40 protein-coding genes (1 of these 40 running past the window's edge) are annotated in these 51,022 nt (G+C 63.1%); 20 read left to right on the plus strand and 20 right to left on the minus strand.

Annotation, left to right across the window (positions count from 1 at the left end; all coding sequences use genetic code 11):
- On the plus strand, positions 1–1,825 hold the 3' portion of the coding sequence (gene nadE / locus JSS27_18285; GenBank protein ID MBS0210896.1) for an NAD(+) synthase. The gene continues 170 nt to the left of window position 1, outside the view; the window shows 1,825 of its 1,995 coding nt (coding positions 171–1,995); its start codon lies beyond the left edge, outside the window; the stop codon is at positions 1,823–1,825.
- A 9-nt stretch (positions 1,826–1,834) separates the two neighbouring features.
- Here the strand turns inward: nadE and JSS27_18290 are convergent, their stop codons facing one another.
- Positions 1,835–2,413, minus strand: coding sequence for a thermonuclease family protein (locus JSS27_18290; GenBank protein ID MBS0210897.1), 579 nt, complete (start codon positions 2,411–2,413; stop codon positions 1,835–1,837).
- Positions 2,414–2,595: 182 nt separating this feature from the next.
- Here JSS27_18290 and JSS27_18295 point away from each other — a divergent pair, with 182 nt between their 5' ends.
- Complete coding sequence (locus JSS27_18295; protein ID MBS0210898.1) at positions 2,596–3,198, plus strand: histidine phosphatase family protein; 603 nt, start codon at positions 2,596–2,598, stop codon at positions 3,196–3,198.
- Positions 3,199–3,251: 53 nt separating this feature from the next.
- Here JSS27_18295 and JSS27_18300 read toward each other — a convergent pair whose 3' ends face one another.
- A complete protein-coding gene (locus JSS27_18300) occupies positions 3,252–3,560 on the minus strand; it encodes a hypothetical protein (GenBank protein ID MBS0210899.1) in 309 nt (102 codons plus the stop codon).
- Between the two features lie 281 nt (positions 3,561–3,841).
- On the opposite strand from JSS27_18300, the gene JSS27_18305 reads away from it, so the two are divergent.
- Together JSS27_18305 and JSS27_18310 are read left to right on the plus strand one after the other, a co-directional pair.
- Entirely contained in the window at positions 3,842–4,015 is a 174-nt protein-coding gene (locus JSS27_18305; protein MBS0210900.1) for a hypothetical protein, read from the plus strand.
- Positions 4,016–4,251: 236 nt separating this feature from the next.
- Positions 4,252–4,890, plus strand: coding sequence for an HNH endonuclease (locus JSS27_18310; protein ID MBS0210901.1), 639 nt, complete (start codon positions 4,252–4,254; stop codon positions 4,888–4,890).
- Between the two features lie 289 nt (positions 4,891–5,179).
- On the opposite strand, the gene JSS27_18315 is transcribed toward JSS27_18310, so the two are convergent.
- On the minus strand, positions 5,180–5,464 hold the full coding sequence (locus JSS27_18315) for a ferredoxin family protein (GenBank protein MBS0210902.1): 285 nt from the start codon (positions 5,462–5,464) through the stop codon (positions 5,180–5,182).
- A gap of 690 nt (positions 5,465–6,154) precedes the next feature.
- Here JSS27_18315 and JSS27_18320 point away from each other — a divergent pair.
- A complete protein-coding gene (locus tag JSS27_18320) occupies positions 6,155–6,733 on the plus strand; it encodes a sigma-70 family RNA polymerase sigma factor (protein ID MBS0210903.1) in 579 nt (192 codons plus the stop codon).
- Between the two features lie 337 nt (positions 6,734–7,070).
- Entirely contained in the window at positions 7,071–8,084 is a 1,014-nt protein-coding gene (gene aroF, locus JSS27_18325) for a 3-deoxy-7-phosphoheptulonate synthase (GenBank protein MBS0210904.1), read from the plus strand.
- A gap of 28 nt (positions 8,085–8,112) precedes the next feature.
- Here aroF and JSS27_18330 read toward each other — a convergent pair whose 3' ends face one another.
- From JSS27_18330 to JSS27_18345, 4 genes are all read right to left on the minus strand, one after another.
- Positions 8,113–9,246 (minus strand): hypothetical protein, encoded by a 1,134-nt coding sequence (locus JSS27_18330; protein MBS0210905.1) that lies wholly within the window; start codon positions 9,244–9,246, stop codon positions 8,113–8,115.
- Positions 9,243–9,509, minus strand: a complete 267-nt coding sequence (locus JSS27_18335; GenBank protein ID MBS0210906.1) for a cupin domain-containing protein — start codon at positions 9,507–9,509, stop codon at positions 9,243–9,245. Before JSS27_18335 ends, JSS27_18330 begins: the two co-directional genes overlap by 4 nt.
- 92 nt (positions 9,510–9,601) lie before the next feature.
- The gene (eno, locus tag JSS27_18340; protein MBS0210907.1) at positions 9,602–10,897 is read right to left on the minus strand and encodes a phosphopyruvate hydratase; all 1,296 of its coding nucleotides are present in this window, start codon (positions 10,895–10,897) and stop codon (positions 9,602–9,604) included.
- A gap of 32 nt (positions 10,898–10,929) precedes the next feature.
- Positions 10,930–11,979, minus strand: coding sequence for a phosphotransferase (locus JSS27_18345; protein MBS0210908.1), 1,050 nt, complete (start codon positions 11,977–11,979; stop codon positions 10,930–10,932).
- Positions 11,980–12,334: 355 nt separating this feature from the next.
- Between JSS27_18345 and tkt the strand changes: the two genes are divergently transcribed.
- On the plus strand, positions 12,335–14,419 hold the full coding sequence (gene tkt / locus JSS27_18350; GenBank protein MBS0210909.1) for a transketolase: 2,085 nt from the start codon (positions 12,335–12,337) through the stop codon (positions 14,417–14,419).
- Between the two features lie 227 nt (positions 14,420–14,646).
- On the opposite strand, the gene JSS27_18355 is transcribed toward tkt, so the two are convergent.
- Positions 14,647–17,691: a c-type cytochrome gene (locus JSS27_18355; protein ID MBS0210910.1), complete on the minus strand. Its 3,045-nt coding sequence runs from the start codon at positions 17,689–17,691 to the stop codon at positions 14,647–14,649.
- A gap of 136 nt (positions 17,692–17,827) precedes the next feature.
- Here JSS27_18355 and JSS27_18360 point away from each other — a divergent pair, with 136 nt between their 5' ends.
- The 4 genes from JSS27_18360 to JSS27_18375 all read left to right on the plus strand — a co-directional run bounded on the left by JSS27_18360 (position 17,828) and on the right by JSS27_18375 (position 24,445).
- Positions 17,828–18,850: a polyphosphate kinase 2 family protein gene (locus JSS27_18360; GenBank protein MBS0210911.1), complete on the plus strand. Its 1,023-nt coding sequence runs from the start codon at positions 17,828–17,830 to the stop codon at positions 18,848–18,850.
- A gap of 341 nt (positions 18,851–19,191) precedes the next feature.
- A complete protein-coding gene (gltX, locus tag JSS27_18365) occupies positions 19,192–20,760 on the plus strand; it encodes a glutamate--tRNA ligase (protein ID MBS0210912.1) in 1,569 nt (522 codons plus the stop codon).
- 24 nt (positions 20,761–20,784) lie between these two features.
- The gene (locus tag JSS27_18370; GenBank protein ID MBS0210913.1) at positions 20,785–22,485 is read left to right on the plus strand and encodes a glutamine--tRNA ligase/YqeY domain fusion protein; all 1,701 of its coding nucleotides are present in this window, start codon (positions 20,785–20,787) and stop codon (positions 22,483–22,485) included.
- 196 nt (positions 22,486–22,681) lie between these two features.
- Positions 22,682–24,445, plus strand: coding sequence for a carbon starvation protein A (locus JSS27_18375; protein MBS0210914.1), 1,764 nt, complete (start codon positions 22,682–22,684; stop codon positions 24,443–24,445).
- Positions 24,446–24,679: 234 nt separating this feature from the next.
- Here JSS27_18375 and JSS27_18380 read toward each other — a convergent pair whose 3' ends face one another.
- The gene (locus JSS27_18380; protein ID MBS0210915.1) at positions 24,680–26,407 is read right to left on the minus strand and encodes a glycosyltransferase family 39 protein; all 1,728 of its coding nucleotides are present in this window, start codon (positions 26,405–26,407) and stop codon (positions 24,680–24,682) included.
- Positions 26,408–26,792: 385 nt separating this feature from the next.
- On the opposite strand from JSS27_18380, the gene JSS27_18385 reads away from it, so the two are divergent.
- Positions 26,793–27,266, plus strand: coding sequence for a hypothetical protein (locus JSS27_18385; protein ID MBS0210916.1), 474 nt, complete (start codon positions 26,793–26,795; stop codon positions 27,264–27,266).
- A gap of 817 nt (positions 27,267–28,083) precedes the next feature.
- Here JSS27_18385 and carB read toward each other — a convergent pair.
- The gene (gene carB, locus JSS27_18390) at positions 28,084–31,341 is read right to left on the minus strand and encodes a carbamoyl-phosphate synthase large subunit (protein MBS0210917.1); all 3,258 of its coding nucleotides are present in this window, start codon (positions 31,339–31,341) and stop codon (positions 28,084–28,086) included.
- Positions 31,342–31,615: 274 nt separating this feature from the next.
- On the opposite strand from carB, the gene JSS27_18395 reads away from it, so the two are divergent.
- The 5 genes from JSS27_18395 to JSS27_18415 are packed head-to-tail and all read left to right on the plus strand — an operon-like array spanning position 31,616 to position 36,893.
- Complete coding sequence (locus JSS27_18395) at positions 31,616–32,896, plus strand: MFS transporter (GenBank protein MBS0210918.1); 1,281 nt, start codon at positions 31,616–31,618, stop codon at positions 32,894–32,896.
- 32 nt (positions 32,897–32,928) lie between these two features.
- Positions 32,929–34,116, plus strand: a complete 1,188-nt coding sequence (locus tag JSS27_18400; GenBank protein MBS0210919.1) for an ROK family protein — start codon at positions 32,929–32,931, stop codon at positions 34,114–34,116.
- Positions 34,113–34,844, plus strand: coding sequence for a sulfite exporter TauE/SafE family protein (locus JSS27_18405; GenBank protein ID MBS0210920.1), 732 nt, complete (start codon positions 34,113–34,115; stop codon positions 34,842–34,844). Before JSS27_18400 ends, JSS27_18405 begins: the two co-directional genes overlap by 4 nt.
- Before the next feature lie 18 nt (positions 34,845–34,862).
- Entirely contained in the window at positions 34,863–35,846 is a 984-nt protein-coding gene (locus JSS27_18410) for an aldo/keto reductase (GenBank protein MBS0210921.1), read from the plus strand.
- A gap of 45 nt (positions 35,847–35,891) precedes the next feature.
- A complete protein-coding gene (locus JSS27_18415) occupies positions 35,892–36,893 on the plus strand; it encodes a TauD/TfdA family dioxygenase (protein MBS0210922.1) in 1,002 nt (333 codons plus the stop codon).
- Between the two features lie 244 nt (positions 36,894–37,137).
- Here the strand turns inward: JSS27_18415 and JSS27_18420 are convergent, their stop codons facing one another.
- The 7 genes from JSS27_18420 to JSS27_18450 form a co-directional block, all read right to left on the minus strand.
- On the minus strand, positions 37,138–37,332 hold the full coding sequence (locus JSS27_18420) for a FeoB-associated Cys-rich membrane protein (GenBank protein ID MBS0210923.1): 195 nt from the start codon (positions 37,330–37,332) through the stop codon (positions 37,138–37,140).
- 36 nt (positions 37,333–37,368) lie between these two features.
- Positions 37,369–39,597 (minus strand): ferrous iron transport protein B, encoded by a 2,229-nt coding sequence (feoB, locus tag JSS27_18425; protein MBS0210924.1) that lies wholly within the window; start codon positions 39,595–39,597, stop codon positions 37,369–37,371.
- A 39-nt stretch (positions 39,598–39,636) separates the two neighbouring features.
- On the minus strand, positions 39,637–39,930 hold the full coding sequence (locus JSS27_18430; GenBank protein ID MBS0210925.1) for a ferrous iron transport protein A: 294 nt from the start codon (positions 39,928–39,930) through the stop codon (positions 39,637–39,639).
- A gap of 11 nt (positions 39,931–39,941) precedes the next feature.
- Positions 39,942–40,178, minus strand: coding sequence for a ferrous iron transport protein A (locus tag JSS27_18435; GenBank protein MBS0210926.1), 237 nt, complete (start codon positions 40,176–40,178; stop codon positions 39,942–39,944).
- A gap of 120 nt (positions 40,179–40,298) precedes the next feature.
- On the minus strand, positions 40,299–42,002 hold the full coding sequence (locus tag JSS27_18440) for an AMP-binding protein (protein MBS0210927.1): 1,704 nt from the start codon (positions 42,000–42,002) through the stop codon (positions 40,299–40,301).
- Positions 41,972–42,892, minus strand: coding sequence for a RimK family alpha-L-glutamate ligase (locus JSS27_18445; protein ID MBS0210928.1), 921 nt, complete (start codon positions 42,890–42,892; stop codon positions 41,972–41,974). The genes JSS27_18440 and JSS27_18445 overlap by 31 nt, the downstream gene beginning before the upstream one ends.
- 55 nt (positions 42,893–42,947) lie before the next feature.
- Positions 42,948–44,162: a methenyltetrahydromethanopterin cyclohydrolase gene (locus JSS27_18450; GenBank protein MBS0210929.1), complete on the minus strand. Its 1,215-nt coding sequence runs from the start codon at positions 44,160–44,162 to the stop codon at positions 42,948–42,950.
- On the opposite strand from JSS27_18450, the gene JSS27_18455 reads away from it, so the two are divergent.
- Positions 44,161–45,561 (plus strand): tetratricopeptide repeat protein, encoded by a 1,401-nt coding sequence (locus tag JSS27_18455; protein ID MBS0210930.1) that lies wholly within the window; start codon positions 44,161–44,163, stop codon positions 45,559–45,561. The two genes, JSS27_18450 and JSS27_18455, sit on opposite strands and share 2 nt — an antisense overlap.
- Before the next feature lie 251 nt (positions 45,562–45,812).
- On the opposite strand, the gene JSS27_18460 is transcribed toward JSS27_18455, so the two are convergent.
- Positions 45,813–46,682 (minus strand): alpha/beta fold hydrolase, encoded by an 870-nt coding sequence (locus JSS27_18460; protein ID MBS0210931.1) that lies wholly within the window; start codon positions 46,680–46,682, stop codon positions 45,813–45,815.
- Between the two features lie 52 nt (positions 46,683–46,734).
- The gene (locus JSS27_18465) at positions 46,735–47,079 is read right to left on the minus strand and encodes a hypothetical protein (protein ID MBS0210932.1); all 345 of its coding nucleotides are present in this window, start codon (positions 47,077–47,079) and stop codon (positions 46,735–46,737) included.
- A gap of 544 nt (positions 47,080–47,623) precedes the next feature.
- Between JSS27_18465 and JSS27_18470 the strand changes: the two genes are divergently transcribed.
- Together JSS27_18470 and JSS27_18475 are read left to right on the plus strand one after the other, a co-directional pair.
- Positions 47,624–48,193, plus strand: a complete 570-nt coding sequence (locus JSS27_18470; protein ID MBS0210933.1) for a hypothetical protein — start codon at positions 47,624–47,626, stop codon at positions 48,191–48,193.
- A complete protein-coding gene (locus JSS27_18475) occupies positions 48,190–49,965 on the plus strand; it encodes a DEAD/DEAH box helicase (protein ID MBS0210934.1) in 1,776 nt (591 codons plus the stop codon). Before JSS27_18470 ends, JSS27_18475 begins: the two co-directional genes overlap by 4 nt.
- A gap of 120 nt (positions 49,966–50,085) precedes the next feature.
- Here the strand turns inward: JSS27_18475 and JSS27_18480 are convergent, their stop codons facing one another.
- Positions 50,086–50,784, minus strand: a complete 699-nt coding sequence (locus JSS27_18480; GenBank protein ID MBS0210935.1) for an NAD(P)H-hydrate epimerase — start codon at positions 50,782–50,784, stop codon at positions 50,086–50,088.
- Positions 50,785–51,022: the final 238 nt, after the last annotated feature.

A 51,022-nucleotide genomic window follows, 5' to 3' on the forward strand; every position in this document is an offset into this window, starting at 1 on the left:
TTCACCGGGCCTCCAGGCCACAGCGCTCGACGTGTTGCAGGAAATCCTTCCTGCCACGCGAGGAATGATCGTATCGCTGGGGTTGCCGCTCGAATTCCAGCACAGCTTGTTTAACGTGGCGTGTCTGGCTGTCGATGGCCAGATTGCCGGTCTAGTCGCCAAACGCTACCTTGCCGGCGACGGCATCCATTACGAGCCCCGCTGGTTCAAACCCTGGCCGGCCGGGCAGCGCGCCGAGGTTTCGATCGGCGACCGGACGTATCCACTGGGGGACATCTCGTTCCAGATTGGCGGCGTCAAGATCGGCTTTGAAATCTGCGAAGACGCCTGGGTCGCCAGCCGCCGCGGCAGCGAGTCGGTATTGCACGGCGTGGACATCATTCTGAACCCTAGCGCCAGCCACTTCGCCTTTGGCAAGCACGCCGTCCGGCAACGGTTTGTGCTCGAAGGTTCGCGGGCGTTCGGCGTCAGCTACGTCTATAGCAACCTGCTGGGAAATGAAAGCGGCCGAATCATTTATGACGGCGGCGCGTTGATCGCCTCGGGCGGACAGTTGCGCGCCGCGGGCCCGCGCTTCTCGTTCGCCGACTACGTCGTGACCAGCGCCCAAATCGACATTTACGAAACCCGCCTGCAGCGCAGCCGCAGCGGCAGCTTTCAGCCCAGCTTTCGCGCCGACGAATCGACGGTTGACGTGCCGTTCGAGTTTCCGGCGCTCGATCCGGCTGTCGAGCCGCAAGCGGCAACCTGGGAAAGCAGCCCGCACCTGAAAGAGGAAGAGTTCGCCCGGGCGATCAGTCTGGCGCTGTTCGATTATCTGCGCAAGAGTCGCTCGCACGGCTTTGTCGTGTCGATCAGCGGCGGCGCCGACTCGGCCGCGGTGTCGTGTCTGGTCGCGTTGGCAGTGGCCTTCGGGGTCAAAGAGCTGTCGCTGGCTGGCTTTCTGGCCAAGCTCGGCTATCTGCGGCGGGTGCAATCGGCCGGGACCGAGCGCGAAATCGTCGGCCAGTTGCTGAGTTGCGTCTATCAATCGACCGAGAACAGCGGCCCGGTCACCCTGAACGCGGCCCGTGGCGTCGCGACGGCGATCGGGGCCGAGTTCCTTCAGTTCGATGTCGACCGGTTGGCGAAAGAATACGTGCAGATGGTGTCGGCGGCGGTTGGGCGACCGTTGACGTGGGAGCAAGACGATCTGGCGCTACAGAACATCCAGGCCCGGGTTCGCTCGCCCGGGGTGTGGATGCTGGCCAATTTGCGCGGGGCGTTGTTACTTTCGACCAGCAACCGCTCCGAAGCGGCCGTCGGTTACGCCACGATGGACGGCGACACGTCGGGAGGCCTGAGCCCGATTGCCGGCATCGACAAGGCCTTCCTGCGGCACTGGCTCCGCTGGCTCGAGCGCCACGGGCCGCAAGGGGTTGGCCCAATTCCCGCCCTGGCGGCGGTCAACGACCAGGCCCCGACGGCGGAGTTGCGCCCGTCGAGCCAGAAGCAAACCGACGAGCAGGATCTGATGCCGTACGACCTGCTCGACGCGGTCGAGCGCGCCGCCATTCGCGACAAGTTAATGCCGCTCGAGGTGCTGCTGCGTATGCGGTCGCAGTTCCCGCAGCACACGCTGATGAAACTCGGCGGTTGGGTCGAGCGGTTCTTCCGCCTCTGGTGTCGCAACCAGTGGAAACGCGAACGCTATGCCCCCAGCTTCCACGTCGATGATGAAAACCTGGACCCCAAAACCTGGTGCCGGTTCCCGATTCTATCGGGCGGCTTCGAGCGCGAACTAGCCGAGCTGCGCGAGTACGTTAAGAAGCAAAGCGGCGAGTGACGGTGGCCATCACTCATCGTTTCGCGTTGATCGTTTCTCGTTTTCCCGTAACGACCAGATACCACGCTTTGCCGCTCGGGCTTCGGCCTCGGCCTTGCGATAGCGAGTCTTGAATGCCTGAGCATACTGGTAATGCGGCTCCCAGCGGGCCAGCCCGGCCCGGACCAGTTCCTCGTTCAGCAACTTGTCACCAACCCAAACATGGGCCAGCCAGCGGCCATACTGGTCGGTTCGCTCGCGATCGAACTCAAGGCGCACCACATGCCCATCGACAAACCGATGGGTGAAGGCGCTCGCCTCGGGACCGAACGGCTCGACCGGCCAGTCGGGCTTCACGCTTTCCGGGGCGTTCACACCGATCAGGCGGACCCGAGCGTGGTTCTTGAGCTTGAGCGTGTCGCCATCAATGACACGATCGACCTCGAACTCAGCCGCCGGATGAGCCGGCACCACCGGGCTGGGGGCGTCTTCGACCGGCGGGCCGCTTTGCGAGGCGAACCAGACGATCGCCAGCACGACGGCAACCCACAGACCATATTGCCAGCTCAATCGCCGCCGCGGCGGAGGCCCCGGCCAGGTGATGGTCATCAGGAGTGATTTCCGCAAGAATCGTGGCGACCGGGGCGCACCGCCGACGGTTGCTAGGGAACGCCCGCCGCGGGGCTGATCGCCGTTAGGCAACGGCTGGATCGATCCGCATGTTTAGCGAAAATGGGGGTGGCTGACAATCGGTCGCCGGTGTAGAGGATGAATAAACGAGGAACCGCCCGATGAACGACACCGAATCACTGGTTTACCTCTCGCGGCACGGCGAGACCGCCTGGTCGCTGACCGGTCAGCACACTGGCCTGACCGATTTGCCGTTGACCGAACGCGGCCAGCGGAACGCCGTGGCCCTGGGTCAGCGGCTCAAGGGGCTGCAGGTCGCGCGCGTCTTTGTCAGCCCATTGCAGCGAGCGCGCCAGACGTGCGAGTTGGCAGGCTTTGGCCATGTGGCGGAGGTCGATCCTGACCTGGTCGAATGGCATTACGGCGATTACGAGGGGCTGACCACCGCCCAAATTCACGCCCAGCGCCCAGATTGGCGAATCTTTCGCGATGGCTGCCCCGGCGGCGAGTCGGTGGCCGACGTGTGCGCCCGGGCCGAGCGCGTGGTGACGAAGCTGCGGGCAATCGACAAGTGCGTGCTGCTGTTTTCGAGCGGGCACTTCTTGGAGATGTTCACGATCCGCTGGCTCGACCTGCCGGCCGACGCGGCGACGCATCTGTTCTTGGACACGGCGTCGATGAGCATCGTCGGCTATCACCGGACGAAGACCAACCCCGTGTTGCGGCTATGGAACTGCCGCAAACATGTCGCGGGGGCCGACTGATCGGCGTCGCGTCGGAAAACCAAGGCAGCTTGCCGCACGATGGCGGCGGCCGACTAGTTTTTGCTGAAATCGAACTTATCCGACGTCTTGCGGCCGAGCGGATTCCTGAGGAAGCGCTTACGGCACTCGGGGCACAGGTCGAAGCGCTTTTGCTGGTAGACGTCGTCGCCGACTTGCGACGAGTCCAGCGTGTCGAGATGTTCGAGCATGTCGCTCAGGTCTTGCAAGTTGTCACGATCGGCGTCGGCATCTTCGTTCTGCACGGGATCGAAGGCCGCGTAGACTTCGATCTTCACCACGTAGCGCAAGTCGTCCTGCGGGTCGAGCGGGCGCTTACAAAGGTCGCACGAGTAATGGATCATGACAACATTCCCCTGGGTCCGAGATAAGGGCCAACCGTCGGCCGCGGCACGTTACCGCTTGTGCTCGCGTTCCAAAGCTTCGCTTTCTCCAACGGTCGACACGCTCTGCAATTCGTCGAGTCTGACATCGGCCGCGAAGCCGAAGGCAACCGACTCGCGTTTGCGCGCGTTCACGGTTCAGTAAGGTTCATGTTAACGGCCCGGCGCATTGCGTCGCAAGGTCTTCCCCGAGGGTTTTGTTTTTTCCGATTTTCCGCTGCGCCGCACGCCGAGAATTGATCTTGACTTTCCTGCGCCGTGAAGCTTCACGCACTGTCGCGACGTTGTTCATGAACCGCGGCGCGCTCGCGACGTCGCAAGGGGCCTACCGGCTTGGGGCCACGATTCATGGCGTGATCGCGCTGCCTGTTCGCCGGGTTCGCGAACATTTGCTGGTGACGAGGGTCATCAGGTAGCTTGGCCCGAATGTCGCGTTCGAGGGCCCCCGATCGGCCCTTGATAGCATCGTCTCCCGGGCGAAAAGCTAGCCATTTGCCGGCCGCGTAGCTAGAATTGAGATGGATTCCTGGTGGAGCTGATTGATCATGAGGGCCGTGTCCCATCACGGTGGCGCTCGCGTCGTAGGAAGATGACGCCGCGTCCGACCGGCGGGCCCGGCGATCGCTAGATCACCACGAGCGAGGAGGTCCGCATGGCGAGTGTTGCAGCGGCTGACGTATTAGGCGCCAGCGTGCTGGTCTTGAATCGGCTGTACATGGCCGTTCACGTTGTCAGCGTTCGTCGTGCCTTTTCGCTTTTGTGTTGTGAGTTGGCCGAGGTCGTTCATCTGGAAGATGAAGGGCAATTCGCCAACTACGATTTCGAGTCGTGGCGCGAAATCAGCGAGCTGCGCGCCCAATTCAAGGAACCGCACCAGGACTGGATTCGCGCGGTTAATTTCGAGATCCAAGTTCCGCGGGTGATTCGCCTGCTGTTCTACGATCGGATCCCCAAGCAAGGGATACGGTTCAATCGCCGCAACATTTTTGCCCGCGACAACAACCGGTGTCAGTACTGCGGCAAGCGGTTTCCGACCAGTGAGCTGAGCCTGGACCACGTGGTGCCGCGCAGCCGCAACGGTGAAACCAGTTGGGAAAACATCGTCTGCAGTTGTGTGAAGTGCAACGTCCGCAAAGGGGGACGCACGCCGCAAGAAGCCGGCATGCACCTGATCAAGCAGCCGGTTAAGCCAAAGCGCAGCCCGCTATTGGCGATGAAACTGGGGAACCCGAAGTACGAAAGCTGGAAGACCTTCCTCGATCATGCGTATTGGTCGGTGGATTTGAAGTAAACGCGGTGCGTGGCGAGAGAGGCGGCGCTGAACTTACACGCCCAGGAGTCTCATTCCCTGGGCTTTTTTGTTGCGCAAGGCGGCAAAAATAGTGCCGAGCGCGTATTCCGCGGAAGCGTGCTCGATGAACGCCTGATGCGTAGCATGGCGCGCTGGCCACAAGGCCCCCGGTCATTGACCGGGGGCTAATGATGAGAGTGCCCAAAGCGCACGAAAGACGGCGCTGTTTGCGCCGCGCGATTCCTACGACTGCCGCCAGCAATTACTGTCGAACAGCAATTGCCGCCGACTAGCCGTTCTGTTCGGGGATCGGCGTCTTCTTCTCGGTGATCACCGGCAACTGCGGTGCCATCTCGGCGTTCAGCGCGGTGAACTCTTTCCACTCTTCAGGAAGGTTGTCTTCGTGGAAAATTGCCTCGACCGGGCACTCGGGCACGCACGCTTCGCAGTCGATGCACTCGTCGGGGTGGATGTACAACATCTGCTCCCCCTCGTAGAAGCATTCGACCGGGCAAACCACCACACAGTCGGTGTACTTGCAAGCGAAGCAAGGTTCGGCAACCACGTGGGTCATAGAGCAATCACTCCTATCACAGGACCAGATGCGGCCTCCCCCAACGGCGGCCGCCATCGATTTGCTTTATAGTCTGTCGGCACAAAGCCGGTAAACTCTTGCGAATGTTAGGCCCACTTGCACTAGCCGTCAAGCAAAGAGTCGCCCCCGATTGCCTGTTCCCACAGCCTCGATCAGCCCCCGTGGTACGGCGCATCGGAAACGGCGATAGAACCCGGGTTTGTCGAGACCGGTTCTCAGGCCGCCAGCAGCACACCGTCGAGCCTTCGGCTGAGCCTGTTGCCCAAACGCAGGTAAGTGTTCAACCACCTCCGGCCCTGGTCGCACCAAAATGCGACGCATAAGGGGCACACGGGCAAGATTGCTAAAAAGCAACGGTGCTCGATTGCGATGGCAACAACACGACAAAAGCTCGCCCGATAATCAGCCCTCTAATCCCTCGTCCCTAGCCTCTCGCCCCTCTTTCCGCCCGCTGCCGGCAGCCTTTGTCCAACCCCACCGGCCGGTCTTTCGCCAGAAAAAAGGCCGCCATTTAGCTTTGTTTTCAGCAGGTGGAAACTTGCTTGATTTGTCCGCGCGTTATTAGAATCGATTGAAGCGGCCAGGTGAGTCGCTTGGGCGCAGAGTCTGCGCCCAGGGTGTTCCCTCACGAGGGGACGGACCAGAGCTGGCCGCTGGAGGCGGAACAACGTGGCATTGCAGGAAGTCGACCGTGCGCTCCTCGAACGCTGCTTGGCTCGTAAGCCACGCGCGTGGGAGGATTTCGTCGACCGCTTCCTGGGCTTGGTGATTCACGTCGTCAATCATTCGGCCCAGGCCCGCAGCGTCCGGCTCCAGCCCCAGGATCGCGAAGACCTTTGCGCGGACGTCTTTCTGACGATTGTCCGCGACGACTTCGCCGTGCTGCGTCACTTCCGCGGCACGTGCAGTCTGGCCACCTATTTGACCGTCGTCTCACGGCGAGTCGTGGTCCGCGAAATCTTGCAACGCAAGTCGCTGGCCCGCTTGAGCAATGTCGAGGCTGTCGAACCGGGCGCCGCGGCCGAAGCCCGCATCGAGAACCGCGAGGAAGTCGATCGCCTGCTCGACGAGTTGACGGGGACCGAGGCCGACGTGGTCCGGCTTTACCACCTGGAAGAAAAAACTTACCAGGAGATCAGCGCCGCCACGGGCATTCCCGAAAACACCGTCGGGCCGATGCTCAGCCGAGCCCGGGCCAAGATGCGCCGCGCCGGCGAAGAGCCAACGCCCCAAGAATCGCCGGGCTAGCCCTCTTCCGGTTGTCAGTTTTCACGGAAGGCAGCAATCGACCACGACGACACGACGGTCACGACGTAATGCGACGAGTGGGCAGCCTTCGCACCACAAGTCCCCGCCCGGTTAGACCGCTTGAATTGTGGTTCGCGGCAGCCTTTCCCTCTTTCTTGTTCCGACGTCGTGACCGTCGTGTCGTCGTGGTCGAATTTCCTAGTCTTGATCGTGGTTAGGCGCGCCAATTCAGGCCCCATTTCCGCGTTCTCCGCGCCCGCAGTAACCTAGGCTTGATTGCGTGCGCGCTGCTACACTGTGCCCGGCAATCGCACATTCAGGTCGAAGGAGGCTTTCCGTGATCATCGTGATGCGCAAAGAGGCGACGCCCGACGACATTCAGCACACGGTCAAACGTGTCGAGTCGCTGGGCATGAAAGCCCACGTGCTGCACGGCGTCGAGCGAACCGTCGTGGCCGCCATCGGGGCCGAAGTGGACGGGATGCGAGAAACCCTTGAGGCCGACGCCAATGTCACCGAGGTGATGCCGATCCTGGCCCCCTACAAAATGGCCAGTCGCGAGTTGAAGAAGGAAACCACGGTCATCCGCTCGCGCAGCCTGAAGATCGGCACCAGCCGAGTCTCGGTCATCGCCGGGCCGTGCTCGGTCGAAAGCGAAGAACAAATCCTGAACGTCGCCGTGGCGGTCAAGGAAGCGGGGGCCACGGCCCTGCGCGGCGGCGCGTTCAAGCCCCGCACCAGCCCATACAGCTTCCAGGGTTTGAAGGAAGAGGGGCTCAAACTGCTGGCCGCGGCCCGCGACGCCACCGGGTTGGCGATTGTGACCGAAGTGATGGGAACCGAGGACGTCGAACTGGTCGGCCGATACGCCGACGTGCTGCAGATCGGCGCTCGCAACATGCAGAACTACCGGCTGCTCGAAGTCGTCGGCCGGCAGCCGCTGCCCGTGTTGTTGAAGCGCGGCCCTAGCGCCACGCTCGAAGAGTTGCTGCTGGCCGCCGAGTACATCCTGGACGGGGGCAACCCGAACGTAATGTTGTGCGAGCGCGGCATTCGCACCTTCGAGAACCATACTCGCTTCACGTTGCCCCTGGCGTCGGTGGTCTATTTGCACGCCAAGACCCATTTGCCGATCGTGGTCGATCCCAGCCACGGGACCGGCCACACCTGGATGGTGCCGCAAATGGCGGCGGCCAGCGTCGCCGCCGGGGCCGATGGCTTGATCCTGGAGGTCCACCCGGATCCCGAGAACGCCATGAGCGACGGTTACCAGTCGCTCAACGTGCCGCAGTTTCAAGAGACCATGCGGCTATGCCGCAAGGTGGCCGAGGCGTTGGGGCGCTCGGTCTAGCTTTCCGGACTTTGACGAGCAGCTACTATTAGCGCACGGTTGGCGGTGCTTGCCAGGGCCAGCGCCAGGCAGTCTTTTGTTGCGGTGATGTAGTAGCCGGCGCAGTTCCTGCCGCCGCCTGGAACGCCCCACCACCATACACCCCATTCCCTACCTTTGACGGCGCGCTGGTTGCGTAGGCAGGTGAATAACCTGGCGCGACTGCCGGTGCGGTAACCGTGGCTTGTTGACCAGCGTAGGCCGGCGCGCCGGCGTAGGCCGCCGCGTTGGTAGCGCGCGACATCGGGATCGGCCCAATCGGCCCGCCTGGGGCATAGTTCAACGCCGGCGCTGGCTCGGCCGGAGGCGACTGAGCCAGTTCCTGGTGATTCATTCCATAACCCGCCGCGGCCGAGACCAGGGCCGTCGCCCCTTGCACGACTTTGGTCGGGTCGAGCGGCAGCGCCGGCTGCTGGCTCCGATAGGCCGCCACGCTGGCGAACTGGTCGGCTTGGCCCCGTTGTTCCATCGTGACGGGCCGGTGGTACTCTTCAAGCCTACCCTCGGTTCGTACCCGCAGCATCAGGGCATCGAGTTCGGGCACTTGTCGCCAGGCGCGCTCGCTATCGACACCGTCAATCGTCGTGGCGACTTTCACGCCGTGTCCTTTGCTCGCCCCCGAGCGAAAGTAACCGCTCTCGCCCAGCATGGCCACGGCCTGATCAAAGTCGGCTTTGGGAATGTCGAGCGTCCAGACTTCGAACATCTGCTGTTCACGGCGCTTGGCGGCCACGTCGGGAAGCATGCCGGCAATCCGCTCGACGGCGCTGCTTTTGACGGCCGAGGCGTTGGGCAGCGACGTCAACGTCACACGGCACCGGGCATAGCCGGGCCGCGCTTGGGGATGGGGATAGGCGATGGTCAGCCGCCCCTTGGCGGCGCCGGCCATCGGCACGGTTGGCTGCGCCTCGTACGAAACAGCGCGTCCTTCGACATGGGCCACGCTGATCGGCTCGCCCAATTGGGCCACGTCGACCGAGTAGTCGATCTTGGCCGAATCGAACATGCCGGCGGTGGCGTCGATGGGCACCTTGCTGCCGATCGGTGATCGACACCCCGCCGCCGCTACCAAGATCATCGCACCGAATAACCATCCGTGGTTCAACGGTCGATTGTGCTTCACCGGTAATCCTCGCGAATCGGATAAAACGCATCCAAGGCCCGCAGTCCATTGGGCCCGGCCGTGATCGTATGGGGCACTCCCCCGGGAATGCTCCACATCATGCCCGCGCGTACTTGTCGCACTTCATCGCCGATGGTGAATTCGCCTTCCCCTTCGAGCATCAGCCCCATCTGATCGTGGGGGTGCTGATGCAGGGGAATCACCGCCGCCGCCGCCATTTCGACCAGCGACAACGACATGCGATCGCCGGTTTTTACGAACATGCTCACGCCAGGGAAAGGGCGCAATTCTCGGCAGTCCTTTTTATCGACGAAAAATCGCTCCATATTGAACAATCCTCAGATTCCGAGCAGTTTCACCAATTTATCCGATCTTCGCCAATCTCCTGCTCGATACGAAGCAAGCGATTGTATTTGGCCAGCCGCTCGCTCCGTTGAATCGCGCCGATCTTGATGTTCTTGGTCGCCGTGCCGACCGCCAGATCGGCGATCGTCGTGTCCTCGGTTTCGCCACTGCGGGCCGAGATAATCCGGCTGTAGTTCGAGCTTTGTGCCAAGCGCATCGTCCGCAGCGTCTCGCTCAGCGTCCCCACCTGGTTCGGCTTGATCAGAATGCCATTCGCCGCCCCCAACGAGATGCCGCGGCGCAGGCGGTCCTCGTGCGTGGCGAACAAATCGTCGCCAATCAGCCGGACGCGCGAACCGATCCGCCGGGTCAGCATTTGCCAACCTTCCCAGTCGTCCTCGGCCATGCCGTCTTCGATGCTAGCAATCAGCGGAAACTCTTCGATCAACTGTTCGAGCAGATCGACCATTTGGGCGTTGGTCAGCCGGGTCTTGTTCTCGTCGGACAGTTGGTAGTGTGTCCCGTCAAAGAACTGGGTGCTGGCCACATCGATCGCCACGGTCACATCCTCACCGGGACGCAGCCGGGCGGCCTCGATCGCGCGGACCAGCAACTCCATCGCGTGCCGCGAATTCTTCAGCCGCGGCCCGTAGCCCCCTTCGTCGCCGACCAGGCGTCCTTCGTAACCGGCATCGGTCAACACCTTGCCCAAGCGACGCGACACGCGAACGATCCACTCGAGCGCCTGGGCATAGCTGACCGCGCCGACGGGCATGACCAGGAAGTCTTGAAAGTCCAAGTTGCGGCCCGCGTGCGCGCCGCCGGAAATCATGTTCGTCATCGGCAGCGGAATGCGCGGCTGGGACACCGGCGCGCCGGCGGCCACGCGCTGCCACAGCGAATTGATGTGCCGATAAAGCGGAATCCGCGCCGACTCGGCCGCGGCATGGGCCGTCGCCAGCGAAACTCCCAACAGCGCATTGGCACCGAGCTTGTGCTTGTGCGGCGAGGCGTCCAACTCGCACAGTCGGCTGTCAATCGTGAATTGCTCGACGGGGTCGGCGCCAATCACGGCCCGCGCGATGAGCGTGCGCACATTGTTCACGGCCTGCAATACGCCGCGTCCGTCATAGCGCGCCGGGTCGCCGTCGCGCAACTCGTGGGCTTCGGCCTTGCCGGTGCTAGCGCCGGCCGGCACGATGGCGCGACCCGAGCTGCCGTCATCGCAGCGGATTTCAACTTCCAAGGTGGGATCGCCGCGGCTGTCCAACACTTCGGCGGCGTACACTGCGCTAATCTTGGCCATCGTTCCGTCTCGATCGAATGTCTGGAAATCAATTAACTCAGGCGGGCGAGCACTTCGGCCCAGCCGGCTACCGGCTCACGGAGCAGCGACTGGCACAACGCTCGTATCCGCTGCCGTCGCGGCTCTTCGTTGAGATACTCGACGCGGCTTTTGCCGTCTAGCCGGGCCCAGGTGCATCCGGCAAAGTTTTGGATCGAGCGACGCGTCAATTCGTCGTAGTCGGCGGCGCTAACCGCCGTCAACAACTGCTCGCGATATCCCCGCTCGAAACTCGTCATCAATTCTAAATACGCGGCATGGTCGGGACGCTTCAATTCGGCCTTCAGCGCCAAATGGGCCAGGAACAGCCCCACGTCGAATGCCGGGTCGCCAAAGTGGCCGGTCTCGAAGTCGACCATCATCAAGCCGCCGTCCCAGACCAGCAGGTTCTTGGGGGTAAAATCGGCGTGAACCAGGCTCAGCCGATGGTCCCAGACCGATTCGACCAGTCCGTTCAACAGCGGCACGTATTCCGGAAACGCCTGCGCGACCGTGCGATAATACGGATCCAACCGCAGCTCGTCGAACAACGTCCGGTCCCCCAGCCGCTCGGCCAACTCGGCCGACCTCCACGAGGCGGCATGTAACCGCCCCAGCAACCGACCGCAGCGCGTGGCGATTTGCTGGTCCGTGCGCCCGGCGAGCAAATCTTGTTTCCAGACGCGATGCTGGCGTGGCGCCGCCGTCATCGCAAAGCAGTAATTGCTCCGGTCTTCGTGCAGAATCTCCGGCGTCAGGACCGTCGTCCGCGCGTCGGCCGCTCCGGTGCCCAACTCGCGGCAGACGCGCATCACGTCGACTTCGCGCCAGATGCGCTCGATGCTCGAGAACCAGGGAAGGGCCGTACGAAGTTGCGGCCGGGCCTGCTTGAAGACAAAGTCGCCGTGGGGCGCCGTAGGACGCGCGACGTAGAAGACCTCGTTCGAGACCCCCCCCGACAACCGCTCGACACGCACCGCTTCACCCGGCTTGATCCACCCCTGCGAGCGTAAATAGTCGGCGGCGTTCCGCTCGTCGATTTCGAGTTGCAACTGAGGGGGCATAGACCGGTAGTTTATTCCCTGGGACGGCCCAAATGAATCCCATCCGCGGCACGAATGCCGCTGCCTGAACTCCTTGTGACAGAAACGGTTCCGGCGCGCCCAACCACGGCGATCGGGTCGCCTAGGGCAGATTACTTGTTCGTCTTGGGTTAGCCGTTCATTCGTGAGCTTACCCACCCAGCAGCCGTTTGACGGGCAACCGGTCGACGCCTAAACTCATCGGTCATTAAGTCTTACATTGAACGCCGCCCGCAGGGCCGCGCGATTTGGCGACCCATCAGTTCTGACGCCGCCCGCTTCCCAAACGCGCCATCGCCGGCACGCACGTACTCTACCTATCGCACTGGAACAATCTATGGCTAGCACAGTTACGTCGGTTCCGACCGGCGAGCAGACCAATCTGGAACAGCTTTCGATCAACACCATCCGCACGCTAGCAATGGACGGGGTCGAGGCCGCGAACAGTGGTCACCCCGGCACGCCGATGGCGCTGGCCCCGATTGCCCACAGCCTGTGGAACGAAGTGCTCCGCTACAACCCGGACGACGCCACGTGGATGAACCGCGACCGGTTCGTGCTGTCGTGTGGCCACGCCTCGATGCTGTTGTACGCCACGCTACACCTGGCCCAGGTCAAGCAGTTGGATCACGATGGCAAGCCGACCGGCGAGTTGGCGGTGCCCTTGGAACACATCAAGAAATTCCGCCAGTTGCACTTCCGCTGCCCGGGCCATCCGGAAAGCTACGAGACCACTGGCGTTGAAACGACCACCGGCCCGTTGGGCCAAGGCTGCGGCAACAGCGTCGGTATGGCCATCGCCAGCCGCTGGCTGGCGGCGCGCTATAACCAGCCCGGCTTCGAGCTGTTCAACTTCAACGTCTATGCGCTGTGCAGCGACGGCGACCTGATGGAAGGGGTCTCGGCCGAGGCGGCCTCAATCGCCGGCCACTTGAAGCTGTCGAACCTGTGCTGGATTTACGACGACAACAAGATCACGATCGAAGGGGACACCTCGCTGGCCTTTACCGAAGACGTGGCCACGCGCTTCAAGGGTTATGGCTGGAATGTCCTGAAGATCGACGACGCCAACGACACCGCGGCGCTGTTGAAGGCTTATAAGCGTTTTCAGCGCACCAAGACCGGGCCGACCCTCATTGTGGTGCGCAGCCACATCGCCTGGGGCGCGCCAAACAAGCAAGACACTCATGGCGCTCACGGCGCGCCGCTGGGGGCCGAGGAAATCAAGCTCACCAAGGCGGCCTACGGCTGGCCCGAGACGGCCCAGTTCCTGGTCCCCGACGAGGTGACGCAACTATGGCACGAGAAAGTCGGCGAGCGCGGCCGCAAGCTGCAGAAGAACTGGCAACGCAAGTACAAGCAATATGCCAAGCAGCACCCGGCGCTGCACGCCGAGTTGGAAGCGATGCGCAAGCGCGACGTGCCGGCTGATTTCGACGCCAACATCGCGCCCTTCGCCGCCGACGCCAAGGGAATGGCCAGCCGCGTCTCGGGCGGCAAGGTGCTGAACGCCATCGCCCCGAAGATCCCCTGGTTCATTGGCGGTTCGGCCGACCTGGCGCCATCGACGATGACGCTGATTACTGGCGAAGCGGGCGATTTCGAAGCACAGAACTACGCGGGCCGAAACTTCCACTGGGGCATTCGCGAGCACGGCATGGCCGCCGCGCTGAACGGCATGGCCCTCAGCGGCCTGCGTCCCTACGGCGCGACGTTCTTCGTGTTTACCGATTACCTGCGGCCCTCGCTGCGATTGTCGGCCATCTCGAAGCTGCCGGTGGTGTATGTCCTGACCCACGATTCGATCGGCGTCGGCGAAGACGGCCCCACCCATCAACCGGTCGAGCACCTGTCGGCTCTGCGGGCGATTCCGAACCTGATCACCATGCGCCCCGGCGACGCCAACGAAGTGGCCGAGGCCTATCGTGTGGCGCTGCGCAGCAAGACCCAACCAGTGGCGATGGTCCTATCGCGGCAGAACCTGCCCACGCTCGACCGGACGAAGTACGCCTCGGCCGAGGGTGTCTCGCGCGGCGGCTATGTGCTGGCCGATGCGTCGCAGAACGCCCCCAGCCTGATCTTGATCGCCACGGGCAGCGAGTTGTTTATCGCCGTTGACGCCTACGAAAAGCTGACCGCCGCGGGTGTTGCGGCTCGCCTGGTGAGCATGCCCAGTTGGGAAGTCTTTGACGCCCAGGATGAAGCCTACCGCGACAGCGTCCTGCCGCCGGCCGTCGCGCCGCGCGTGGCCGTCGAAGCGGGCATCCGTCACGGCTGGGACAAGTACCTGGGCCGCCAGGGGCGCTTTGTCGGCATGCACGGCTACGGGGCCAGCGGCCCGGCCGGCACGCTGTACAAGCACTTCGGCATCACGGCCGACCACGTGGTGGCGGAAGCCAAGTCGCTGCTCGGCGCGAGCTGAGCGCTGCTTTGAAGAGTGCGAAGCAAGAGCCGACGTCTTTCAGCTCAAATTCATCACCGACTCGAAATCAGCCCTTCTCCCCTTGTGAGAGAAGGTGGCCGAAGGCCGGATGCTGGGTGATGAAGTGGGTACTCGCGCGAGCTTGTGGCTTACCCCTCACCCCGCTCGCTACGCGAACGACCCTCTCCCGCAAGGGGCGAGGGTAAAGGCGTCGGCGGTTTGCCGCCTTACGGCAACTGCATGATGTACGCGATCACGTCGGCCATTGATTGCTGGTCGATCTGCTTTTCCAGCCCCTCGGGCATGATCGATGCGCCGGTGCCGCGCAGTTCGTCGATGTCGATCCGCAGCACGGTGTCCTGTTGATTCTCGGCCCGCTTCAGCGTGACGCTCGTGGCGGTTTCCGAGGCCAACATGCCCGCCAGCGACCGTCCATCGGTCGTCAAGCAGACGTAGTTCACGAACTGCGGGTTCACTTCGCGGCTGGGGTCCAAGACGTTGAGCAGAATCGCCTCGGGCCCGCGCGACTTCATCGTCGACAAGTTTGGCCCGATTTCAAAGCCGACGTTCTCGGCACGATGGCACGTGGCGCAGATCTTGCCGAACACCAGCTTGCCGCGGGCCGGATCGCCCGACATTTTCAACACGCCACGGTAGGCGTCGACTACGTCCTGCCGGCGCGCGACCTTGGTGGCGCTTAACAACTGCTGCGCCTTGGGACGCTTGCGCGGGTCGTTGCCGCTCATCAAGCGAGCCGCGTGGGCTGGATCGATCTCGTGCGCCGGGAACTGCTCGGCCTCGACCGCATCGAGCAGCAGGCCGACACGATCCGATCGCGTCATCAGCATATCGAGCGCCGCCGATTTGACGCGCGGACTCAGGGCCGACCATTGCGCGATCACCGGCCGCGCGACTTCCCCTTCGCGAAACTCATCCAGGGCCGAGATCATCGCCAACTGCACTTCAGCAGGTTGCTTACTGTCGAGCAGTTGCGGCGCGATAGCCAGGGCCGCGCTCAGTTCGCCCATCGAGAACCAGGAGATCGCCTCGGTCCGCTTGGCCAGCGCCAGCTTGGCATCAAGCGCCGTCGTCGAGGCGGCGGCCAGCGTCGAGCGCATGTCGATCAGAGGCGTCGAGCCGTCCGAGCCGAATAACTGCCGGCGGGCTTCGCCGCCCCGACCGTCCATCATGCCGCGGGCAATCACCTTGCCAATCGCCAGTTCGCCCGCTGGAACCGCCTTTAAAGCGTTCGCGACCAGCGCCACCTCGTCGGCCCGATTGCGTCGCGAAACCTGGGTAGCCAGCGAGATCAGCAAGGGCCGAATGGCGGTCGATTGGCGCACCTCGGCGTCGGCCAGCAAGTCAGCCAGCACCGGCGCGGCGTCGTCAGCCAACGAACTTTGAATCGCCACTCGCATCCAGCGGTCGCCACCGTCGCGCTTGGCCAACTGGGTCAGCGGCCCGCGTCGCTCGGTCGCTGGCAGATAGCCCAGCGTGAACGCCAATTGATAACGCACCAGCATGCTCGGGTCGTCAACTAGTTTCAGGATAGCGGCCGCCAACTCGGGCGACTTGGCGAACTTCGCCTCCGACAGGCGAATCGCATGCCGGCGGACATGCTCGTTCTTGTTGATCATGCCGCTGATCAGAATGAATGGATCGAGCCGATCGAGCCCGGCCAGCGTGTACATCCCCTGGATCGAGTAAACCGGGTCTTCCGAGACAAACAATGACGCGATGATCATCAGGCTGGCCTGCTTATCTTGCCGCTCATAGAGCAGCCGCGCCGCCGTCTCGCGATGCCAGGCGTTCTTGTGCGCCAGCAAGTTCACCAACTCGTTGGTCGTCGCTTTGCCCAACTTGGGGAGCGGCCCGGGCTTAAAGCCGGGCGGGACAATTCGATAGAGCCGGCCGCGGTCCTGGCCGCTGCTGGTGTCGAGATGCTTCTTGATCACTTCGGGAATCGAGCCGGGGTGCTCGATCATTTCGCGGTACATGTCGATCACATACAGCGCCCCTTCGGGCCCGTTGGTGAATTGCACGGGGCGAAACCAAATGTCGGTCGACGTCAGCAACTCGCTCTGCTGGTCCATGCGCTCGGCTTTGTATTGCAGCCCTTCGAGGCTGAGCCGCTTGCGATGGACCAGGTTGCTGCCGACGTCGGCCACAATGGCCAGCCCAGCGAACTCGGGTGGCAGAATGCTGCCGCGGTAGATCGTCACTCCCGTCGCGCCGGTGAAGTAGCCCGCCGCCCGGCCGCCCCCTTCGACGGCCCCCTTCACAGCGCCCGAGACGCGCAACCGAGTGCGCACCACGCGCCACGGCTCGACCGGACTGGCCCGATAAACTTCGGCCTGCGGACCATCGGCGGCGACCGAGACCCGCGCGCTCGGCACGCTCAGGTACGGGTTCCGCGAGGCGTAGCGGTCCTCGAACATCACTTGCTGAATATGGTCGCTATTGGACGAAACGAATTTCGTGCCGAAGTTATCGAACGACATTCCGTGCTGCGCGCCGCCGCTGGTGGCGCGGATGTCGCGTGTGCGCGGATCGAAGTCAAAATCACGTCCCCGCAGGTTCAACGCCTTGAACTTGGGATCGTCTGGCCGGGTGATCTCGCCGCCGGTGCTGCTGGCCGAGCCGTGAATCCGGTTGTCGAACGTCCACAGGAACGTGTTCAGCAACCCTTGCACATTGGTGACCGCGAAGCCGGTGTAAACCACTTCGCGCCGGTCGGCGCGGCCGTCGCCGTCGGTGTCTTTCAGGTAGTAAATGTTCGGCGCGTCGCCGACGAACAGCCCGCCGTCCCAGCAGGCCAACGCCGTCGGCCAGAGCAGATTGTCGGCGAACACTTCGGCCCGATCATAGCGCCCGTCGCCGTTGTCGTCGTGCAAACAGCGAATGCGCGACAGCTTCTCGTCGCGCTTTTCGCTGTAGCCGCGCATTTCGCAGACGTACAGGTTGCAGTTCTCGTCCCAGGCGACGGCCACGGGGCTGGCAATCAGCGGCTCGGCGACGACTTGCTCGATGCGAACCTCGGATTTGAGTTGAAACGTCTTGATCGCGTCGGCCGGCTCGACCGGGGCCAGGCGGGGCAACTCGGCCGAAAAGTCCTGGTTATCGACTGCTTCGGGCGCGGCCGGAGGGGCGGGCTTGGCGGCCGGCTCGGCAGCAACTGCCGAGGTGCAAACGACCGCAGCGGCAAGCACTCCCGCTAGGGCGGACGACGCTACAGTGATTTGCGAGACCGGGAACCAGCGCGACGCAACCATCGAGCACCTCGACGAGCCGAGAAGTAGTGGGGGAGGGGAGCAGGCGGGCGGGAGCAAAACTGTATTCACTTTTAGTAGAACCAACGGGCCCTGCCTAGCCTTTGCCAGACGGAATTATGCCCCGTCGCGGCGGTTGATGCGCCTAAGTCGTTGCGGAAATGGCCCTCGGCACGCGTGGATCGCTGTCTTGATTTGGCGCGACGGGGGACTTAGCCTGGGCCTGCACCCATTGTTTTGTCACTCTGGTGAGGTTCCGCGCGTGAAGACGATTGAAGATCTGATCTCGGCCTGCCGTGTGCCGCCCGGCAAGAAGATTGCGCTCAAGGAATACGACCCCAGTTGGGCCGGCGACAAGAAGATTCCCAAGGCCGACCGCAAGGCGACAGCCAAGGAGCTCCTGACCGAGAAGGTCGACGCGCTGGCTAGCGCGCAGGAGTTGCTCTACGCCTCGGACACGTATAGCGTCTTGATCGTGCTCCAGGCCATGGACGCGGCCGGCAAGGACGGCACGATCAAGCACGTGATGTCAGGGGTCAACCCTCAGGGTTGCGAAGTAGCCAGCTTCAAGCACCCTTCGGCCGAGGAGTTGGACCATAACTTCCTCTGGCGGTACTCGCGCTTTTTGCCCGAGCGCGGGCGAATCGGCATTTTCAACCGCTCGTACTACGAAGAAGTGCTGGTCGTGAAGGTCCACCCCAAACTGGTCACCGCCCAGCGAATTCCCGCCGCCAAGCCGAACAAAGAGTTCTGGCAAGCCCGCTACGAAGACATCAACGCCTTTGAGCGGCACCTGATCCGCAACGGGACGAAGATTTTCAAGTTCTTTCTGAACCTGTCCAAGGAAGAGCAGCGCAAGCGATTCCTCGAGCGGCTCGACAATCCGGACAAACATTGGAAGTTCTCGCCGGCCGATCTCAAGGAACGGCAGTACTGGGACCAGTACACCAACGCCTACGAGGACTGTCTGAGCGCCACCAGCAGCAAGGACGCCCCCTGGCACGTGATTCCCGCCGATCACAAGTGGGTCAGCCGCGCGCTGGTCGCGGCCATCATCAGTCGCGGGATCAATTCGCTGGGGCTGACGGCGCCCAAGGTGGACGACGCCAAGCGGAAGCTCCTGGCCGAGGCGCGCAAGGAACTCGAAGCCGAGGAAGAGTAACTCGCCTTATCAGCAATTAATTTGGGTGCCATGCTCAAGCCCTTAAGGCTTGAGCATGCCGATTTCGCGCTTCGCATGCTCAAACAAGAAGTTTGAGCATGGCACCCGTTTATTTCGGAGAAGCGACTGATAGCTTCCACCCTGCTGACAAAACGGCGGGCATTGCGGTATCATCGCGGCTGCCTGACACCTCTCCCTTTCAGGGAGAGGTCGCGAACGAAGTGAGCGGGTGAGGGTAGAGGCGTTCTCGGCCAATAACGTCTCCACCCTCCCCTAGCCCCTCCCTGGAAGGGAGGGGTGTTTCCGATTGCCTTTGGCAGTCATTGCACTGAAGGACATCAATGGCACGCACGCGGTTTGCCCCGAGCCCGACTGGTTATTTGCACATCGGGGGGGTGCGCACGGCCTTGTTCAACTGGCTGTTCGCGCGCAAACACGGCGGCCAGTTCCTGTTGCGCATTGACGACACCGATCAGCAGCGTAACGTCGAAGCCGCCCTCGCCCCCATTCTGCACGGCTTTCGCTGGCTGGGCATCGACTGGGACGAAGGCCCCGAGGTTGACGGCCCTCACGCCCCGTATTTCCAGTCACAACGCACCGACCAGTACCAGGCGGCCGTGGCCAAACTGCTCGCCTCGGGGCACGCCTATCGCGACTTTGCCACGCCGGCCGAGGTGCAAGCCGAGCGCGAAGCCGCCGAAAAGGAGAAGCGATCCTTCGTCTACAGCCGCCGCTGGATGGCCGAGACCGAGGCCGCGGCCCAACGGTTCGAGAACGAAGGGCGCTCGGGCGTCGTGCGACTGAAGATGCCGCGTGAAGGCACACTGGTGATTGACGACCAGATTCGCGGCCAGGTGTCGTTCGAGTGGACCAACGAGCAAGATCACGTCGTTCAGCGCGCCGACGGCAGTTGCCTGTATCACCTGGCCAGCGTGGTCGACGACTTTGACTTTCAGATCTCGCACGTGATTCGAGCCGAGGAGCACCTGTCGAACACGCCGCGGCAAGTGTTCATCGCCCAGTCGCTGGGCTATCCGTTGCCCGTCTACGCACACCTCCCCTACGTGGCCGAGCCGGGCAGCAAGAACAAGCTCAGCAAGCGGAAGCTCGACAAGTATCTGAAGAACCGTGACTTTGCCCAAGTGAACGAACACGGGCAGGCCATCGCGCGGGCGCTCGGGCTGTCCCCGTCGGCCGAGACGTTCAACCCGGTGATTGTCGACTTCTACGAGCAGGTGGGCTATCTGCCCGATGCGATTATCAACTACCTGATGCTGCTGGGCTGGTCGCTGGACGACAAGACCGAGTTCCTGACTCGGCAGCAAATGGTTGACAACTTTTCGCTCGAGCGGGTGAACAAGGCGCCGGCCAGCTTTGACCCCAAGAAGCTGCAATCGTTCCAGGACCATTACTATCAGCAATTGCCGATCAAGCAGAAGGTCGCCAAAATGCTGCCGTTTTTGCAGCGGGCCGGCTATGTCAGCGATCCGCCGCCGTGCAGCGTCGGGCCGTTGTTGACGCAAATCGTCACGGCGGCCGGCGACCGGTTGAAGGTCTCGGGGGACATTCTGTTCTACGGTAAGTTGTTTCTGACCGATGAACTGGAATACGACGAAGCGGCCCTGCAACAACGCTTGGGCTCGCCCGAGGCGCAAGCCCTGCTGCGCAAGTTCCGCGACGCAATCGCCGAGGTCCAGCCGTTCGACACGCCGACGCTGGAACACGCGATGCACGAGTTCCTGGCCCGCGAAGGAAAGAAGATCGGCGACATGGTTCACTCGTTGCGATTAGCGACGACGGGACAAGCGATCGGCCCGGGCATTTACGACTGTCTGGCGATCTTGGGGCGCGACAAGGCGCTCGCCCGCATCGACGCCACGCTCGACAAGTTGGGAGCGGTTCGCTCTTAGAAAAGGACCGAGGATAGCTACACGATGAGCACGGAAGAATCGGCGCGTCCGCAGTCGGTCGACTTTATTCGGACGATCGTCAACGAGCACAACGCCAGCGGCCGCTTTCAGGGGCGCGTCCACACGCGGTTTCCGCCCGAGCCGAACGGCTATCTGCACATTGGCCATGCCAAGAGCATCTGCCTGAACTTTGGCATTGCCCGCGATTACGGCGGCAAGTGCAATTTGCGTTTCGACGACACCAATCCGACCAAGGAAGAAGTCGAATACGTCGAGTCGATCATGGCCGACGTCCGCTGGCTGGGCTTTGAATGGGACGGGCTCTACTACGCCAGCGACTACTTCCAGCAGCTTTACGATTGGGCCGTCCAACTGATCAAGGCGGGCAAGGCGTATGTCTGTGACCTGACCGGCGACCAGATTCGCGAGCATCGCGGCACCCTGACCGAGCCAGGCAAGAACAGCCCGTACCGCGATCGCCCGGTGGCTGAAAGCCTGAACCTGTTCGAGCGGATGAAGAAAGGGGAGTTCCCTGATGGCTCGCGGACGCTGCGCGCCAAGATCGACATGGCGTCGCCGAACTTGAACATGCGCGATCCGGTGATGTACCGCATTTTGCACGCCCATCACCACCGGACTGGCGACGAGTGGTGCATCTATGCCATGTACGACTGGGCGCACGGCCAGAGCGACTCGCTCGAGAAGATCACTCACTCGATCTGCACGCTCGAGTTCGAGAACCATCGCCCGTTGTACGAGTGGTACATCGACGCGCTCGGGCTCTACAAGCCGCAACAGATTGAGTTCGCCCGCTTGAACCTGACCTACACGGTGATGAGCAAGCGGAAGCTGCTCGAACTGGTCAAAGGGAACTTCGTCCGTGGCTGGGACGATCCGCGGATGCCGACGATTGCCGGCATTCGTCGTCGCGGCTATCCGCCCGAGGCGATCCGCGCGTTCTGTGCCCAGATCGGCGTCACCAAGCAAGACGGTGTGATCGATCTGGCGGTGCTCGAAAACTGTGTGCGCGAAGACCTCAACAAACGCGCCCCGCGCGTGATGGCCGTATTGAACCCGTTGAAGGTCACCATCACCAACTACCCGGCCGGGCAGGTCGAAACCCTGGACGCGGTGAACAACCCCGAAGATCCCAGCGCCGGCACGCGGCAGGTGCCGTTCTCGGGCACGATCTACGTCGAGCAGGACGACTTCCGCGAGGAAGCGCCCAAGAAGTTCTTCCGACTGGCGCCGGGGCGCGAAGTCCGCCTGCGGTGGGGCTACTTCATCACCTGCAACGAAGTGGTCAAGGACTCGTCGGGCAAGGTCGTCGAGCTGCGCTGCACCTACGACCCGGCCACGCGCGGCGGCAACGCCCCCGACGGCCGCAAGGTGCAGGGGACCATCCACTGGGTTTCGGCCGCCCATGCCATTGACGCCGAAGTGCGGCAGTACGACCACCTGTTCCGCGAGCCGCATCCCGAGGATGTGCCGGCCGGGGTCGATTACAAGCAGAACCTGAATCCCGAGTCGCTGGTGGTCTTGAAGGGTTGCAAGTTGGAACCCAGCCTGGCTCAGGCCAGCCCGGCAGAGCGCTACCAGTTCGAGCGACTGGGCTATTTCTGGCTCGATTCGGTCGATTCCCAGCCCGGGGCGTTGATCTTCAACCGGATCGTGTCATTGCGTGACAGTTGGGCTAAAATCGAAAAACAGGACGGAAAGAAGTAATCGATCCCGTCGCGTGATGGTCACCATTAACTAGGCGCGTTGCGAGCTGATAGATAAACACCCCTCCCTTTCAGGGAGGGGCAGGGGGAAGGGTGAAGACGTCGCACGAGATTGCGGCGTGACCCTCATCCGGTTCGCTGCGCTCACCACCTTCTCCCCGGGGGAGAAGGGTTCGATACAGACCGAGGCACCTGTCATGAATATGCTCGTCGTTGTCGTCTCGTCGGCTGTCATCTTGACGGTCGCTTACTTCACCTACGGCCGATTGTTGACGCGGCTGTTCAAGCTGGACGCCACGCGCCCGACGCCGGCGGTCGAGCTGCGCGATGACGTCGACTACGAGCCGATCGAGCCGAAGTTTCTGCTCTCGCAACACTTCTCGGCCATCGCGGCCGCGGGGCCGGTCGTGGGGCCGATTCTGGCGGGCTTGATGTTCGGCTGGGTGCCGGCCCTGTGTTGGATCTTGGTTGGCTCGATCTTCATCGGCGGCGTGCATGACATGGCGGCGCTGACCGCCTCGATTCGTCACAAGGCTCGCTCGATCGCCGAAGTGGTCCGCGACCACATGAGCCAGCGCTCGTACGTGCTGTTCCTATTGTTCGTTTGGATTGCGCTGATCTACATCATTGTCGCCTTCACCGACATCACGGCCTCGGCGTTCATCCGCGACCAGGTGATCGAGAACGGCGTCACCGTGCGCGGCGCCGGTATCGCCACCTCGTCGATGTTCTATCTGGTGCTGCCGGTCATCATGGGCTTGCTGCTCCGTTACACGAAGCTCTCGCTCAACCTGGCCACGGTCATCTTCTTGCCGCTGGTCGGCGTGGCGATCTGGGCGGGTCAGCAAATCCCCTTTGACCTGACAGCCATCTTGAACGTCCAGCCCGCCGTGGCTCACAAGGTGTGGGACGTCGCGCTGTTGTTCTACTGCCTGATTGCCGCCGTCGTGCCGGTCTGGGCGCTGCTGCAGCCGCGCGGGCACCTGGGCGGCTACTTCCTGTACGTGGCGCTAGCGGCTGGGGCGATTGGCCTGATCGCCGGCGGCAACGAGATCAAATATCCGGCTTTCCTGGGTTGGGACGTACTGAACGCCAAGGGAGAAACCCGCAGCATCTTCCCGATTCTGTTCATCACCATCGCCTGCGGGGCTTGCTCGGGCTTTCACTCGCTGATTGCCTCGGGCACGACCAGCAAGCAGCTCTCGCGCGAGACCGACGCGCGAACGATCGGCTATGGGGCCATGCTGCTCGAAGCGATGGTGGCCATTGTGTCGTTGTGCTGCGTGATGATGTTCGCTCAGGGCGCGCCCGAGTTGGGCGGCGCCAAGCCGTCGCCCGATCATATCTACTCGCAAGGCATCGGCAATTTCGTTTCGGTGATGTACATCCCCAAGGCGTTCGGCATTTCGTTCGCCCTGATGGCGTTCACCACCTTCGTCTACGACACGCTCGATGTTTGCACGCGACTGGGCCGGTACATCATCCAGGAACTGACGGGCATGCAAGGGAGCGTGGGCCGCTGGCTGGGCACCGGGCTGACGGCCGGCATTCCGGTCTTCTTCCTGCTGCGTCATCCCAGCGATTCGCCGCAGCCGGTCTGGCGCTTGTTCTGGGATCTGTTCGGGGCGAGCAATCAGTTGCTGGCGGCGCTGACCTTGATGGGCATCACCGTTTGGCTCTGGCGCACGCGCCGGGCCGCTTGGGTTTGGCTGGTGACGGGTCTGCCGGCCGCGTTCATGTACACGATGAGCACCTGGGCCCTGTACGACATGACCTGGCGGCAATTCCGCGTCGACGGCGCGTTCGTCGCCCCCAGCGATCCAATCCCTTGGATCGGGCTGGTGCTGCTGGCCCTGGCGGCGCTGATGCTCGTCGAAGCCGTGATCGCGGTCCTCGGCTCCCGTGGCGACGACGATCGGAGCAGCCGCGAGACGCTGCCAGCGACCAGCGCTGCGTCGTAAGACGCCCACGCTATCCACCATAATCACCGAGCGCGCGCTAACCCTTCTCCCTCCGGGAGAAGGTGGCCGAAGGCCGGATGAGGGTCAACGTCGACCAAGTGGAAAGCATGACATCGGGCCACGTGGACCCTCATCCGTCGGCTACCGCCGCCACCTTCTCCCGGTGGGAGAAGGGTTGCCTTCATGCCGCGCGAGACTGCGGCTCCCGCAAGGGGCGAGGGTTGGAAGACCCGCTCACCGTCGCGCCGTGCTCGCTGTCGCCGCTCGCACGCTCGTATCTTTCTCAGGCCCGAACAACACCAACTCGCCCGGGCGCAGAAACCGCCGGCGGCGGTCGACGACGCGCATCCCCTCGGGGAGGGCCACGGCAATGGCGTCGGCTTCTTCTTCCTTGGTCAGCACGTACGCGCCCGGGTGCTCGGCCAGATACTGCACGATCTCGGGCACCGTGAAATACTCGGGTATCTGGCTCCCCGCGTAATAGACGTGGCTCGAATCCAGGTGCCGGAAGGCGACCAGTTTGGCCTCGGGGCCGGCCGCCGCGCGCCAATCGCGAGCAAGCTGCGGGCCGGTGTGATGGCGATTGACGGTCTGGGCTACGAACGTGAACGCCACGATGATAAACAACGTCGACGCCACGGCGAACACCGCCAGGCCTGCTTGCTGGTACTTGCGGGTACACAGTTCAAAGGCAATCAACCCGCCGGCCACGGGAATCAAGCCGACGAGCGCAATCTGGTAATCGGTCTTCATCACCACCTGAGCCACGCCCAGCAGGACCACGCAAAACACCGCCCCGCCAATCGCCAGGGCGTGCATGCCGAATCGCTTCCAGGCCAAATCCACCTCGGCCGCTTGCCCCAGCCAGCGATCGACCAGCACGCCAATCGTCAGGGCCAGCGGCAAATAGGCCGGCAGCACGTAATTGGGCAACTTGGTGCTCGACAACGAAAAGAAGACCACGTACGCGGCGGCCCAACTCAGCAGGAACATATCGGCCCCGCGGGCCACGTCGCGCCGGGCCACGCGACCTGCCTGGCGCACCAGGGCCAGCGGCAACAGAATCGACCAGGGGAACATCCCGACCATCACGCCGATCAGGTGATAAAACACCGAGCCCGAGTGGTTGTAATTGGGGGACACGAAGCGCTGAAAATTGTGTTCGCCGAAAAAGCCCCGTAGCCAGGCACCGTCAGTGGCGATGCCCACCAAGACGAACCACGGCCCGGCCACCAGTACGATCATGCCAATGGCCGTCAACGGCCTAAGCGCCCAGCCGACGCTCCACACGCGGGCCGGCGAAACGGCCTTCAGCAGCGCCACGATGCGTGCGCGCCAATTCCGCGGCGCGGCATTGTCATCGGCGGCGCGCTGCCAGAGCTTCAGGATCATCAGCGCCAGCGTCGGCAGCACGAACCCGACCGGCCCCTTGGCCAAAGTGGCGACGCCCATCACGCCGTACATCAGGGCGCTCGCCCGCCAGGAAATCGCCGCCTGGGTCAACCCGCCGGCGCGATAGAACACGTACATCGTCAAGGCGCACAACAGCACCAACAGCGCGTCGATCGTCGCCGCTCGCGCCGACAGCGCCCAGTTTAAGCTTCCCAACAGCGCGAGCGCCCCCCAGAACGACGCCCGAGCGTTGTACAACCGTTTGCCTAGGTCGTACATCAACAGGGTCGTCGCCAAAGCGCACAGCGCCGACACGAGCCGCATGGCGAACTCGTTCTCGCCCAAGGCCTGGCACGAGGCCATGCACAGCCAGTAGAACAACGGCGGCTTGTCGGTAGCCGGACGGGCATTGAACGTCGGCACGATCACGTCGCCCCGCTCGCGCATCTCATGCACGATGGTGCCGTAGATCGTTTCGTCCTCGTCCCAGAACGTGGTGCTCCCCAGGCAGGTGAAATAGACCAGGGCCGATACCAGGTACAGACACGGGACGTGCCAGCGAACGTTCATGCATCGCATCCTTGCTAGCGTGAGCGAGGGCGCAGCGGCTGCGCCAACAATCTGCGAGCGGTAATTTACGCTGGCAGGCCGCAAGCTCCAACGGCAGTTAGGAAACGACCAGGTAGATCGGGGCGGGGGATTTGGCGTAACATAGGCAGCCCAGGCGAATACACCTGAGCGGCCAAGGGCTGCAGGAAACTCGGGCCGCGGCTGGGACTTGTTGGGGCTATGCGACGGGGCGATCAATGTTTCTTGATGCTTCGCAACACCGATGGACAAGCCATCGGCACCACCCGAGACTTAGCTCGCTACTTGCAAAACAATCGACACGAGATATATTATGGGTTCTATTGTGCGTTGTGACTTGGCGTATCAAAAGCCATTGGAGTATTCTATGTCCGATGCATCGTTTACCGCCAATCGCATCAGAACAATAAGAGAAAAGCTCGATATTACTCAGCGCGAGTTTGCGATTTTACTTTCCGTCGAGCAGCCAACCATCGCGAGGTGGGAAAGCAAACGCAATAGCAAGCCTCTCTCTCGAGAAGCTACTAAACGACTGGAATTTTATGAGCATGCGTCTGCAGAGGAAATCGCGACCATAAAGCAAACTCTTGCGAAGCAAGGCGGGGAATTCGCTCTTGCAGCGATTGCGTCGGCTTTTGCCGCAATTCCCACAGGCACGATTGGATGTAGTGCTTACGGTCTCAGTTTGATCGGCGCGACCATGAATCTTTTGCGGAAGGCGTTCGATCCGCAACCACAATTGCAACCGTCTCAGGAGTTGGCACCGGATTCAACGAAAGCTTCGAAGAAGGGGCGGCGACCATCTAGACGCCGCAAACCAAGACGTTCTGATCAATCGTAACTCGCAGTCCACGCAACATTGGAGTATTTACGGATGAATAACATCGCAATAAAAACGAAATCAATCCGCACAAAAAAACGCGGCAAGAACGCGCTGCTTGAAGAGAAGTGCCCAGCATGTGCGTGGCTGGTCGACAAAAGCGCGTTCCACTGCACTAATTGCGGCCTATTTTTTTGCCACATTTGCCACCGAGGACTTTCGCGCGATGAGCCAGGGTTTGAGTGCAGACACAAAGAATGCTTGGAGCATGGCAAGCTAGTGTGCTCCAAATGCACGAAAATGGTTGCTCAATACTGTGACGAACGCAGGATTTCAGAACCTGCGAAGACAAGAAAGATCCACGGTTGGATGGGGGACCGAGGAGCAACTGCGACTGGCGTGTCCACAGGCGCATTGTTGTTTTTCGGAGGCGGCCCTTTGGGCAAGTTTTTGTCGATCCCGGCAGGGGTAGTTACGTATCTCGGTGTTCGCATAACAGGAGAGCTGCTGGGCGGCGATTTCGATGACCGAGAAGAGATCGTTACGCCCGCCGTGTACGTAACAAATAAGCGCAAGCTTGCAGACCACCGCTGCTGCAAACATTGTGGAAATACACTCAAGCACTTGGACGGGTCGCTGAAGCATCGGCGAAGGCGACTGCGTCGCTAACACAACGACGGCCTCGATGAACAGTGCGAATGAGTTGATTTCGCCCCGAATCGCGGAGGTCCAAGAATTAGGACTCTAACGACTTGACTAGGGCATATTCCCACCGGCACAACAGACCTAATCAACCGTTTCGCTTTGGACAAAAGCCGAACTAAACCGCTTCCCCGCGCTACTGCGCCGCCACGGGGAACCGATCTTGTAACGCTTGCACGGTCAATTCTTCTTGGCGCAAGGCTTCCATCGCCCAGATCACGGCGTCGGCCGCTTGGATCGTGGTGATGCACGGCACGCCGTGCGATACCGACGCCGCCCGAATCTTTCCTTCGTCGGTGCGGGCCCCCTTGCCGCTGGGGGTGTTGATGATCATCTGCACCTTGCCGTCGATCAGGTAGTCGAGCAAGTTCGGGTGCCCTTCCTGCAGCTTCTTCAGCTCTTGCACCTCGATGCCGGCGTCGCGCATCGCCCGAGCCGTTCCCTCGGTGGCCAGCAACTGAAAGCCCAGATCGATCAGGTGGCGTCCCAAGCGGACGGCGTGCTTCTTTGACGTCGAAGCCAGGCTGATGAAGATGTTTCCTTCGGTCGGCAAGACCACGCCGGCGGCCAACTGGCTTTTAGCAAAAGCGATGCTGAACCGCTCGCTGACGCCCATCACCTCGCCCGTCGATTTCATCTCGGGGCCCAGCACGATGTCGACCCCCACGAACTTGATGAACGGGAAGACGCTTTCCTTGACCGAGACGTGGCTGGGGATCGGATCAGAGTCGATCCCTTGATCGGCCAGTGAGACGCCGACCATCACCTTGGCCGCCACCTTGGCCAACGCCATGCCCGTCGCCTTGCTGACGAAGGGCGAGGTGCGGCTGGCCCGCGGGTTCACCTCCAGGACATAGACATTGTCGTGGCCGTTTTCTTTCTTGACGGCGTATTGCACGTTCATCAGCCCGCGCACTTTCAGGGCCGTCGCCAGGCGGATCGTCGCTTCGCGAATTTCCGAAACGACCGGGCCGGGCAGGCTGAACGGCGGAATGGCGCAGGCCGAATCCCCCGAGTGAACGCCGGCTTCTTCGATGTGTTCCATCACGCCGGCCACGATGCAGCGCTGGCCGTCGGCGATGGCGTCGACGTCGACTTCGATGGCGTCCTCGAGGAATTGATCGATCAGGACCGGCTGCCCCTGGGCGACGACGAACGCCTCGGCGACGTAGCGCTCGAATTGCGAATGATCGTAGCAAATCTCCATCGCCCGGCCCCCCAGCACGAAGCTCGGCCGGACCAGGCACGGGAAGCCGACGCGCAGGACTTCCTGGCGCGCTTCTTCCATGGTGCGGGCGATGCCGCTGGGGGGCTGCTTCAGGCCCAGGCGGTGGAGCAACTGCTGGAACTTCTCGCGATCTTCGGCGTCTTCGATGGTGTCGACGCTGGTGCCGATGATCGGCACGCCGGCCGTGGCCAGCGCCCGGGCCAGATTCAACGGCGTCTGGCCGCCGAACTGCACGATCACGCCGTCCGGCTGCACGCGGTCGCAGACGTTCAATACGTCCTCGGTCGTCAGCGGCTCGAAGAACAGAAGATCGCTGGTGTCGTAGTCGGTGCTGACCGTTTCGGGATTGCTGTTGATCATCACGCTTTCAATGCCCAGCTCGCGGAGGGCAAAGCTGGCGTGGCAGCAGCAATAGTCGAACTCGATCCCTTGCCCGATGCGGTTCGGGCCGCCGCCGAGAATAATCACTCGCTTGGTGTCGGCCGGCTTGGCGGGTGTTTCGTCCTCGTCCTCGTAGGTCGAGTAGAAGTAGGGGGTGTAGGCCTGAAACTCGGCGGCGCAGGTGTCGACCGACTTGAACGTGGCGATGATGCCGCGCTTCTTGCGCTCGGCGCGCACGGCCATGTCGGTGGTGTGCCAAAGGGTCGAAAGCTGCCGATCCGAGAAGCCAAACCGCTTGGCCTTGCGCAGCAGCTCGGTGCCGACTTCGGCCAAGCCCGGCACGCGGCGCAGTTCTTCTTCGCACTCGACGAGTTGCTGCAAGTTGTCCAGGAACCAGGGGTCGATCCAGGTCAGCGAGTAAATCTCGTCGATCGTCATCCCCAGCTTGAACGCATAACGCAGATACCAGACGCGTTCCGAGCCGGGCGTGGCCAGCTTGGCGCGAATCTCCTCGCGCGACGGCTGTTGAATCGTCCCCCACAAGTCCTTGGCGTCGCAGCCAAAGCCAAAGCTGCCGACTTCCAAACCGCGCAGCGCTTTTTGAAACGATTCCTTGAACGTGCGGCCGATGGCCATCGTCTCGCCGACGCTCTTCATCTGGGTCGTCAGCTTGGCGTCGGCCTCGGGGAATTTCTCGAAGGCGAACCGCGGAATCTTCGTCACCACATAGTCGATCGTCGGCTCGAAGCAGGCCTTGGTCTCGCGAGTGATGTCGTTCGACAATTCGTGCAGCCGATAACCGACGGCCAATTTGGCGGCGATTTTGGCGATGGGAAAACCGGTCGCCTTGCTGGCCAGGGCGCTGCTGCGGCTGACGCGCGGATTCATCTCGATGACGATCATCCGCCCGTTGGTCGGGTCGGTTGCGAATTGAATGTTCGAGCCGCCGGTTTCGACGCCGATCTCGCGAATCACCAGCAGCGACGCGTCGCGCATCCGCTGATATTCTTTGTCGGTCAACGTCTGGGCCGGCGCCACGGTGATCGAGTCGCCGGTGTGGACGCCGACCGGGTCGAAATTCTCGATCGTGCAGATGATCACGACGTTGTCGTCGACGTCGCGCATCACCTCCATCTCGTATTCTTTCCAGCCCAGGATCGACTCTTCGAGCAGCACCTCGTGGATCGGCGAAAACTCCAAGCCGCGCGAGACCATGACGTCGAACTCTTCGCGGTTGTGGGCCACGCCCGAGCCGCTGCCCCCCATCGTAAAGCTGGGGCGAATGACGATCGGCAGCCCGATTTCCTGCATCACCTCGCGGGCTTCGTCCATCGAGTAAACGGTGCGGCCGCGGCAGACTTCGAGGCCGATCTTTTCCATCGCCTTCTTAAATAAGGCGCGGTCTTCGGCCTTGGCGATCACGTCGGGGCGCGCACCGATCATCTCGACGCCAAATTTTTCCAGCACGCCGTGCCGGGCCAAGTCCATAGCCAGGTTCAAACCGGTCTGCCCGCCGAGCGTCGGCAAAATGGCGTCGGGGCGTTCGACCTCGATCACTTTGGCCACCGTCTCCCAGGTCAACGGCTCGATATACGTCCGGTCGGCCGTGGCCGGATCGGTCATGATCGTGGCCGGGTTCGAGTTGATGAGGACGACTTCGTAGCCTTCCTCGCGCAAGGCCTTGCAGGCTTGCGTCCCCGAATAGTCGAACTCGCAGGCCTGACCAATGATGATCGGGCCGGAACCAATGAGCAGAATCTTGTGCAGATCGTTACGGCGAGGCACGGAGCGACATCCCTTCTGCAATGACCGGCTGCCGGGCTCCCCATGAGCGCGCAGACTCCTAGCGCTCGCCGAACCTCGGCATAAAATTTCTCGAACTTACCATGACCCTCCGCTAGCGTTCAAGGGGCTAACGCGAAATGTAATTTCTGCGCGGATCGCGCTTGACTTATTTTGAAATCGAAATAATGATTCGGGGGCCGGCCGCATCGCGTTTGCGCCCTGTGTTGCGCGCTCGCGCGTCGGCGGCGATTCCTCTTTGCTTGGCGAGCTCGCGGTGAACCATCAGCCCCCCGCTACTTCGCGTTGGTATCAGGAAGTCACCGGCTATCAATGGCTGGTGCTGCTGATCGCTTCGGCCGGTTGGGTCTTCGACACATTCGAAGGCCAAATATTCAACATCACTCGTGGGCAGATGTTGACCGAATTGCTCAACTCAACGCCCAACTCGCCTGAAGTAAAACTGTGGGGCGATCGGTTCTTGGCCATCTTCCTCGTCGGCGGCACGCTGGGGGGGGTGCTGTTCGGTTCACTGGCCGATCGGCTTGGACGCAAACCGACGATGGCGATCACGATCCTTTGCTACTCGCTGTTCTCGGGCCTCACCTATTTCGCCACGGATATTTGGCATGTCGGCGTGCTGCGCTTTCTGGTCGCGATGGGGGTCGGTGGCGAATGGGCCGTCGCGGCGGCGCTGGTGGCCGAAGTCTTTCCGCCGCGCGCTCGCGCGCAAGCTGGCGGCATCTTTCACGCCACTGGCATCTTGGGCACCTGGCTGGCGTTTCTCGCCGGCTGGGCCGTGGGAAGCGATTGGCGCTACGCCTATTTGCTCGGTCTGGTTCCGGCGCTGTTGGTCGTTTGGGTACGTAGCAAGGTCGAAGAGCCCGACAGTTGGCAACAGGCCGAGCAGCAACAACGACAGATGGGCAGTTTTAGCGAATTGCTCGGCGTGCGACGTTGGGCCCGTCCGGCGATTCTCGGCATGTGCTTGGCCGCGGTCGGCTTGGGCACCTATTGGGGCGTCGCCGTGGCCGGCCAGAATCTTGCCGAGCTTATGCTCATCAAACAAGGTGTCGCACAAACCGAAGCGGACCAACAGGCGAAGTTCGCCTATGGCTTTGTCCAAGCCTGTGGCGCCGGCGTCGGTCAACTATGTTTCGGCCCGCTGGCGGTTTGGCTGGGACGTCGACGCGCTTTTGCCCTGATGCATTTGGGGGCGTTGTTGATTGTTCCTGCCACGTGTTACTTACCCCAGACGTACGATCAATTGCTGATGATGTTGCCGGTGTTTGGTTTCTTCGTCATCGGCCTGCACGCTGGCTACGCGGTTTATTTCCCGGAACTGTTTCCCGCTCACTTGCGCGCGACCGGTTCGAGCTTCTGCTTTAACGGCGGGCGCTTGCTGGCCGCTTCGATGTTATGGATGTCGGCCGAATTGAAGGCCCACCCCGCGCTCGATCTGCGCGCCGCGGTCAGCATTCTCGGCCTTTGGTTTTTGGTCGGTCTGGTTTTGCTGGCGTTCTTGCCCGAGACGCGTGGGCAAGAGTTGCCCGAGTAGTCAAGGTTACCGGTGCCGCACAGGTCCGCCCCATGGCCAAAGTCCTTCGCAAGCTGCAAGCGGTCGCTCATCTCGATGCCGCGCTCGTGCAACTGGTCCACGCCGGCCAGGCCACGTCGCGCGCCGCCTTGTCCCGCGAGTTGAAGCTGGTGCCGTCGACGGCCGGCATCTACGTCGACCGGCTGCTGCGCGAAGGCTTCTTGCTCGAATCGGCGCCCAAAGCCCGCTCGCTGGGCCGGCCCCCGACGCTGATCCAGTTGAATCCTTCGGCCGGTCGCTTCATCGGCGTCGATTTCGACGCGCGGCAGATCATGGCCACGGCGGTCGACTTTGCCCAAAAACCGTTGAAACAAATCCGCCGTAGCATCCCCCCCAAGGCCAACACCCAGCGCGTGCTGTCGATCATCGAAGACGCCATCGCCGCCGTCATCGGCACGCGCCGCGGCGACGTGCTGGGCATTGGCCTGGCCGTGCCGGGGCACATTGACGTCGAGCGCGGCATCGCCCTTTGGTATCGGTTCATTCCCGATTGGCGCGACGTGCCGATCGTCGATCGCCTGGCCGGCGCGTTCAAGCTGCCTGTGTCGGTCGAGAACAATCTGCGGTCGATGGCTCTGGCCGAGTTGTGGATGGGGCAGGGGCGCGGCGCTCGGCATCTGGTCTGCCTGGGCATTCGCTCGGGTATCGGCGCCGGCATCATCGCCGACGGCAAACTGCTGCGCGGCTCTCGGAACCTGGCCGGTGAAGTCGGGAGTTGGAACTTTCCGCTCGAGCTGAGTGCCGACGCCGACTTCCAGGGTGCCGCCGGGCGCAGCGTCGAAGACGTCGCCTCGTTCTCGGCTTTGCTGGCCGAAGCGGCGCAAGCCGTCGCCAACGGCACGACCAGCGCGCTAGGCAAGTGCAAGCAGCCCCCCACCGCCGCCGACCTGATCGAGGCCGCCGCTGCGGCGGACGCGCTGGCCGAACGTCTGGTCCTGCGCGCGGCGCGCGTGCATGGCTGGATCGCGCACCAGCTTTCCCAGTTGCTCGATCCCGAGCGGATCATCCTCTCGGGTCCATTGGCGGCCAGCGAGATGTATCTGACTACGGTGCGCGACACCGCTGCGGCGCTCAGCTCGCACACTCCAACGGCCGAAATCGTCCCGTCAACGCTGGGGCCGTTCGCCGGGGCGCTCGGTGCCGCCGCGCTGGCCTTTCAACACTGGAAACCGCGACGATGAATGAAGGTTTCCTTCTGCACGTCGTCGCGGTGCTGACCTTGGCCGGACTGGTCCAAGGATTGACCGGCTTTGGCTTCGGCATGGTGGCGATGGGGCTATTGCCGCTGGTGATTGAACTGGAACAAGCCCAGGCGATCATCACGCTGACGAACCTAATCGTGTGCGTGCTGATGGTAGGCGTAAAGTTTTCCGATGTCGAATGGCGCGGGGCGCGGCGGCTGTTGATCGCGGCGTTGGTCGGCGTACCGTTCGGCTATGCGTTTGTTGAACAGTTGCCTTACGTCTGGGCGACGCGGCTGTTGGGCGTGGCCCTCTGTTCGATGGTGCTGTTCGATTCGTTGATTGCCCGGCGGATGCGGTGGCGATTGCCGCCGCTAGTCGGCTGGTTTTGTGGACTCGGCGGTGGCTTGCTAGGCGGCGCGTTCAACATCGGCGGCCCGCCGATCGTGGCCTATGTCTATTCGCAGCCGTGGACCAAGCAGCAGCAAGTCGCCACGTTGAGCATGGTGTTTCTATCGAGCGGGCTGATGCGTTTCGCCCTGGTCACCGCCCACGGCGAACTGACCGCGTCGGTCTGGCAAGCCGTCGCCTGGTCAGCCTTGCCGCTGTTGATTGCCACCTATGTCGGCCATCGGCTGCTCGACTTCGTCTCGCAGCCAGTGCTGCGCGGCGGAGTGTATACCGGGATTTTCGTGTTGGGAAGTTGTTACCTGATTCGCGGGGCGTGACGCCCGAAAGACATACCGATGAATGTCAGCAGTTTGAAATTGAACACCGGCGCGCAAGTCCCCAGCGTCGGGCTGGGACTCTGGAAGATCGCCCCGAACGACGCACCAGCCATGGTCGAGCAGGCTATCAAGGCCGGCTATCGACACCTGGACGCGGCTTGCGACTATGGCAACGAGCCGGCGGTCGGCGAGGGGATTCGCCGCGCGCTCGCGGGGGGGCACTGTCGCCGCGAAGAGCTGTGGGTCACGTCGAAGCTTTGGAACACCTACCACGCGGCCGCCCACGTTCGGCCGGCCCTGGAGCGGACGCTGCGCGATTTGCAGCTCGACTATCTCGACTTGTACCTGATTCACTTCCCGATCGCATTGGAATATGTCGCCCCCGAGACGCGCTACCCGCCCGGCTGGTTTTTCGATCCGGCGGCAAAGCAGCCGCGCATGCAAGCGGCCCGCGTCCCCTTGGCCGAGACGTGGCAGGCGATGGAGTCGCTGGTCAACGCGGGCCTGGTCCGCAACATCGGCGTCTGCAACTATAACATCTCGCTGCTGCGCGACCTGTTGAACTACGGCTCGATTCGGCCGGCCATGCTGCAGGTGGAACTGCATCCCTATCTTGCGCAAGAGAAGCTGCTGCGGTTCTGTCGTGAAGAGCAGATTGCCGTAACGGGCTTCTCGCCGCTGGGCGCGCTGTCGTATTACGAATTGGGGATGGCCCAGCGCAACGAATCGGTCCTCGACCAGCCCGCCGTGCGCGACGCGGCCAGCGCCCACAACAAGACGCCGGCGCAAGTCGCCCTGCGGTGGGGTGTGCAGCGCGGCACGGCCGTCGTCCCCAAGACGTCGCGTCCCGAGCGCCTGGCCGAGAACCTGAACATCTTTGATTTCGCGTTGACCGACGCCGAGCTGCAAGCGATCTCGGCTCTCGACCGGGGCCGGCGTTTCAATGACCCCGGCCAGTTTTGCGAAGCCGCCTTCCACACTTTTTTCCCCATCTACGAGTAGCACGCCACCACGCTCGCCGAGCGCCCACCCCAACGGAGGTTCATCATGCCCCAGAGCACATTATCAGTCGCCGAAGCCAGCGTCGCCGGTCAGCAACCTTGCGACGGCAACGCGTTCCCGCTGGTGCTCGAGTGCGCCAGCCCCAACACCACGCTGGCCGAAGCGACCGAGTGGCTGGCGGCCAATGCCGACGAACTGCTGGCCCGGGCCAGCCGGCACGGCACGATTTTGTTTCGGGGCTTTCCGGTGCGCACGCCGCAGGACTTCGACGCCTTTGTCTCGGCGTTTGGCTTGCGGAACTTTCCGTATGATGAATCGTTGTCGAACGCGGTGCGCGTGAACAAAACGCCTCGCGTCTTCACCGCCAACGAAGCGCCGCCGAACATCACGATTTTCTTCCATCACGAAATGGCCCAGACGCCGGTTTACCCCAGCCGGCTGTTCTTCTTCTGTGAACAAGCAGCCACGACGGGTGGCGCGACGCCGCTATGCCGTTCGGACATCCTGTGGGAGCAAATCGTCGCGCGGTGCCCGCAGTTTGCCCGCGATTGCCGCGACAAGGGCCTGCGCTACACGAACGTCATGCCGGCCGAAAACGACGCCAGCAGCGGCATGGGGCGCAGTTGGCAAAGCACGCTCGGCGCCACCACGCGCGAAGAAGCCGAGCTACGTTTGAAGACCCTGGGCTACACCTGGCAATGGCTCGATGACGGCTGCCTGCGGGCCACCACGCCGGTGTTGCCGGCGGTCTACGATCTGGGCGACGGTCGCGCGTCGTTCTTCAACCAATTGATTGCCGCGTTCCAGGGCTGGAAGGACACTCGCAACGATCCGGCCAAGTCGATCACCTTTGGCGACGGCACGCCGCTCGATCGTGAAGCGGTGAACCTGATCACGCAAATGGCCGAGGCCATTGCCTTTGACGTGCCGTGGCAGCAGGGGGACGTGGCGCTCGTGGACAACATGGTCGCCATGCACGGCCGTCGCACCTTCACCGGCACGCGCAAGGTATTGGCATCGCTGATCGCGGCCGATGAGAAGAAGTAAGAGAGGCTAGGGGCTAGAGATTAGGGGACAACTTGGGGGCGCACAAACTCTCGATCGCAGCGAGCGCATTTCAACCCTCGCCCCTTGCGGGAGAGGGTGGTTCGCGCCAGCGAACCGGGTGAGGGGGCGATTCAATCTCGCGAGACAATGAGTTAACCCTTCTCCTCCCGGGAGAAGGTGGCGGCGCTAGCCGCCGGATGAGGGTCCCGTGCCAGGCTAGCGCGACAACGCAAAGGGAAGCCCCTTACTCGCGCGCGTTGCCCGACTTTATCGACGCGTCGAGCGAGACGACTTGCGGTCCTTCGCTCGAGGGGCAATTTGGGCATGCGCCGCAGCCGGCGCGGCGTGCCGCCAGCGCGCGCCAAGCGCGCCGCGCCAGGTACGCCATCGCCAGCGCGACGATCGCCGCGGCAGCCACGGTTTGCCAGTCAAGGTTCATCGTACATCTCGCTCAGTGCGCGCAACTCACCGCACGCTACATCAGCCGAATCCCCACCTGGTAAGTCACCAATGACGCCACGTAAGCCAGCGTGGTCATGTAACCAAACGTCAGTGCTGGCCAGCCCCAACTGTTCGTCTCGCGCTTGATCACCATCAGCGTTGACCAGCACTGGGCGCACAACGAAAAGAAGACCATGATCGACAACGCCACCGGCACATTGAACACCGGCCGATCGGTGTCGTCCCACGTGGCGCGATGCAGGGCTTCGACCAAGCGCCCTCGGTCGGCTTCGTTGTCCAAGTCGACATCTTCGCCGACGCTGTAAATGATACCTAGCGTCGCCACCACCACCTCGCGCGCCGGCAATGAAGCGATGGCCGCGCAGCCAATCCGCCAATCCCAGCCCAACGGGCGCACGGCCGGCTCAATCAGATGGCCGATCCGTCCCAGGTAACTCTGTTTGCGATAGGCGCTGGCCCGCTCGACGTTCAGCGCGCTGATTTGTTCCTCGATCGCGCCCCGCTCCGCTTCCGGGACCGCCGGCAGCTTCGCCTCGAGCACGGCGATCTGTGACTGGTAGGGCTCGCCAACTTCGGCCGAGTGCGGGAAGTAGAGCATCGCCCAGATCACGACCGACACGGCCAGGATCATGGTCCCGGCCCCTTGGACGAACGCCCAGCCGCGCTCGACCATCCGCCAGATCACCGTTCGCGGCGACGGCCACTTATAGGCGGGCAGTTCCAGCACAAACGGCGGCGTCGGTCCGCGCAACAGCGTCTTTTTCAGCACGACGGCCACGGCGACGGCCACGACCATGCCGAGCAAATACATCGACATCATCACGATCGCCTGCAAACCAAACACACCGAGCCAGCGTCGCTGGGGAATGAAGGCCGCAATCAGCAGCGTGTACACCGGCAACCGCGCGCTGCAGCTCATCAGCGGCGCAACCAGAATCGTGGTGATCCGATCCCGCCGGTTCTCGATCACGCGGGTGGCCATGATGCCCGGAATGGCGCAGGCGAATGACGACAACAGCGGGATGAATGACTTGCCGCTCAGCCCCACGCGCACCATCAGCTTGTCCATCAGATACGCGCTGCGGGCCATGTAGCCACAATCTTCCAGAATGCCGACAAAGAAAAACAAGATCACGATCTGCGGCAGAAAGACGAGCACACCCCCCACGCCGGCGATCAGTCCATCGACCACCAGACTGCGCAGCGCCCCTTCGGGCATGCGCTCGGCCACCAGCGCGCCGACCGCGCCGACGCCGCTTTCGATCAGGTCCATCAGCGGCGTGGCCCCTTGAAACACCGCCTGGAAGATCACGAACATCATCAGCACGAACGCCACCAGCCCAAAGAATCGGTGGGTCAGAACTCGATCGAGCCGATCGGTCCAACTGGTGGCGCGCTGGGCCGGGCGCGTGACCGCGCCCCCCACGACCTGCGAGATCCAGCCATAACGGCCAATCGCTTCGATCGCCGGCACGGGGCAACTGGCCGTGGCCAATCGCTCGCGCGCCGCCGCAATCGAGCCGTGCAGCGTTTCAAGCTGCCCATCGGCCAACAGCGGCTCAAGATAGCCGCTCGTATCGAGCAGCAAGCGTTCGGCTAGGTAGCGCGGCACTTTCATGTCGGCCGCGTGGGACGAGCGCTGCATTTCGGCGTGCAACCGGTCGACTTCCTCGCACACCTGAGCCGGCAACGGGCTGGCCCGCTTGCCCACCGGGCAGTCCACGGCGCGGACCAGCGCGGCGCGCAATTCATCAAGACCGACACGCTTGTTGGCTTGCACCGGGACGACTTCAATACCCAGCCGCTCGGCCAGCAGCTTGACGTCGAGCTTCACCCCGTGCTGAGCGGCCACATCGGTCATGTTCAACGCCACGACCGCCGGCACGTCCAGTTCGAGCAACTGGCTGAGCAGGTAGAAATTGCGATCGATGTTCGAGGCGTCGATAACGCACAACACCACGTCGGGGCGTTCGGTGTCCTCGCGCCGCCCCAACAGCACGTCAACCGTCACCATTTCGTCGGGCGAGCGGGGGGCCAGACTGTACGTCCCCGGCAGATCGATCAGCGTGAACCGCACCTCGTGCCAGGTGGCGTGCCCAAGCTTCTTTTCGACCGTGACGCCGGGATAGTTCCCGACTCGTTGATTGGCGCCGGCCAGCGCATTGAACAGCGTCGACTTGCCGGTGTTGGGATTGCCGACCAGGGCGACGCAGCAGGCACGTTTGGCTTGAGCAATGCTCATCGTCGACAGAATCCTAGAGCGTTGCCGCGCGCCAGCGCACTATGGCAGTTCAATCTCGACTCGAGCGGCTTCGGCCTTGCGCAGGCTGAGCCGGTAGCCGCGCAGCTCCAACTCGACCGGATCCCCCAGCGGTGCGGCCCCCAACAAGCACAGTTCGACGCCAGGCGTGATGCCCATCTCCAACAGCCGCATCGTCACCTCGTCGGCCCCGTGGACCGCCACGACCCGCCCTCGGCCGCCAACTTTGAGCGACGCCACGGTCGCGCGCGATGCGTTGGCCGCAGACGAATTCGCCGTGGAACCCGACCCGGTGTTGGCAGTTGGCACGCTCATCGACCGCTTCCCTAACGCTCGGTGCCGGGGCGGACGAGAACCTGAATCAACTCATCGTTGCGGAAGCAGAGCTTTTGGCCCCCCAGCCGGATGATGCAGGGGGAACCTTGCTGGACCATTTCGACCCGAGTGCCGTCGCGCAGGCCCAACTCGCCCAGGCGGTGTACCTGGTCAGGTTGTCCAAGCACCAAGCCGACTTGCGCCAATTGGCCAACAGCCAGCGCGCTGAGAGGGATAAGGTCGTGCACAGGCGGGTCCGAAGCGGGGAGTATCTGTACTGAGACCGAGTCTCAACACAGATTCTAAGAGCCCAGCCGGACGAACGCAAGCACGTTTCCGCTCGGGAGTTTCTGAAGAGCCAAAACTAACTACCCCAATCGCTTCGCGGCCCAGGCCGCCAGCTTCTCACGGAAGATTTTTGCGTTGTGGCGGATGTCGACGGGCAGGCTGGGGTGAATCAGAAAATCGGTGATGCCGCGGGTCAGCTCGTGGCGCAGGCCCAGCTCGCGCAGTTCGCCGATCAAGCGCTCGCGCTCGGCGTGCGACATTCTTCGGCGCGGCTCGGCGACCAGGACCGCGCGTTGCCGGCCGCGATCTCCCACGCCGACCAGGGCCGAGCGAAACACGTCGGGATGCTGATTGAAGATCCCTTCGACCGGATCGGTGAACAGCGTGCCATCGACCGTTTCGACCCGATGGGCCTTGCGGCCACAAAACCAAAACCGCTGTTCGGCGTCGAAATAGCCGACGTCCCCCATCCGGTGCCAGACTCGATCGCCGTCGGCAATCTTCGACAGCCCGTTCCATTCGGTTCGCGTCACGTACCGCGTGGTGACGACCGGCCCGCGGACGATCAGCTCGCCGATCTGCCCCGTGGGCAAGACCTCGACCTCGTCGATCGACGCGATCGGCCCGTCGGTCATACGGATCGCGCGCCAGTCGATGCCCGGGAACTTGCGCCCCACGCAGGTCCCCTCGCCGCGGGCCCAGCGGGCCTCGGTCTCGCCCAACACTTCGCTGGCGGAAATCGTCGCCACGGGCAGCGCCTCGGTCGCGCCGTACGGCGTGTGCATCTGGCCACCCTCGGGCAGACACTTCATCATGCTCCGCAGCACCGCCGGCGGCACCGGCGCTCCGGCCGACAGGATGCGCCGCAGCGTGGTGAAGCGAATGCCGCGCGCTTCGCAGTACGGCCCCACGCGGTTCCAAATGGCCGGCGAGCCGAACGACTGGGTCACTTGCCAGTCGCGCACCGCCTCGACAATATTTGCCGGGTTCACCCGAGCCGGGCGCGTCGGGTTCATCTTGGGAATGACGGTCGTCACCCCCATGGCCGAATTGAACAGCGCGAACAGCGGAAAGCCGGCCAGGTCGACCTCGCCGGGGCGAATCTGGTACTGATCGCGAAGCTCGTCGACCTGTCGCGAAAAGTTGCCGTGGGTGTACAGCACTCCCTTCGGTGGACCAGTGCTGCCGGTGGTGAAGATGATCGCGGCCGGATCGTTCGGCCCGGTGGCGGCCAATTCGGCGCCCGACCAGGGCTCGCCCAATAGTGTGTCGAAAGTGATGCCGTCCCAAAACCAACAGCGCTTGCCGACCGTCACGTTGAACTTCGCGCGCGAGAATCGGCGGCGCAGTACGCGGCGAATGGCCTGGGCCAGCGGAATGGCGATGAACCCCTCGGGCTCGACTTCGGCCAGGCAATTGATCAGGTGCCGGCGTCCCATGCCCGGGTCGATCAACACCGCGACCGCGCCGGCTTTGAACACGGCGAAGACCAGACTGATGAACTCCAGCCCCGGCCGGACCAGCAACACCAACCGCGTGCCGGGCCGAACGCCCAGGCGTCTCAGGCCGCGGGCCAGCCGGTCGCTCTCCTGATCGAGTTCACGGAAGGTGATGGTCCGGTACTGGCGCTTGCCGGCGCGACGGCCCAGCGGCGCGGCCACGCACACCTGATCGGGCCACCGCTCGGCCGACTCGGCCAGCCGGGCCGCGATGTTGACGGTATCGGCATTCGACGTCTCGACGCCCGCCGCGCTCATGGCCGGCCTGCCTGGGCTGGCTCGCATGGTGCGACGGCTGGCGACTTGCCGGCGCGCTCGGCCACGTAATCGAGCACCAAGGCCGCAATGTCCACACCCGTCACGCGAGCCAAAGCACGCCAACCCGGCACCGCGTTGACTTCAATGGCGTACAACGTCCCATCGAGCCCGGGCAGAAAATCGACGCCGGCCAGATCGGCCCCAACCGAGCGCGCCGCGCGCACGGCCAATTCGGCGAGCGACTCATCGACATCGAACGATTCGCCCCGAGCGCCGCGGCTGATATTCGTCCGCCAATCGTCAGGGTTTACACGTCGCATGCCGAAGACCTGCTCGCCCAGGACGAACAATCGCAAGTCGTGGCCGTGATGCGGCACGAACTGTTGCAAGTAGATCACGGCACCCAAGCGTTCGAGCAGCGTGAAGCACCGCTCGGCCATCGCCGCGTCGTTGATGCGCGTGATGCCGCGCCCCTCGGCGCCGAACAACGGCTTGACCACCGCGTCATGCCCAAGCGACTCGAACGCGGCCAGCGCGTCGTCGGCCGTCTGGCAAGCGAACGTCCGCGGCACGGTCAGGCCGGCGGCTTGCAATCGCGCCGAGGTCAGGAACTTGTCGACGGCCGCTTCGATGGCGCGGGGACGGTTGAAGACGGCCACGCCCGTCGCTTCGAGTCGTTGTAGTAGGTCCATCCGCACGACGACTTGCTCAAGCGAACCTGGCGGCATGGTGCGGACCAGCACCGCGTCGGCCTGCGACAGGTTCACGGAGCCCGAGTGGACTCGCAGGCCAGTATCCTGCAACTCGCCACGCAACGTGGCGAACGGCGCGGCGACGAGTTGGTGGCGATTGGCGGCGGCGCGCTGCAAGTCGCGTAGATACCAGCTTTCGTCCGAACCCAAGAACACCAATCGCATGTCGCTTGCCTGAACGTGATTTCACTACGGAACGCGGTGAGGCGGATCGTGCCGATCAATGCTCGAACGACTGGGCGACCACCTCGGGGGCCAAATGCCCGAACCGATGCGACCGCCCCGTGGTCAGATTCTGAAACACGACGACAGCCGGACTGAATAGCAACGGATCGATGGCGTAAAAGTTCCGATCGTAGCGCTCGAACAACTCGGCGAACCGTGCGCCATGATCGCCGGACGAGGAACTGGGAACCTGTGGCCCGAGCGTGGTCAGCTCGTCGTCGCCGATCCCCTCGACCCAGAAAGTCACTTCGCCGCCGTATAGAATCGCGTCGTTCGTCCGGCCGATCGCCTTCAAGTCGTCGGCCGCCACCGGCGGCAGCGGGGCCTGGCCGGCCGCGCTGACGACTCGCCGCACGTCGCAGCCCAACTCGCCGAGCTTGTGCAGGCCGGTCTCGATGCTGCGCGCGACAATCTGCAAGCCACCGGCCAGGCTAGCCGTCGGCGCGACCAGCAGCGTGACGTTCGTCGTCGGCACCTGGCACGCCTCGGCGATCTGTTCGACGATTTCTACTGTGGGAAGCTGCCGCGTTTCGAGGACGCCGACGACACGTTCGGGGCGTTCGGTGTAGCCGATCTTCTCAAACAACGGCTCGCGCGCGGCGGCCGCCCGCATGGGTCCGGAACCCAGGGCGAAAAACTTGCCAGCTTTCAGCTCCCAGCCGGCGTATTGCGACGCCAGGCAGGCCGCCACGGGCTGGTCAGTGGTGACGGCAACGGCTTGCCAATGACTGAACGGCGTACGCCCCGGCACCAGCTTCACGTCGGCCAGATCGGCCAGGCAAATTCGGGCCAGCAGCAGTCCCGCCTCCAAGCCGCCGGGGACGTTAATGCCCAAATCGATGACCCGCGCGCCGCCGACGTACAACGACGCGTCACAGCGCAGGCGTTCGGCCTGGGCAACCAACTCGTCACACAACCGGGCTGAGCGTTCATTCAATGGAAAGGTCAAAGGAGCAGGTCCGTGGTGAAGAGTGTTCGGTAGGCGACTTGGGCAGGCTGGCAATCCTTGGCTGCGGTCGACGCCGCGAACGCCAAAACGGCAATCATCCGGTCTGTGCTTCGATTCTGCAATGGGCCTGCCGGCGGCGAAAGCCCGGGCGAGTAGATTATGCGACGCAGTTCGCGACCGGCTTCGAGATGCAATAAAATGGCGGCCACGACGTTGTACCAGCGACGCACCAACCCCTTTGCGCACCCAGGATTTTGCCATGAATGCGTTCGCAGCCCGGCTTCGACCGATCGCCCTGACGGGTTGTCTTGTGACGTTGCTCGTCGGTCTGGCGGCTTCGGCCAGCGCCGCCGAGCCAGCCCGCGCTGCTGACCCAGTGGGCGACACGATCAAGGAAGCTCGCAAGCTCAATCGCCAGGGGGACAATCAGGCCGCCATCAAGCTGCTGCGCGAAACGATCGAAGAGTGGCAAGTCAAAACCGAAAGCGACGCCAAGAACGCCGACGCCTTCTATCAGTTGGCGCGCCTGCAAACCGAGTTCTCACACGACGAGGACGCCCTGGCCGCAGTTGACCGGGCGATCGAGCTCGCGCCCAAGAAGGCGGCGTATGTCCGGCTGCGATCCCAGCTACTCGGCTACATGGACCGGCCGCAGGATGCCCTGGCCGCCATGCGCGACGCCGTCGAGCTAGCGCCGAAGAACCTGAACTTCAAGGACGAGTTGGCGAACCTGCTGCTCGATGCCGAGCGCTACGAGGAAGCCGAAAAGCTGTGCCGCGAAGTGCTGGCTGCCGAAGCCGACCGCGAGAAGACGACCATCGCGCTGGTGGTGGCCTTGCGTCACTTGGATCGGGCGCGCGAAGCGCTCGCGCCGATCGAGGCGCTGTGCGAAAAGGAACCCGACAGCTTTCAGGGACACGTGATGCGAGCCCTCGTTCTTGAAGACAACGGCGACCTGCCCAAGGCGTTCGAGGCCTACGAAACCGCGCTCAAGCTTGATCGTCAGGCCCAAGTCGTCGTGAGTCGATTGGTGGTTCTGAGCGAAGTGTTGCGTCGGCCAGCCGAATGCGACAAGTACCGGGCGATCATGCGAGCCTGGCACGATGAAGAAAAGATTCGGGACCACTACTTCGCCCGCGACGAGTTCAGCTTGGGGAACCAGTACTCGGTCATGGCCTATGAATACTACGAGCTGTCGGGGGACCAGGCGCTGCGCTATTGGTTCGACATTGCCGACCTGGAGAACGACACGGCGTTCCGGATCAGCCTGGGCTCGTACGCATTGACGAACGAGATGGCCCGCTCGACGGGCATGATCAAAGAGGGAGAGCGGCTGTATCATTTGGACCTGTACCGGGGCCGCCGGCACGAGACCTACGGCATGTTCGTCGGCGAGCCGAGCTACGGACAGACCCACAAGCTGGTGATTGGGGTGCTCGACGGCACACTCAAACCCTGGTCAGCCAGCGAACGTGCCGTGAAGCCAGGCGATGGGGCCACGATCGAGATGCCCAACGTGGAGAAGGCGCCGGCCGCCGACAAGCCGAAAGCCGAGCCAACGCCGGAAGGGAAGCGGATCAGCGCGTCACCCCAAGCGCCCGCCGAGGCCAAGTCGAAAGACGCACCCAAGACGGAAAAGCCCGATCCGAACGACGACTAACGGCGTTGAGCGCGGCGAAAGGTCGGCAGCGTGTCCGATAAACATCCCTCCCTTTCAGGGAGGGACTGAGGGAGGGTAAAGACGTCGCGGGCCGACAACGACGGCGTTCAGAACGCTGTTCTCCGAGCGCAATGCCCCTCGGCCTGCAGCGTGTTTATCCTCACCAGGTTCGCTGCGCTCCCGACCTCTCCCTGAAAGGGAGAGGTGTTGCGGCCTTGCCGCAAGTGGGGCTTGATAGCGATTGGGATCGATCAAGCTAATTTGCGTAGCCACGATTCCATGCGCGCCCCTAGCGTCGATTGCACGCCGGTGTAGACGTGATCGGCGCCGGCTACGACTGCCACGCGCACGTTCGGCCGATTCCGGGCTTCGAGCGCCTCGGGCATACCTTCGAACGCTATGCCCGGCAGTTCCGCCGTGCCGTACGTGACCAGCAGGGGCACGCTCACCTGGTCGACGAAGTTCAGAATGTTGTATCGTTCTTCGGGGCCGTACTTGTCCAGGTAACTGGCGGCCGAGAAGTAATAGGCCAGCGGATGCCGGACTTCGATTAGCGTTTGCCCTTGGCCACGGGCGACCAGATCAACCGCTTGTTGATACTCGGCCATGACTTCGGCGCTGCGCGGTGAAGCTTTGAACGTCGAGTGAGACAACCGCGGCGGCGAGAACGCGGCCACGCACGCTACCAGCGAGTTGGGCTCGCGAGCTTGCGTATAGATTGCCTTGACCGCCCCCAAGCTGTGACCGACCAGTCCGACGCGTTGCCAACCTTGCGCGGCCGCGAACGCCAGCCAGCCTGCCACGTCGTGGCGCGATTCATCGACCGACTCGAACGACGAACCAAACCAGCGCCGGCCATCGGTCGCGCGGGCCACGGTCACGCCGTCATGCCCGCGGGTGTTCACCCACAAGACCGGCACGCGCCACGACTGAAACGTCGAGGCCAGCCCCATCCACAGACTGGAGCTATAGAAGTTGCTGCCGGTGCCATGCAGACAGATCAAGCCATCGATCGGCAAGTTGGGGCCGGCGGAAGTATCGACCGGACGCATCAGCGCACCCGACAACATCAAGCCATCGGTCGCCTGCGTATCGACGAGTTCCACCAGCATAGAATTCAACCGGGTATCGTCGCCGGCGGGTGAAACCAAACGGGCGGCCTATGGACCGCGACTATTGCTGCGCGGGGCCGCTCAATTGGGCCAGCACTTGCAACACACCGTTCAGGTGGGCCAAGCGCGGACCAAAACGGTCGACGAACTCGCCCAAGAAAAACTCACCGTCGGCCAAGGCGTCGGCGTGGTCGTTCACTTCGTCGGTCAGAGATTCGAGGAACGACGTCTGCACGCGGCTCAGGCTTTCGGCCGCCTGGCGGCACTTCTGGGCCAGATCAGGATTGGCCGACTTCCACTGGTTCAGTTCCTGGGACCGCTGGCGATTGCTCGCGCCGAGCAGACCGACCAGCTCCTCGATCAGCTCGTTCTGCCGGTCCTGGGCCGACACCAAGTCGCGCAACAACCGGAGTTGTTCCGGCTCGAACCGGTCGGCGTGGGCCGGCGGCGCGGCGGGCGGAGTGGCCGTGACATCGACCGCGGGGAACAACGACGGGTGCGTGGGACGATCTTGCATCGTTGGCTGACCTTACGTCCTGATCGAGAGTGCCGAACTGAATCGCGCCAAACCGTTTCGCGCCGTCGGGTGCGGCCGAGCACGTCCAGTATGGCATTGCTCGGCGCGAATGTCGAGACGCTTGCGCTGCTATCGTCACAATTACACCCCGTGGGCTTGAGTGGAAATTGCCCAGAATTCACCGGGCAATTCGCGCGCCGGAGCGTGGTGCCACGGCCACCAGCACCGCAGCTAGCAGCGCATAGTCGCGCCGGCGACTTGAGTGTTAGCCGTAGGTTCAAGTCGCCGCGTCGGCCCGGTCGATTCATCCTGCGTAAGTCGGCCGGCGTGGCAGCAGGCCAGCGGTGCAACGCACCCAGGTCACGCCACGCCGCCGGACGCTCTGGCTCCCTCATGGGCCGGCGCCATTGTCCGAAAGCCGCAGGGAGGCGGTATGACAAAGTCCGACGCGGCCACCTCGTCGGCCTTCGGCTTCTTGACCGTGGTCGAACACGAGCAGCACGGCTTTTTCGGCGGCTATTTGCTGCTGAACGGCACGGGCCGGCCGATCGAGTTCCACTGCACGGCGCCGCTGCGCCCCAACCGGGCCCAGGAGATTCTCTACGGCCCGACGCTCGTGCCGTACCTGTTCGGCGAGCTGATTGGCCAGACGCTGGTGCAGCAGGCCGGCAAGCGTGCGGTGGTAATCTGTACCGATCAGGCAAATGTGCTAGCCTTGCAAGAGTTTGTCGACGCGCCGGTGTTGCTGGTCGAAGCCCTGGCGGACGGTCAGGGGCAGGCTAGCAGCGGCGAAATGTTGCGGATCGACGGCGCGCATGCCCAGCGGGGTTTGCGTCGGCCGTTCGCGCTGGGGGGTTACCAGGTCGCGCTCGCGCCGCAACGCACCGACGACGAAGCCCACATCCGGGTGGCGTTGGAACCGCTGCTCGAACGCGTCGATCTGGCCGAACCCTTCACGCGGATTCGCGAAGCGCTCGACGAGGCCCAGCGAGGCCAGCGATGAGCGCCGACGGCTCGCCCGCAACTCCGCACGTGTTGTTCAGCAGCCAGGAGTTGTGGCTGCCGCGGCCCGCGACCTTGGCGTTCAGTCAGCCACTGCTGGCCAGCGACGGGACGCCGCTGGTCACTAGCCCCAGGGTGGCACTCGCCGGGCCTGGCGCGGTTTCGATTCAATTGCCCCGGCTGCGGTTGAAAACTCGCAGCTACCGCTTTGCCTGTGGCGATGACAAGCCCGACCAGTTCGCCGCGCCGGCGAAGGAAGCGGCCGCCGTCGCGCCCGACCAGTCGGAAGTCGACACGCCGGCCAAGCCATTGGTGCGGCCGACGCGCATCGCCCCGCCGAACGACGTGATCAAGCTGGAAGATCGGCTGTTTTATTTGCTACAGCCGCCGCTTGAATCGGTGCTGGCCAGTCGCTCGCTCGATTTTCCGTTCCACCCGTTCCCGTACCAGTTGCAAGGAGTGGCGTTCCTGTACCCGCGCTACTCGGCGATGCTGGCCGACGAGATGGGGCTGGGCAAAACGATGCAGGCGATCACGACGGTGCGATTGTTGCTGCATGCCGGCGAGGTGCGGCGCGTGCTGTTGATTTGCCCCAAGCCGTTGGTCACCAATTGGCTGCGCGAGTTCGCCACCTGGGCGCCGGAAATCCCGGTGATGGCCATCGAAGGCGACGCCCAGCGGCGGCGTTGGCAGTGGCAGACGATTGATGCGCCCTTACGGATTGCCAACTATGAACTCCTGCCGCGCGATCACGAGTGGATTGCCGACGAGAGCAACCCGTACGATTTGGTGATTCTCGACGAGTCGCAGCGGATCAAAAACAAGGGGAGCACCACGGCCGAACTGGTGCGCGGCATTCCCCGCCGCCGTAGTTGGGCCCTGACCGGCACGCCGGTCGAAAACAGCGCCGAGGACCTGGTCGGCATCTTCGAGTTCCTGGCTCCCGGCTACTTGCGCAGCGACATGAAGCCGCGCCGGCTCGGACAACTGGCGGCCGATTACGTCTTGCGACGGACCAAGGACCAGGTGCTCGACGACTTGCCGCCGAAGATGTTTCGCGACGCCGACGTGGAGCTGAGCCCGGCCCAGCGCGAGACGTACCGCATGGCCGAAGAAGAAGGGGTGCTGCGGCTGACGCACATGGGCGAATCGGCCACGATTCAGCATGTGTTCGAGTTGGTGCTGCGGCTCAAGCAGATTTGCAACTTTGACCCGGCGACGGGCGAGAGCGCCAAGCTCGAACGGCTGGCCGCGGACCTGGAAGAAGTGGCCGAGAGCGGACGCAAGGCGATCGTCTTTAGCCAGTGGGTTGAAACGCTCGAAGCCCTCAATCAGGAACTGGGCCGCTTCGGCACGCTGCAATATCACGGCCGCATCCCGCAACGCGCCCGCGACGGTGTCTTGCAGCAATTCCGCGAAGACCCGCGGAAGCACGTGCTGTTGATGAGTTACGGGGCGGGGAGCGTGGGCTTGAACTTGCAGTTCGCCAGCTATGTCTTCTTGTTCGATCGCTGGTGGAACCCAGCGGTCGAGGATCAGGCGATCAACCGCGCGCATCGCATCGGCGCGGCCGGCCCGGTCACAGTGTGCCGCTTCTTGACGCTGAACACAATCGAGCAGCGGATCGATCAGGTGCTGCAAGAGAAGCGTGAGCTGTTCGACACGATCTTCAGCGACACCTCGGCGGGTCACAGCGCCGGGCTAACCCACGCCGAAATCTTCGGGCTGTTCCAACTGAAGTGCCCGACCGGGCCAATCCGCATGGCGGGGTAGATGTGCAGGCCATCGCGCCGTCGCCGACGTCGTCAGACTTTGGAGCACCGCGCGCGACTCAGCCCAAGTTCTTTCTGGTAGGTCAGGCCTTGGCCTGACGAAGTTGTGCGTACAATCGTGTCAGGCCAAGGCCTGACCTACGGCTGACTGATTGGAACTCTGGCCCAGTATCTCTTCGACCAGTTTGCGTGGCGCGCCGATGTCGGCTACGTGGACCGTGCCTAGGTAATGCTGGGCCTGTGGAGCGGCGAAGCCTTGCTTGGGGGCGACGAATGTGCAGGTGGCCATGGCACGGATCGTTTGCACCGCGGGCTGGCCGGTGTCGCAATCGAGGCCGCTCGGCAAATCGACCGCCAGGATCGGCAAGCCCGACCGATTCATCTGCTCGATGATTCGATCGAGCGGCGGGCGAGGCTCGCCGTGAGCCCCCACGCCCAATAGTGCGTCGACAATGCTTCCTGCGCCGGACAGAAACTGCGTGAACTCGTCGCCGGCGCTGGCGAACCATTGAATGTTCAAGCCGGCCTGCTCGATCACGGCCAGGTTCGGACTCGACTCGGGCGTTAACTTGGCCCGCTCTCCCACGACCGCCACGCGCACCTCCACGCCGCGGGCGTCGAGATGCCGAGCCGCGACGAAGCCATCGCCGCCGTTGTTACCGACACCGCAACAAATCGCCACCGGCGCTGACCAATTCAAGCGCGACCAGACATCGGCCACACCGCGCCCGGCGTTCTCCATGAGCACCAGCGTCGACAGGCCGAACTCTGCGGCCGCCCGGCGGTCAAGCTCGCGGACCTGGTCGCGTGTGAGAGGCATTTTTCAACACCCGTGCCAGGAGACAACCTTGAACCGCAAAGAAGACAGAAGGCATTTTGAAACGCAGAGTACGCTGAGGATCGCAGAGGAGGAATGGTCCCACTTCTTTCCCTGCGTTCCTCGGCGCTCTCTGCGATTAATCTCCCCGCATTTCCTTTGCGTTCTTTGCGTCTTTGCGGTTCAACGTATTTCAGTTCGGAGTTAACGAGCGAAACTAGTGCTCTGTCAAACTAAGATT

This window comes from Planctomycetota bacterium (assembly GCA_018242585.1).
Taxonomy (GTDB): domain Bacteria; phylum Planctomycetota; class Planctomycetia; order Pirellulales; family PNKZ01; genus JAFEBQ01.

Bases quoted from the DNA above. Each gene is read 5' to 3' on its own strand.
- JSS27_18290 (MBS0210897.1), bottom strand. From the start codon at position 2,413: ATGACCATCACCTGGCCGGGGCCTCCGCCGCGGCGGCGATTGAGCTGG.
- JSS27_18420 (MBS0210923.1), bottom strand. From the start codon at position 37,332: ATGAACCTTGACTGGCAAACCGTGGCTGCCGCGGCGATCGTCGCGCTG.
- JSS27_18300 (MBS0210899.1), bottom strand. From the start codon at position 3,560: ATGATCCATTACTCGTGCGACCTTTGTAAGCGCCCGCTCGACCCGCAG.
- JSS27_18440 (MBS0210927.1), bottom strand. From the start codon at position 42,002: ATGCGAGCCAGCCCAGGCAGGCCGGCCATGAGCGCGGCGGGCGTCGAG.
- JSS27_18470 (MBS0210933.1), top strand. From the start codon at position 47,624: ATGACAAAGTCCGACGCGGCCACCTCGTCGGCCTTCGGCTTCTTGACC.
- JSS27_18480 (MBS0210935.1), bottom strand. From the start codon at position 50,784: ATGCCTCTCACACGCGACCAGGTCCGCGAGCTTGACCGCCGGGCGGCC.
- JSS27_18370 (MBS0210913.1), top strand. From the start codon at position 20,785: ATGAGCACGGAAGAATCGGCGCGTCCGCAGTCGGTCGACTTTATTCGG.
- eno (MBS0210907.1), bottom strand. From the start codon at position 10,897: ATGGCCAAGATTAGCGCAGTGTACGCCGCCGAAGTGTTGGACAGCCGC.
- JSS27_18315 (MBS0210902.1), bottom strand. From the start codon at position 5,464: ATGACCCACGTGGTTGCCGAACCTTGCTTCGCTTGCAAGTACACCGAC.
- JSS27_18405 (MBS0210920.1), top strand. From the start codon at position 34,113: ATGAATGAAGGTTTCCTTCTGCACGTCGTCGCGGTGCTGACCTTGGCC.
- JSS27_18475 (MBS0210934.1), top strand. From the start codon at position 48,190: ATGAGCGCCGACGGCTCGCCCGCAACTCCGCACGTGTTGTTCAGCAGC.
- JSS27_18295 (MBS0210898.1), top strand. From the start codon at position 2,596: ATGAACGACACCGAATCACTGGTTTACCTCTCGCGGCACGGCGAGACC.
- gltX (MBS0210912.1), top strand. From the start codon at position 19,192: ATGGCACGCACGCGGTTTGCCCCGAGCCCGACTGGTTATTTGCACATC.
- JSS27_18380 (MBS0210915.1), bottom strand. From the start codon at position 26,407: ATGAACGTTCGCTGGCACGTCCCGTGTCTGTACCTGGTATCGGCCCTG.
- JSS27_18400 (MBS0210919.1), top strand. From the start codon at position 32,929: ATGGCCAAAGTCCTTCGCAAGCTGCAAGCGGTCGCTCATCTCGATGCC.
- JSS27_18355 (MBS0210910.1), bottom strand. From the start codon at position 17,691: ATGGTTGCGTCGCGCTGGTTCCCGGTCTCGCAAATCACTGTAGCGTCG.
- JSS27_18450 (MBS0210929.1), bottom strand. From the start codon at position 44,162: ATGGCAAAATCCTGGGTGCGCAAAGGGGTTGGTGCGTCGCTGGTACAA.
- JSS27_18455 (MBS0210930.1), top strand. From the start codon at position 44,161: ATGAATGCGTTCGCAGCCCGGCTTCGACCGATCGCCCTGACGGGTTGT.
- feoB (MBS0210924.1), bottom strand. From the start codon at position 39,597: ATGAGCATTGCTCAAGCCAAACGTGCCTGCTGCGTCGCCCTGGTCGGC.
- tkt (MBS0210909.1), top strand. From the start codon at position 12,335: ATGGCTAGCACAGTTACGTCGGTTCCGACCGGCGAGCAGACCAATCTG.
- JSS27_18310 (MBS0210901.1), top strand. From the start codon at position 4,252: ATGGCGAGTGTTGCAGCGGCTGACGTATTAGGCGCCAGCGTGCTGGTC.
- JSS27_18345 (MBS0210908.1), bottom strand. From the start codon at position 11,979: ATGCCCCCTCAGTTGCAACTCGAAATCGACGAGCGGAACGCCGCCGAC.
- JSS27_18360 (MBS0210911.1), top strand. From the start codon at position 17,828: ATGCGCCTAAGTCGTTGCGGAAATGGCCCTCGGCACGCGTGGATCGCT.
- JSS27_18375 (MBS0210914.1), top strand. From the start codon at position 22,682: ATGAATATGCTCGTCGTTGTCGTCTCGTCGGCTGTCATCTTGACGGTC.
- JSS27_18415 (MBS0210922.1), top strand. From the start codon at position 35,892: ATGCCCCAGAGCACATTATCAGTCGCCGAAGCCAGCGTCGCCGGTCAG.
- JSS27_18410 (MBS0210921.1), top strand. From the start codon at position 34,863: ATGAATGTCAGCAGTTTGAAATTGAACACCGGCGCGCAAGTCCCCAGC.
- JSS27_18445 (MBS0210928.1), bottom strand. From the start codon at position 42,892: ATGCGATTGGTGTTCTTGGGTTCGGACGAAAGCTGGTATCTACGCGAC.
- JSS27_18430 (MBS0210925.1), bottom strand. From the start codon at position 39,930: ATGAGCGTGCCAACTGCCAACACCGGGTCGGGTTCCACGGCGAATTCG.
- JSS27_18335 (MBS0210906.1), bottom strand. From the start codon at position 9,509: ATGTTCGTAAAAACCGGCGATCGCATGTCGTTGTCGCTGGTCGAAATG.
- JSS27_18385 (MBS0210916.1), top strand. From the start codon at position 26,793: ATGTCCGATGCATCGTTTACCGCCAATCGCATCAGAACAATAAGAGAA.